General features: G+C 73.9%; 48 protein-coding genes and 1 pseudogene. 25 read left to right on the top strand and 24 right to left on the bottom strand.

Annotated features, from left to right (window positions below; genetic code table 11):
• Window positions 1-141: 141 nt before the first annotated feature.
• The 3 genes from ACWCYO_RS26360 to ACWCYO_RS26350 all read right to left on the bottom strand — a co-directional run bounded on the left by ACWCYO_RS26360 (window position 142) and on the right by ACWCYO_RS26350 (window position 3,155).
• Window positions 142-1,140: a YdcF family protein gene (locus ACWCYO_RS26360; RefSeq protein WP_449785582.1), complete on the bottom strand. Its 999-nt coding sequence runs from the start codon at window positions 1,138-1,140 to the stop codon at window positions 142-144.
• Between the two features lie 75 nt (window positions 1,141-1,215).
• Window positions 1,216-2,196 (bottom strand): prolyl aminopeptidase, encoded by a 981-nt coding sequence (gene pip, locus ACWCYO_RS26355; RefSeq protein ID WP_449785581.1) that lies wholly within the window; start codon window positions 2,194-2,196, stop codon window positions 1,216-1,218.
• 281 nt (window positions 2,197-2,477) lie between these two features.
• Window positions 2,478-3,155 (bottom strand): TetR/AcrR family transcriptional regulator C-terminal domain-containing protein, encoded by a 678-nt coding sequence (locus ACWCYO_RS26350; RefSeq protein ID WP_270149647.1) that lies wholly within the window; start codon window positions 3,153-3,155, stop codon window positions 2,478-2,480.
• Window positions 3,156-3,410: 255 nt separating this feature from the next.
• Here ACWCYO_RS26350 and ACWCYO_RS26345 point away from each other — a divergent pair, with 255 nt between their 5' ends.
• The gene (locus tag ACWCYO_RS26345) at window positions 3,411-4,979 is read left to right on the top strand and encodes an MFS transporter (protein WP_449785580.1); all 1,569 of its coding nucleotides are present in this window, start codon (window positions 3,411-3,413) and stop codon (window positions 4,977-4,979) included.
• A gap of 146 nt (window positions 4,980-5,125) precedes the next feature.
• Here the strand turns inward: ACWCYO_RS26345 and ACWCYO_RS26340 are convergent, their stop codons facing one another.
• The 6 genes from ACWCYO_RS26340 to ACWCYO_RS26315 form a co-directional block, all read right to left on the bottom strand.
• Window positions 5,126-5,989: a lysophospholipid acyltransferase family protein gene (locus ACWCYO_RS26340; protein WP_449785579.1), complete on the bottom strand. Its 864-nt coding sequence runs from the start codon at window positions 5,987-5,989 to the stop codon at window positions 5,126-5,128.
• Window positions 5,986-6,819 (bottom strand): GNAT family N-acetyltransferase, encoded by an 834-nt coding sequence (locus ACWCYO_RS26335; protein ID WP_270149652.1) that lies wholly within the window; start codon window positions 6,817-6,819, stop codon window positions 5,986-5,988. The genes ACWCYO_RS26340 and ACWCYO_RS26335 overlap by 4 nt, the downstream gene beginning before the upstream one ends.
• Window positions 6,820-7,115: 296 nt before the next feature.
• Complete coding sequence (locus ACWCYO_RS26330; protein WP_270151439.1) at window positions 7,116-8,495, bottom strand: serine hydrolase domain-containing protein; 1,380 nt, start codon at window positions 8,493-8,495, stop codon at window positions 7,116-7,118.
• 135 nt (window positions 8,496-8,630) lie between these two features.
• Window positions 8,631-10,031, bottom strand: a complete 1,401-nt coding sequence (locus tag ACWCYO_RS26325) for a M1 family metallopeptidase (RefSeq protein ID WP_449785578.1) — start codon at window positions 10,029-10,031, stop codon at window positions 8,631-8,633.
• Between the two features lie 62 nt (window positions 10,032-10,093).
• Window positions 10,094-14,011: a Pls/PosA family non-ribosomal peptide synthetase gene (locus ACWCYO_RS26320; protein ID WP_449785577.1), complete on the bottom strand. Its 3,918-nt coding sequence runs from the start codon at window positions 14,009-14,011 to the stop codon at window positions 10,094-10,096.
• A 454-nt stretch (window positions 14,012-14,465) separates the two neighbouring features.
• Entirely contained in the window at window positions 14,466-15,641 is a 1,176-nt protein-coding gene (locus ACWCYO_RS26315; protein WP_449785576.1) for an FAD-dependent monooxygenase, read from the bottom strand.
• Window positions 15,642-15,822: 181 nt separating this feature from the next.
• On the opposite strand from ACWCYO_RS26315, the gene ACWCYO_RS26310 reads away from it, so the two are divergent.
• Window positions 15,823-16,455: a TetR/AcrR family transcriptional regulator gene (locus ACWCYO_RS26310; RefSeq protein WP_449785575.1), complete on the top strand. Its 633-nt coding sequence runs from the start codon at window positions 15,823-15,825 to the stop codon at window positions 16,453-16,455.
• 142 nt (window positions 16,456-16,597) lie between these two features.
• On the opposite strand, the gene ACWCYO_RS26305 is transcribed toward ACWCYO_RS26310, so the two are convergent.
• Both ACWCYO_RS26305 and ACWCYO_RS26300 read right to left on the bottom strand, forming a co-directional pair.
• Window positions 16,598-16,744 carry a hypothetical protein gene (locus tag ACWCYO_RS26305; RefSeq protein ID WP_449785574.1) on the bottom strand — a complete coding sequence of 49 codons (147 nt, stop codon included), beginning with the start codon at window positions 16,742-16,744 and terminating at the stop codon, window positions 16,598-16,600.
• A pseudogene (locus tag ACWCYO_RS26300) lies at window positions 16,741-17,114 on the bottom strand (citrate/2-methylcitrate synthase); the annotation flags it as partial. The pseudogene ACWCYO_RS26300 and the gene ACWCYO_RS26305, both read right to left, overlap by 4 nt.
• A gap of 43 nt (window positions 17,115-17,157) precedes the next feature.
• Between ACWCYO_RS26300 and ACWCYO_RS26295 the strand changes: the two are divergent.
• The 3 genes from ACWCYO_RS26295 to ACWCYO_RS26285 all read left to right on the top strand — a co-directional run bounded on the left by ACWCYO_RS26295 (window position 17,158) and on the right by ACWCYO_RS26285 (window position 21,042).
• A complete protein-coding gene (locus tag ACWCYO_RS26295) occupies window positions 17,158-17,286 on the top strand; it encodes a hypothetical protein (RefSeq protein WP_270149664.1) in 129 nt (42 codons plus the stop codon).
• A gap of 267 nt (window positions 17,287-17,553) precedes the next feature.
• A complete protein-coding gene (locus ACWCYO_RS26290; protein WP_449785573.1) occupies window positions 17,554-19,176 on the top strand; it encodes an alpha/beta hydrolase in 1,623 nt (540 codons plus the stop codon).
• A 345-nt stretch (window positions 19,177-19,521) separates the two neighbouring features.
• Complete coding sequence (locus ACWCYO_RS26285; RefSeq protein WP_449785572.1) at window positions 19,522-21,042, top strand: FAD-dependent oxidoreductase; 1,521 nt, start codon at window positions 19,522-19,524, stop codon at window positions 21,040-21,042.
• A gap of 192 nt (window positions 21,043-21,234) precedes the next feature.
• On the opposite strand, the gene ACWCYO_RS26280 is transcribed toward ACWCYO_RS26285, so the two are convergent.
• On the bottom strand, window positions 21,235-21,969 hold the full coding sequence (locus ACWCYO_RS26280) for an ABC transporter ATP-binding protein (RefSeq protein WP_270149669.1): 735 nt from the start codon (window positions 21,967-21,969) through the stop codon (window positions 21,235-21,237).
• A 409-nt stretch (window positions 21,970-22,378) separates the two neighbouring features.
• Here ACWCYO_RS26280 and ACWCYO_RS26275 point away from each other — a divergent pair, with 409 nt between their 5' ends.
• The 3 genes from ACWCYO_RS26275 (at window position 22,379) to ACWCYO_RS26265 (ending at window position 29,698) form a co-directional block, all read left to right on the top strand.
• Window positions 22,379-25,795: an FtsX-like permease family protein gene (locus ACWCYO_RS26275; RefSeq protein ID WP_449785571.1), complete on the top strand. Its 3,417-nt coding sequence runs from the start codon at window positions 22,379-22,381 to the stop codon at window positions 25,793-25,795.
• Window positions 25,792-28,596 (top strand): hypothetical protein, encoded by a 2,805-nt coding sequence (locus ACWCYO_RS26270; RefSeq protein WP_449785570.1) that lies wholly within the window; start codon window positions 25,792-25,794, stop codon window positions 28,594-28,596. The genes ACWCYO_RS26275 and ACWCYO_RS26270 overlap by 4 nt, the downstream gene beginning before the upstream one ends.
• A gap of 112 nt (window positions 28,597-28,708) precedes the next feature.
• Window positions 28,709-29,698, top strand: a complete 990-nt coding sequence (locus tag ACWCYO_RS26265) for an ABC transporter ATP-binding protein (protein WP_449785569.1) — start codon at window positions 28,709-28,711, stop codon at window positions 29,696-29,698.
• Here ACWCYO_RS26265 and ACWCYO_RS26260 read toward each other — a convergent pair.
• Window positions 29,685-29,888: a hypothetical protein gene (locus ACWCYO_RS26260; RefSeq protein ID WP_449785568.1), complete on the bottom strand. Its 204-nt coding sequence runs from the start codon at window positions 29,886-29,888 to the stop codon at window positions 29,685-29,687. The genes ACWCYO_RS26265 and ACWCYO_RS26260 overlap by 14 nt on opposite strands.
• Window positions 29,885-30,625: an AMP-binding protein gene (locus ACWCYO_RS26255; protein ID WP_449785586.1), complete on the bottom strand. Its 741-nt coding sequence runs from the start codon at window positions 30,623-30,625 to the stop codon at window positions 29,885-29,887. The genes ACWCYO_RS26260 and ACWCYO_RS26255 overlap by 4 nt, the downstream gene beginning before the upstream one ends.
• Window positions 30,626-30,786: 161 nt before the next feature.
• Here ACWCYO_RS26255 and ACWCYO_RS26250 point away from each other — a divergent pair, with 161 nt between their 5' ends.
• The gene (locus ACWCYO_RS26250) at window positions 30,787-31,434 is read left to right on the top strand and encodes an AAA family ATPase (RefSeq protein WP_449785567.1); all 648 of its coding nucleotides are present in this window, start codon (window positions 30,787-30,789) and stop codon (window positions 31,432-31,434) included.
• Here ACWCYO_RS26250 and ACWCYO_RS26245 read toward each other — a convergent pair.
• Window positions 31,428-31,637 carry a hypothetical protein gene (locus tag ACWCYO_RS26245; RefSeq protein WP_449785566.1) on the bottom strand — a complete coding sequence of 70 codons (210 nt, stop codon included), beginning with the start codon at window positions 31,635-31,637 and terminating at the stop codon, window positions 31,428-31,430. The two genes, ACWCYO_RS26250 and ACWCYO_RS26245, sit on opposite strands and share 7 nt — an antisense overlap.
• Before the next feature lie 153 nt (window positions 31,638-31,790).
• On the opposite strand from ACWCYO_RS26245, the gene ACWCYO_RS26240 reads away from it, so the two are divergent.
• The 4 genes from ACWCYO_RS26240 to ACWCYO_RS26225 all read left to right on the top strand — a co-directional run bounded on the left by ACWCYO_RS26240 (window position 31,791) and on the right by ACWCYO_RS26225 (window position 34,816).
• The gene (locus ACWCYO_RS26240; protein WP_449785565.1) at window positions 31,791-32,318 is read left to right on the top strand and encodes an O-methyltransferase; all 528 of its coding nucleotides are present in this window, start codon (window positions 31,791-31,793) and stop codon (window positions 32,316-32,318) included.
• A gap of 29 nt (window positions 32,319-32,347) precedes the next feature.
• Window positions 32,348-32,578, top strand: a complete 231-nt coding sequence (locus ACWCYO_RS26235) for a GNAT family N-acetyltransferase (RefSeq protein ID WP_333493528.1) — start codon at window positions 32,348-32,350, stop codon at window positions 32,576-32,578.
• Between the two features lie 74 nt (window positions 32,579-32,652).
• Window positions 32,653-33,930, top strand: a complete 1,278-nt coding sequence (locus ACWCYO_RS26230) for a serpin family protein (protein WP_449785564.1) — start codon at window positions 32,653-32,655, stop codon at window positions 33,928-33,930.
• A 130-nt stretch (window positions 33,931-34,060) separates the two neighbouring features.
• Entirely contained in the window at window positions 34,061-34,816 is a 756-nt protein-coding gene (locus ACWCYO_RS26225; RefSeq protein ID WP_270149687.1) for a thioesterase II family protein, read from the top strand.
• An 87-nt stretch (window positions 34,817-34,903) separates the two neighbouring features.
• On the opposite strand, the gene argJ is transcribed toward ACWCYO_RS26225, so the two are convergent.
• The gene (argJ, locus tag ACWCYO_RS26220; RefSeq protein WP_449785563.1) at window positions 34,904-36,058 is read right to left on the bottom strand and encodes a bifunctional glutamate N-acetyltransferase/amino-acid acetyltransferase ArgJ; all 1,155 of its coding nucleotides are present in this window, start codon (window positions 36,056-36,058) and stop codon (window positions 34,904-34,906) included.
• 353 nt (window positions 36,059-36,411) lie between these two features.
• On the opposite strand from argJ, the gene ACWCYO_RS26215 reads away from it, so the two are divergent.
• The 5 genes from ACWCYO_RS26215 to ACWCYO_RS26195 all read left to right on the top strand — a co-directional run bounded on the left by ACWCYO_RS26215 (window position 36,412) and on the right by ACWCYO_RS26195 (window position 41,810).
• The gene (locus tag ACWCYO_RS26215) at window positions 36,412-37,650 is read left to right on the top strand and encodes a styrene monooxygenase/indole monooxygenase family protein (RefSeq protein WP_449785562.1); all 1,239 of its coding nucleotides are present in this window, start codon (window positions 36,412-36,414) and stop codon (window positions 37,648-37,650) included.
• Between the two features lie 90 nt (window positions 37,651-37,740).
• Window positions 37,741-38,196 carry an archease gene (locus ACWCYO_RS26210; protein ID WP_270149696.1) on the top strand — a complete coding sequence of 152 codons (456 nt, stop codon included), beginning with the start codon at window positions 37,741-37,743 and terminating at the stop codon, window positions 38,194-38,196.
• Between the two features lie 111 nt (window positions 38,197-38,307).
• A complete protein-coding gene (locus ACWCYO_RS26205; RefSeq protein ID WP_333493529.1) occupies window positions 38,308-39,744 on the top strand; it encodes an RtcB family protein in 1,437 nt (478 codons plus the stop codon).
• A gap of 285 nt (window positions 39,745-40,029) precedes the next feature.
• Window positions 40,030-40,980, top strand: a complete 951-nt coding sequence (locus ACWCYO_RS26200; RefSeq protein WP_270149699.1) for an ABC transporter ATP-binding protein — start codon at window positions 40,030-40,032, stop codon at window positions 40,978-40,980.
• Window positions 40,977-41,810 carry an ABC transporter permease subunit gene (locus ACWCYO_RS26195; protein WP_270149700.1) on the top strand — a complete coding sequence of 278 codons (834 nt, stop codon included), beginning with the start codon at window positions 40,977-40,979 and terminating at the stop codon, window positions 41,808-41,810. The genes ACWCYO_RS26200 and ACWCYO_RS26195 overlap by 4 nt, the downstream gene beginning before the upstream one ends.
• Before the next feature lie 176 nt (window positions 41,811-41,986).
• Here ACWCYO_RS26195 and nrfD read toward each other — a convergent pair whose 3' ends face one another.
• The 3 genes from nrfD to ACWCYO_RS26180 form a co-directional block, all read right to left on the bottom strand.
• Window positions 41,987-42,544 carry an NrfD/PsrC family molybdoenzyme membrane anchor subunit gene (nrfD, locus tag ACWCYO_RS26190; protein ID WP_449785585.1) on the bottom strand — a complete coding sequence of 186 codons (558 nt, stop codon included), beginning with the start codon at window positions 42,542-42,544 and terminating at the stop codon, window positions 41,987-41,989.
• A 164-nt stretch (window positions 42,545-42,708) separates the two neighbouring features.
• Window positions 42,709-43,116, bottom strand: a complete 408-nt coding sequence (locus ACWCYO_RS26185; protein ID WP_449785584.1) for a hypothetical protein — start codon at window positions 43,114-43,116, stop codon at window positions 42,709-42,711.
• 341 nt (window positions 43,117-43,457) lie between these two features.
• On the bottom strand, window positions 43,458-44,948 hold the full coding sequence (locus tag ACWCYO_RS26180; RefSeq protein ID WP_449785561.1) for a carboxylesterase/lipase family protein: 1,491 nt from the start codon (window positions 44,946-44,948) through the stop codon (window positions 43,458-43,460).
• Window positions 44,949-45,049: 101 nt separating this feature from the next.
• Between ACWCYO_RS26180 and ACWCYO_RS26175 the strand changes: the two genes are divergently transcribed.
• From ACWCYO_RS26175 to ACWCYO_RS26165, 3 genes are all read left to right on the top strand, one after another.
• The gene (locus ACWCYO_RS26175) at window positions 45,050-45,667 is read left to right on the top strand and encodes a TetR/AcrR family transcriptional regulator (RefSeq protein WP_449785560.1); all 618 of its coding nucleotides are present in this window, start codon (window positions 45,050-45,052) and stop codon (window positions 45,665-45,667) included.
• A 73-nt stretch (window positions 45,668-45,740) separates the two neighbouring features.
• Window positions 45,741-46,787 carry a TIGR03617 family F420-dependent LLM class oxidoreductase gene (locus tag ACWCYO_RS26170; protein WP_449785559.1) on the top strand — a complete coding sequence of 349 codons (1,047 nt, stop codon included), beginning with the start codon at window positions 45,741-45,743 and terminating at the stop codon, window positions 46,785-46,787.
• Window positions 46,788-47,004: 217 nt separating this feature from the next.
• Window positions 47,005-47,379, top strand: coding sequence for a hypothetical protein (locus ACWCYO_RS26165; protein ID WP_449785558.1), 375 nt, complete (start codon window positions 47,005-47,007; stop codon window positions 47,377-47,379).
• 60 nt (window positions 47,380-47,439) lie between these two features.
• On the opposite strand, the gene ACWCYO_RS26160 is transcribed toward ACWCYO_RS26165, so the two are convergent.
• Window positions 47,440-48,312 carry a class I SAM-dependent methyltransferase gene (locus ACWCYO_RS26160; protein WP_449785557.1) on the bottom strand — a complete coding sequence of 291 codons (873 nt, stop codon included), beginning with the start codon at window positions 48,310-48,312 and terminating at the stop codon, window positions 47,440-47,442.
• A gap of 166 nt (window positions 48,313-48,478) precedes the next feature.
• A complete protein-coding gene (locus ACWCYO_RS26155; RefSeq protein ID WP_449785583.1) occupies window positions 48,479-49,042 on the bottom strand; it encodes a PadR family transcriptional regulator in 564 nt (187 codons plus the stop codon).
• Between the two features lie 146 nt (window positions 49,043-49,188).
• Here ACWCYO_RS26155 and ACWCYO_RS26150 point away from each other — a divergent pair, with 146 nt between their 5' ends.
• A complete protein-coding gene (locus tag ACWCYO_RS26150) occupies window positions 49,189-49,755 on the top strand; it encodes an MATE family efflux transporter (RefSeq protein ID WP_449785556.1) in 567 nt (188 codons plus the stop codon).
• 29 nt (window positions 49,756-49,784) lie between these two features.
• Here ACWCYO_RS26150 and ACWCYO_RS26145 read toward each other — a convergent pair whose 3' ends face one another.
• Together ACWCYO_RS26145 and ACWCYO_RS26140 are read right to left on the bottom strand one after the other, a co-directional pair.
• Window positions 49,785-50,261, bottom strand: coding sequence for a flavodoxin family protein (locus ACWCYO_RS26145; RefSeq protein WP_270149713.1), 477 nt, complete (start codon window positions 50,259-50,261; stop codon window positions 49,785-49,787).
• 301 nt (window positions 50,262-50,562) lie between these two features.
• A complete protein-coding gene (locus tag ACWCYO_RS26140; protein ID WP_449785555.1) occupies window positions 50,563-51,153 on the bottom strand; it encodes a TetR/AcrR family transcriptional regulator in 591 nt (196 codons plus the stop codon).
• 74 nt (window positions 51,154-51,227) lie between these two features.
• Here ACWCYO_RS26140 and ACWCYO_RS26135 point away from each other — a divergent pair, with 74 nt between their 5' ends.
• Window positions 51,228-51,398, top strand: a complete 171-nt coding sequence (locus ACWCYO_RS26135) for a hypothetical protein (RefSeq protein WP_270149716.1) — start codon at window positions 51,228-51,230, stop codon at window positions 51,396-51,398.
• Between the two features lie 42 nt (window positions 51,399-51,440).
• On the opposite strand, the gene ACWCYO_RS26130 is transcribed toward ACWCYO_RS26135, so the two are convergent.
• Complete coding sequence (locus tag ACWCYO_RS26130) at window positions 51,441-51,617, bottom strand: antitoxin (protein WP_449785554.1); 177 nt, start codon at window positions 51,615-51,617, stop codon at window positions 51,441-51,443.
• A gap of 146 nt (window positions 51,618-51,763) precedes the next feature.
• Between ACWCYO_RS26130 and ACWCYO_RS26125 the strand changes: the two genes are divergently transcribed.
• Both ACWCYO_RS26125 and lpdA read left to right on the top strand, forming a co-directional pair.
• Window positions 51,764-53,329 carry a M28 family metallopeptidase gene (locus tag ACWCYO_RS26125; protein ID WP_270149719.1) on the top strand — a complete coding sequence of 522 codons (1,566 nt, stop codon included), beginning with the start codon at window positions 51,764-51,766 and terminating at the stop codon, window positions 53,327-53,329.
• 269 nt (window positions 53,330-53,598) lie between these two features.
• A complete protein-coding gene (lpdA, locus tag ACWCYO_RS26120; protein ID WP_270149721.1) occupies window positions 53,599-55,005 on the top strand; it encodes a dihydrolipoyl dehydrogenase in 1,407 nt (468 codons plus the stop codon).
• Window positions 55,006-55,136: the final 131 nt, after the last annotated feature.

The raw sequence follows: 55,136 nt of genomic DNA, 5'->3' as shown, positions 1-55,136 counted from the left end.
AATGGCGCCTTACCGAAGCATCGGTATGACTGTCACAATGCGCCAGTGCACAGATCAACGGCCTCGCCCACCCACCCTTCGGGCAGAACCCTCGAGCCGGGGCCCGACCCGAAGACCCGCGTGATCGGGGCGCCGGGACACTCAGAGCGCCGCCAGCACCCCGCAGAGCGCAAGAAGGCCGCAGATCCCGAAGTTGACCAGCTTGTGCGAGAGGAAGATCGCCGCGAACTCGCGGATGGTCGCGCTCGGCCAGTAGTACCGGGCGGTGGGCGAGCCGAAGACGTGTCCGTTGACGCCCGTCTTGCGGGCGATCAGCGCGGCCCGGAAGGCGTGGAAGTTGTTGGTCACCACGACGCAGCGGTAATCGGGCTTGGCCCGCTCCATGATGGCCCTGCTGAAGAGCAGGTTCTCCTCGGTGGTGCGCGAGCGGTCCTCCCGCTCGATGCGCTCGGCCGGGAAGCCGCGTTCGATCAGGTAATCGGCCATCGCGTCGGACTCCGGCAGCTTCTCGTCCGGGCCCTGGCCGCCCGAGGTGATCAGCACCGGTGGGTTGCCGCGCGCGGCCTGCTGCTCGTACACCTCGCGGCCCCGGTTGAGCCGGCTGGCCAGCAGCGGCGGGACACGCTCGCCGCCGATCAGGCCGGACCCGAGGACGACCACGAAGTCCACGTCCCGGCGCGGCCGGTGGCGACCGTACAGGAAGGCGTAGCCGACGAAGCAGACGAACAGGAAGGAGATGTAGCCGACCACCAGGACGGCGGTGCCCGCCAGGATGGCGAGCCGCGGTGAGCGAGTGGCGAGGGCGGCGAACAGCAGCGCGATGACCGCGATGATGCCCAGCCCGGCGAGCAGGGAGAGCAGGTTGGCCGGGCGTCGGCCCTCCTTGCGGATCATGGTCACGCCGTTGGCGAGCAGGAACCAGACCAGGGCCACCGTTCCGACGGTCGGCAGCAGGACGATCGCCACCGCCGCGAGCTCCGCCACCAGCGTGGGCGCCCTGCGGAGTTCGGCGAGCAGGGCGAGGGCTAGCAGCGAGACGGCGATGCCGAGCAGGACGGCGTTGCTGAACCGACGGCGGTCGCGCAGCACCCCGATCCCACACAGCAGGAAGAACAGGGCAGCCGGGGCATAAGCGAGCATGGGTCGTATCGTAGGGGCAGCGGACTTGAAGATCATCTGTACGAACGGCCCGGTCGCCCCAAGGGCATTGGTTCCTCAGGCGAAGCGTTCGACGGCGGCGAGGAGGGCCTCCGTCATCTTCGGACTTCCGGTGTGCCCGGCTTCGTCGATCACCGTCAGCCGTGCATCCGGCCAGGCCTTGGCCAGTTGCCAGGCGGTGTCGAGCGGTCCGCCGAGGTCGAGCCGACCGTGGATCAGTTCGCCCGGGATCCCCGCCAGTCGCCCGGCGTCGCGCAGCAGTTGGCCGTCCTCGAGGAAGGCCTGGTGCGAGAAGTAGTGCGCGGTGATCCGGGTGAAGGCCATCAGGGCGTCGGCGGGGCGGTCGGAGTAGGCGTTCGGCTTGCCCAGCACCTCGTGCGAGATGACCGCGTCCTCCCAGGTGGCCCAGGCCCGGGCAGCAGCCCGACGGACGCTCTCCTCCGGGCTGTTGAGCTGCCGGCTGTAGGCGGCGAGCAGGCCGGACACGTCGCCGTCCCGGTCGGCCGCGGGGAGGAAGTCGCGGAACTCCTCCCACGGGCCCGGCAGGAAACGACCGACGCCCTGGTAGAGCCATTCGGTCTCCTCCGGGCGGGTCATGGTCACCCCGCAGATCACGATCGCGGAGACCCGTTCGGGGTGGGCCTGGGCGTAGGCCAGGATCAGCGTGGATCCCCAGGAGCCGCCGTACAGCAGCCACTTGTCGATGCCCAGGTGCTCGCGCAGCCGCTCCAGGTCGGCGACCAGGTGTGCGGTGGTGTTGTGTTCCAGCCCGGTCGACGGGTCGGCGGCGTGCGGCAGGCTGCGCCCGCAGCCGCGCTGGTCGTACTGGACGACGCGGTAGCGCTGCGGGTCGAAGTACCGCCGTGAGCCCGGGTTGTGGCCCGAGCCCGGCCCGCCGTGAACCACCACGGCGGGCTTTCCGGCCGGGTCACCGGAGGTGTTCCAGTGGATCCGCTGCCCGTCGCCGACGTCCAACAGGCCCTGCGCGTACGGCTCGTCGTGGTGGTAGGGCTGCTTGGACACCGGTAACTCCTCCATGGACGTTCGGACGGGGCGCCGGGTGAGCTTACCCGCCGTCAGTTCCGCGGGTGGAGCACCTGGGCCAGGACGAAGGCGGCCGCCAGCGAACCCGTGGTGAGGGCGACGAGCCCGAAGCCGCCGACGACTTCGAGCACCAGTCCGCCGAGGCGGCCCGCCGACGTGCGGGCGGCGCCGCCGAGCAGCCCGACCTGGCCGCCGGGGACGGGCGTCGGACCCCGGGTTGCTGCCCGACCGGCTCCTGTGTCGTTCGTAGCCGACCGCCGCGGTGACGCCGCAGGTCAGCGCCGCTCCGGCGGCAGCAGGGCGGCCAGGCCGTCGAGGACGCGGTTGAGGCAGAAGTCGAAGCGGGCGTCCATGTCCGGTCCGGTGAGGTGGTCGGCGAGCTGGGAGAGGTTCGGGTACTGGTCCGTGGGCAGGCCGCGGAAGAGGTCCCCGGCGGCGTCGGCGACGTCCCGGCGGCTGGTGCCGAGCACCTCGGCGGCCGAGATCGGTGACTGCTCCTGGAGTACGAAGCCCTGCACGAAGGCGCCCAGCAGGTAGCTGGCCATGGCCGTGTCGGCGTCGGAGAACCCGGCCGTGCGGAGCCGGTCGAGCTGGTCCTCCATCAGGTTGAGCAGGCACGGTCCCGGGGCGAGGCGGCCGGCCACGACCCTGGCGGCGTCGCGGTTGTCGAGCAGCAGCCGGCGGTAGCTGGCGGAGTACGCGTACAGCTCGGCCCGCCAGTCGTCCTGGCGCGGCGGGGGTTCGGCCGAGGCGAGGATCGCGTCGCTGAGCAGATCGAGCAGTTCCTGCTTGTTGCGGACGTGCCAGTACAGCGAGGCGGCCTTGACGCCGACCTCGGCGGCGACCTTGCGCATCGACAGTCCGTCCAGGCCGTCCCGCTCCAGCACGCGCAGCGCGGCCTGGGTGAGGGCCTCGCGGGTGAGGGCGGGGGTCGCGTCTTCGTTCTCCGGCATGGCTGTGCGGACGCCTCCAGCGGTCGGGCGGTTCTGTTCGGGTTCGGTTCGGGTTCGGTTCGTTGGACCGGTTCGGTGTGGCGGGTCAAGGGGGTGGCGGACTGACGGTGTGGCGGGTCAACAGTGCCACGAGCTTCCGGCGGATGAATCCGCAGGTCGGGAATATGACTTGCGAACTAACAGCGTTAGGGGCAGTCTGTGCGTGCCGGATCGGGCCCTAATGCCGTTAGGGACGAGAAATCGGGAGGGATCTCCATGGAGGAGCCGAGTACGCGCCACAGGAAACAGCTGGCGCTGCTGACGCTCTGTGTAGCCATGTTCATGGCCATGCTGGACAACGTCGTCGTCAATGTGGCCCTGCCCCGGATCGGGCAGGACCTGGACTCCGGGATCAGCGGACTCCAGTGGGTCGCCGAGGGCTACAGCCTGGTCTACGCCGCACTCGTGCTGACCGGCGGCGCGCTCGGTGACCGCCACGGCCGCACCCGGATGTTCGTGCTGGGTCTCGGCCTGTTCACGGTCGGCTCCGCCGTGGCCGCGCTCGCCGGGACGATCGGGGTGCTGGTCACCGGCCGGATGGTCCAGGGAGTGGGAGCCGCGCTGCTCACCCCGGGCAGCCTGACCCTGCTGGGGCACGTGTTCACCGACGAGCGCGAGCGCGCCAGGGCGATCGGCATCTGGTCCGGGGTGTCCGCGCTCGGCCTGTCGATCGGCCCGGTGATCGGCGGCCCGATGGTCGAGCACCTCGGCTGGTCCAGCGTGTTCTGGATCAACGTGCCGATCGGGGTGGCCGGGGTGCTGCTCGCCGCCACGGTCCTGCCGCAGATCCCGTCGCGCGCCCGGCGGATCGACTTCGGCGGGTTCGCGCTCTCGGCGGCCGGCCTCGGCCTGCCGGTCTACGCCCTGATCGAGGGCCCCTCGCGCGGCTGGACCGACCCTCGGGTGATCGGCTGCGGCGCCCTCGCCGTCGTCCTGCTGGTCGTCTTCCTACTGCTGGAACTGCGCCTGGCCGAGCCGATGCTGGAGCTGCGGCTGTTCCGGGACGGCGTGTTGAGGGGCGCCCTGTTCAGCGCGCTCATGGTCAGCTTCGGGATGTTCGGGGCCCTGTTCTTCCTGCCGCTGATGATGCAGGGCGTGCTCGGCTGGTCCCCGTCCGGTGCGGCCTACGGCGGCCTGCCGATGACCGTGATGCTGGTGGTCGCGGGCCCGCTGTCCGGTCGGCTCGCCGCCCGGTACGGGCCCCGGCTGCCGATGGTGCTCGGTCTCGCGCTCTGCGCGGCCGGCCTCGGCGGGCTGTCGCTGTACGGTGAGCACGCCCGCTACCTCGAGTACCTCTGGACGCTGTTCACCCTGGGCTTCGGCATGGGCCTGACCTTCACCCCGATCTCGATCGCGGTGCTCCAGCGGGTCGCTCCGGCGCAGACCGGGATGGCCTCGGCGACCATCAACACCCTGCGCGAACTCGGCGGCGTGCTCGGGATCGCGGTGCTCGGCGCCGTCCTGACCAACCGTTTGACGGAGCAGTTGACCGCGGCCCTGCACCGGCTCGGCGTCCCGGCGGAGGCCGTCGGGACGATCGCGGACGCGCCCACCGGCGCGGCGCACGGCGGTGGCGCCGCGGCCGGAGTGATGCCCACGCCGGTCCAGCAGGCGGTGGACGGCGCCTTCGTCGACGGCATCCACCTCGCGCTGCGCTGCGGCTCGGTCGCGCTCGCCGTCACCGCCGTGCTGGTCGCCGTGCTGCTCGGCCGGGCCCGCCCGCTCGCCCCGGCGGCTTCCGGCGAACCGCAGCAGGAGGAACTGGCCGGGGGCCGCTTCGCCTGAGCGGTGCCGAGTCGATGCCGTGCCGACGCCGTGCCGTGGCGACGCCGTGCCGTGGCGACGTCGGGCCTTGGTGCCGCCGATGTCCTGGCGACGCCGTGCCGATGCAGTACCCCGGATCGGGGTTGGGGCGGTGCGGGCACGGCTCCTCAGCGGATCCCCTCCACCGCCGCCTGCGCCGCCCGGGCCAGCTCCCGCCGGGCCCCCGCCCGGGTGGGCTGCGGCCCGGGCGGCGGGATCGGCGGCAGGAAGGTGACGTCCGCGACCAGGCCGCGCACCGCGACCACCCGGGCGAGCGAGGTGAGCAGCCCGTCGTCGCCGATGAAGGCGGGCGCGCTGGTCGACCGTCCGTCCGCCAGCCGGTAGCGGATCGTCACCGGCTGGACGAAGGCGCCCGCCTCCACTGCGGCCTGGAACAGCGCGGGCCGGAACCGGCCGCTCTCCCGCCCGCACCAGGTCGACCCCTCCGGGAAGACGATCACCGGGTGCCCGGCGCGCAGCACCTCGGTCACCGTCGCCACGGTGTCCGGGAGCGTGCGCAACCGGTCGCGGTCCAGGAACACGGTGCCGCCCCAGGCGACCAGGTGCCCGAGCACCGGCCAGCTGCGGACCTCGGTCTTGGCCAGCGAGCGCCCGGGCCGCCCGGCGGCGAGCAGCGGGATGTCCAGCCAGGACACGTGGTTGGCCACCACCAGCGCCCCGTCGGCGCCGACCGCCGTGCCGCCGCGAGCTCTGCCCGACTCGCCTGCTCCGCCTGACCACGGAGCCCCGGATGTCCCGAGGTGGACCGTCACCCCGAGGGCGCGCAGCAGCACCCGCGCCCAGAGCCGGATCAGCCGGTCCCGGACGCCGTACGGCAGCAGCCGCACCGGAAGGCTGAGCAGCACGCCCGCGAGCACCGCCACCAGGCAGGCGGTGAGCCGCAGCACCCGCCGGGGGTGCGAGACCTCCGGCGCGCGTTCGTTCAGGCAGGTCTCCGGCCGGCAGGGCGCGGTCGGCAGCCAGACGCTCATGACGAGGCGCCGGGGGCGGCCGCTCCGGACAGGAAGTGCCGCAGGTAGCGCGGGTCGGTGCGCTCCAGCGACAGCAGGACGTACAGGTCGGCGCAGCCGAAGTCCGGGTCGTACGCGGGCTCGCCGCACACCCAGGCGCCGAGCCGCAGGTAGCCGCGGAGCAGGGCGGGCAGGGCGCCGCGGTCGGCGCGCGGCACGCCGGTGGCGTCCCAGCGGCGGTGCGGGGTGACCCGGTACTCCTCGGGGGCCAGGTACTTGGCGCTGACGGTGTCCCAGACCCGGGCCGCGGTGGCGCCGCCGTCCTCGAGGTCGATCGAGCAGCAGCCGCCGACCCAGGTGTTGCCGGTGTCGGCGAGGTAGCGGGCGATGCCGCCCCACATCAGGTTGATGACCGCGCCGTTGCCCCGGTGGTCGGGGTGGATGCAGGAGCGGCCGAGCTCGACCAGGCCGGGCCGGACCGGTGCCAGCGCGGAGAGGTCGAACTCGCCGTCGGAGTAGAGCCGTCCGGCGCGACGGGCGGCCTCGGGACGCAGCAGCCGGTAGGTGCCGACGACGGCGCCGTCCTCGCCCTCGCGGACCAGCAGGTGGTCGCAGTACTCGTCGAAGGCGTCGATGTCGAGGCCGGCGACCGGGCTGTGCAGCTCGGCGCCGAGTTCGGCGGCGAAGACCTGGTGGCGCAGTCGCTGGGCGGCGCGCACGTCGTCCTGGTCGCCGGCGAGGGAGACGGTGTACGTGGCGGCCGGGGCCGGCTGGTGGCGAGGCGCGGGGACCGCCGGGGCGTCGTGGGCGGGGGCGACTGCGGACGGAGCGTACGTGGGGACGGTGGTCATGGCGGACCCTCCAGGGCAGCACGGTCGGCGGTGCCGTGGATCGCCAGGGCACCGTCCCGGCCCGCAGGAGTCGGGCATGGATGCGAACCGGTCCCCGTATGTGTCTCCAAGCCGGTTGGCATTCACGTTGCGGCCCGGCGGAGCGCAGATGTGCACCTGTTGAATGGGATCCCCCGTGGCCCGTCGGCCACCTGCCCGGCACCGGGCGGTCGTTCGGCCGGGGTGGACAACGGGGGCGCGCACCTGCATCGCACGCCCCCGTCGTCACGCCTCCCGGAACCGGCCGGCCGACCGGCTCAGAACGCCTGCCAGCCCTGCGGGTCGACCCCGCCGGGAACGGCGGCGGCCGGCCCGTACGGCTCGCGGGTGTAGACGAAGGACCCGACGTCCAGGTGGCTGACCGTGCCGTCGGCGTGCCGGACCACCCGCAGCGTCTCGCCCGCGTAGTAGTTGTCCAGGCCCAGCCAGCTGCCGTCCGGCTGGGGCCGGAAGCGCGATCCCCGTTGGCCGCCCGCGAGTTCGGTGAGCTCCAGGACGCCCTCGGCCCGCAGTCGCAGGGCGTTGGGCGCCGCGCCCCAGTACCAGGGGCCGGTGAGCGCCAGCAGTTCCTCGTCCACCTCGGGCAGCGGACGCCAGGGCGCGGGCAGCCGGGGTTCGTGAGCCGCCGTGATGCCGATCAACTGGGCGGCCAGCAAGGGGGTGTTGGCGCCCCTGGTGGCGTTGGACAGGGCGAACGCGGCCAGGCCGTCCTCCTCGCTGACCCACAGCCCGGCCGTGAAGCCGGGCATCGAGCCGGTGTGGCCGTACAGCAACCGACCCTCGTGGCGGCGCAGTTGCAGGCCGAGGCCGTAGCCGGAGGTCCACTCGGCGTCGTCCGGGCCGACGGCGGGGCGGCGCATCTCGGCGAGGGTGTCGGGCTGGAGCACCTTGTCGTGGCCGGCGGCGAGGAAGGCCGCCCAGCGGGCCAGGTCGGCGCCGGTGGACCAGAGCTGGCCGGCCGGGCCCATCAGGCCGGTGTCCGTGAGCGGTTCGGGCAGCATGACGTCGGCCCAGGGGTGGACGGCGAAGCCCCCTGCGTGCGGGTGCTCGGGTAGCAGGGTGGTGCGGTCCATGCCGAGCGGGGCCAGCACCTCGCGGCGCAGCACCTCGCCCCAGGGTTCGCCGCGCAGCTTCTCGACCAGTGCGCCGAGCAGCGCGTAGCCGGGGTTGGAGTAGTGGTGGCGGCGCCCGGCCGGGTGCTTGAGCGGGCTCTCCTCCTCGAGCAGGTCGCCGAGTTCGGGTCGCAGGGCGCCGTCCGTCCGCTCCCACCAGGGCTCGGGCGTCTCGGCGGCGAGCCCGCCGGAGTGGGCGAGCAGTTGGGCGACGGTGGCCTGGTCGGCCGGGGTGCCGGGCAGGTGGCGGCCCAGCGGGTCGGCCAGGTCGAGCAGGCCCTCGTCGCGCAGCCGCAGCACCAGCACCGCGACGAAGGTCTTGGTGAGGGAACCGATCCGGTACTGGACGTCCGGGTCCGGCGCGTGGCCGTCGATCATGCTGCGGGCACCGCTCCACACCAGCCGGCCCTCCCGCACCACCCCGGCCACCAGCGACGGGGTGCGGCCCTCGGCCTGGGCGACGGCGACGCGGTGCAGCAGGGCGCGGCGGGTGGTGGGCAGCAGGTGGTCGGGCTGGTCGGTCATCTGATCGTCTGAGCTCATCGGCATGGACGGACAGTAGCCCAGCCGGGCCTCGGACCAGCGTGAATATACCCGGCAGCCGGGCTCCCGCCAGACCGGCAGACCGCCAGAACCTCGGACCGTCAGCCCGTCCGTCGGTCAGTCCGTCAGCGGCGGCAGCTCCGGCCGCTCCAGCCATGCCTCGAACAGCGGGCCGAGCGGCGTGGCGGTGTACCGGGAGGCGTGGGCGAGGAGGTCGCCGGTGGCGACCACGCCGTGCCGGTTGACACCGGCCCAGTCCCGCAGCATCGCGAAGAACGCGTCCTCGCCGAGTGCCCGCCGCAACGCGTGCACCGTAAGGCCTCCGCGCTGGTACAGCCGGTCGTCGAACATCAGCCGGCGGCCCGGATCGCCGAGCCTGAGGTCCTGCGGCAGTCCGGCCAGCAGCCGGTGCGCGGCGGCGGCGTGCACAGACGCGGCCGGGCCGCCGGAGTGCTCCGACCAGAGCCACTCCGCGTACTTGGCGAAGCCCTCGTTGAGCCAGATGTGCCGCCAGTCGGCGATCGAGACGCTGTTGCCGAACCACTGGTGGGCCAGCTCGTGCGCGATCAGCCGCTCGCGCTCCCAGCCGCCGCCGAGGTGGTTGGTGCCGAAGGTGGCCACGCCCTGCGCCTCCACCGGGACGTCCAGCTCCTCGTCCGCGACCACCACCGCGTACTCGCCGAACGGGTACGGCCCGAAGACCTCGGCGAAGTACGCCATCATCTCCGGCTGCCGCGCGAAGTCCCGGGTGAAGGCCTCGGCCAGCCGCTGCGGCACGTACCCGGTCTGCGCCACGACACCGGTCCGCGGGGGCGCGGGGCGGGCGGCAAGCGGCACCGGCTGGTAGTGCCCGATCGAGACCGTCACCAGGTACGACGAGGTCGGTGCGCTCTGCTCGTACACCCAGGTGGTGCTGGAGGCCCGGGCGGTCCGGGTGAGCAGCCGCCCGCCGGACACCACCGTGAACGGGGACGGCGTGGTCACCGCCACCTGGTACGTCGCCTTGTCCGCGGGCCGGTCGTTGCACGGGAACCAGGACGGCGCGCCGACCGGCTGACTGGCCACCAGCGCGCCCTCGGTCAGCTCCTCCCAGCCCAGTCCGCCCCACGGGCTGCGCACCGGCCGGGGGTTGCCGGTGTAGTGCACCTCGACGGTGAAGGCCGCACCCGCGGCGAGCGCCTTGGCCGGGCGGATCCGCAGTTTGCCGCCGCGGTGGGTGTAGCGGGCGGCCTTGCCGTCCACCAGCACCCGCCCGATCCGGAACTCGGCCAGGTCGAGCGCGAACTCGGCCAGTGCCGCGTTCGTCACCGCGCTGAGCCGGGCCGAGGCGGCCAGCCGGTTGGGCCCGGGCCGGTAGTCCAGCGCGATTTCGTAGCGGTGCACCCGGTAGCGGTGGTCGCCGCTGTTCGGGAAGTACGGGTCCGGACCGCCGGCGGCCGGCGGGGCGTGCTTGGGCTTCACGGGGGCGGGTGCTTCCTGCGGGCCGGGACGGATGGTCGTGCCCGGGCGGGTGGTCATGCCGGGACGGATGGTCGTGCCCGGGCGGGTGACCATGCCGGGGCGATCGGTCGGAGGGGTGGTCACGGCGTGGTCTGCCAGGCCTCGATGGGGTTGCCCAGCCACCGCGTGTCCGCGGGGACGGACTCGGCGCGCATCACCAGCGAGGCCGGGCCCAGCGTGCTGCGCGCGCCCACCGTGCTGCCGGGCAGCACGATCCCGCCCGGGCCCAGGGTGGCGCCCTCGCGGAGGACCACAGTATCCATCCGCATGATCCGGTCGTGGAAGAGGTGCGTCTGCACCACGCAGCCCCGGTTGACGCTGACCCCGTCCCCGAGGGTGACCAGGTCCGCCTCCGGCAGCCAGTAGCTCTCGCACCACACGCCGTGCCCGACCTTGGCGCCGAGCGCCCGCAGCCACAGGTTCAGCACCGGGGTGCCGGGCACCGCGCCGACCAGCCAGGGCACCGCCAGCACTTCCACGAAGGTGTCGGCGAGCTCGTTGCGCCACACGAAGCCGCTCCACAGCGGGTGCTCCACCGCCCGGAACCGCCCGACCAGCAGCCACTTCGCGGCCACCGCGACCAGACAGGCCACGCCGCCCGCCGCCAGCAGCACAAGTCCGGAGAGCAGCGCGGCCAGCAGGAGGGAACCCGCCGCCAGCCAGGACAGCGCCGCCACCGTCGCCAGGCCCAGCGCCCCCGAGGCCAGCACCGGGAGCAGCCGGGCCAGCTCGACCAGCCCGCGCGCCCACCGCAACCGGGCCGGCGGCTCGTAGGTCAGGCTCTGGTCCGCCTGGTCCGCCGCGCGCGGCAGCCGCACCGGCGGCATGCCCAGGTACGAGCCGCCCTTCTTCGCCTTCGCCGGCGTCGCCGAGAGCACGCCCACCAGGCCCCGCTTGGGCACCGAACGGCCCGGCGCGGTCATCCCCGAGTTGCCGAGGAAGGCCCGGTCGCCGACCTTCGCCTCACCCAGGCGCATCCAGCCGCCGCCCAGCTCGTACGGCGCGATCAGGGTGTCGTCGGCCAGGAACGCGCCGTCCCCGACCGTGGTCAGGCTGGGCAGCGCCAGTACCGTGGACACCTCGGCGCCCCGGCCGACCCGCATCCCCAGCGCCCGCAGCCACAGCGGGGTGACCAGCCCGGCGTACAGCGGGAACAGCACCTCGCGGGCCCGGTCCATCAGCTGGCTGACCGTCCACGCCTGCCAGCTGACCCGGCCGTGCAGCGGGTGCACACCCGGCACCAGCCCGATGCTCAGCAGCCGGACCAGCACCACCAGCTGCGCCGCGTACAGCGCGCCGTACGCCAGGGTGGCGGGGAGCAGGCCGAGCAGGGCGCCGGCGAGGGCCGGACCGAGGTCAGCGCCCCGGTCGACGAAGCGGGAGAGCAGGGCGACGGCCGCCGCGGCGGGCAGCACCGGGAGCAGGGCGAGCAGGGCGACGCCGGCGCCGTACACCGCGGCCCAGGCGGGCCGGCGGACCGGCGTCCCCTTGGACCAGGACCACTCGGCCCGGCCCAGCTTGACGGCGGGCGCGCCGCCCCAGCGCTGGCCGGTCGGCACGTGGCCGGTGACGCTGGAACCCGGCAGCACCTGGGCGCGCTTGCCGACCCGGGCCCCGGGGAGCAGCGTCGAACGGGTGCCGACCACCGCGTCGGCGCCGACCTTGATCTGGCCGACCTCCAGCCGATCGCCGTCCAGCCAGTAGCCGGACAGGTCGACCTCGGCCTCGACGGCGCAGCCCCGGCCCAGCTTGAGCATCCCGGTGACGGGCGGCAGCGAGTGCAGGTCCACCTCGCGGGCGACCTTGGCGCCCAGCACCCTGGCATAAGGGACCAGCCAGGCGCCGGACAGCCCGGTCGCGCCGCTCAGCTCGGCGAGCCGCTCGGCCGCCCACAGCCGCAGGTGCACGGCGCCACCGCGCGGATAGCTGCCGGGGCGCAGTCCGTGCAGCAGCAGCCGGGCGCCACCGGCGCCGATCGCGAGCCGGCCCGGCGGGCTGTACAGCATGAGCGCGCCCGCGCCGACCGCCCACCAGGAGGCGGTGGGCGCCCACGGGTAGTCGCCGAGGTGCGAGAGCAGGTTCCCGGCGGCCAGCAGGGCGACCGTCCAGCGCAGGCCGACCACGGTGAACAGCGGGACCAGCAGGAGCAACTGGAGCAGCTTGGCTCGGGTCGGCACCAGGGCGACGGTACGGGCCTCACCGCCCGCGGCGGCGGTGCGCTCCAGGTGGCGGGCGAGCTTGCGCAGCGTCGGGTGCTGGTAGATGTCCAGCACGGCGGCGCTCGGGTAGCGGGTGCGCAGCAGGGTGGTCAGCCGGGCGGCGGCCAGACTGCCGCCACCGATCGCGAAGAAGTCGTCGCGCGCACCGCTCACCTGCACGCCGAGGATCTCGGCCCACTGCTCGGCGAGCCAGGCCTCGGTGCCGTACAGCTGCTCGCCCGGGGCGGTGGCCTCCAGTTCGGGCAGCGGCCAGGGCAGGGCGCCCCGGTCGACCTTGCCGGAGGTGCGGGTGGGCAGGCTGTCGACCGGGGCGAGCAGCGGCACCAGGGCGGCGGGCAGCTCGGCGCGCAGCCGCTCGACGGCCCGCTCGCGGTCGAAGCCGTCCTGGACCACCAGGTAGCCGACCAGCAGCTGGTTGCCGCGGCGCGCGGTCCGTACTGCGGCGGCCGCGCCCGCCACTCCGGGCAGCGCCTGCAGGGCGGCGTCCACCTCGCCGAGTTCGATCCGGCGCCCGCCGAGCTTGATCTGCTCGTCGGTGCGGCCGAGGAACAGCAGACCGGCCGGGTCCGCCCGGACCAGGTCGCCGCTGCGGTAGGCGCGCTCCCAGCCCAGCGAGGGCAGCGGCGCGTACTTCTCGGCGTCCTTCTCCTGGTCGAGGTAGCGGGCCAGGCCGACCCCGCCGATCACCAGCTGCCCGGTGCCACCGGGGGCGACGGGCTGCCCGGCCTCGTCCACCACGGCGAGGTCCCAGCCGTCCAGCGGCAGGCCGATCCGGACCGGGCCCTCGCCGGTGAGCAGAGCGGCGCAGGCCACCACGGTCGCCTCGGTCGGACCGTAGGTGTTCCACACCTCGCGGCCCTCGGTGACGAGGCGCTGCACCAGCTCGGGCGGGCAGGCCTCGCCGCCGAAGATCAGCAGCCGGACCTCGTTGAGCGCCTCGGCCGGCCACAGCGAGGCCAGGGTCGGCACGGTGGAGACCACGGTGATCTCCTGCTCGGCGAGCCAGGGGCCGAGGTCGGCGCCGCTGCGCACCTGGGAGCGCGGGACGGGCACCAGGCAGGCGCCGTGCCGCCAGGCCAGCCACATCTCCTCGCAGGAGGCGTCGAAGGCGACCGACAGGCCGGCCATCACCCGGTCGCCGGGGCCGATCGGCTCCTCCTGGAGGAAGAGCGCGGCCTCGGCGTCGACGAAGGCGGCGGCGTTGCGGTGGGTCACGGCGACGCCCTTGGGTTTGCCGGTCGAGCCGGAGGTGAAGATGATCCAGGCGTCGTCGGCCGGGGTGGGGCGGCGCCCGCTCACGGCCTGGCGCGTGGTGGTGCTGCTCAGGGCGCGCCCGGCGCCGAGCACGGCGGCCACGGCGGCCTCGCCGAAGACCAGCTGGGCACGCTCGTCCGGGTCCTCGGCGTCCACCGGGACGTAGGCGGCGCCGGCGGCGAGCACGGCGAGGATCGAGACGTACAGGTCGTTGGTGCCGGAGGGCACCCGGACGCCTACCCGGTCGCCCGGGCCGATCCCGGCGGCGGTCAGCCGGCGGCGCAGCTGCTCGACCTCGGCGGCCAGGGCGCGGTAGCTGAGCACGGTGCGGCCGTCGTCCAGGGCCGGCTCGTCGGGGTGGGCGCGCACGGTGGCGTCCAGCACGTCGACCAGCGTGCGCGGGGCGGCGGCCGGGCGGCCGGGGAACAGCGCGTGCGGGGGTGCGGCCTGCGGGGGTGCGGCCTGCTCCGGTGCGGGCCGCGGTGGCGTGGCGTACTGCTTCGGGTGGCTCGGTTCAGCTGTCATGGCAGCCCGTGCGCTCCTCGTCCTCGCCCCGTTCCGACCGATGTCCGGCCCTTGGGGCGGTGGGAGCACTCGCCTGACGGGTGACCCCACTCCGGGGCCGGAGCGGACAACCCGACCGATGGTAGCCCCGGGTTCCCGAACCGGCAGGGGCTGACACCCGGCCCAACTGGCGCAGGAGTGGCCGAATCTGACCTCACATCAGCTGACAACTGATGCCTCTTTGTATTGATGTGACGATAGGTCAGTCGAATTGACGGATCGTCAGGCTGAAATCCTGATCGTGATCCATGCCACAGGAATTGCTGCTCCTTCGGGTGGTGGGCCGGGCGGGCCGGGGATTGCGGCGACGGCTTCCCCGGCCGGCCCGGTCTCGGGACGCCGCGTCACGGAGGTGGTGCGTCGCCCGAGCGGACGGTGCTTGCGGTCGGCGGTCCTTGCGGTCGACGGTCCTTGGCTAGGCGGCCCGGGAAGCGATCCGGGGCGGCGTCCAGTCGGCGTGCTTCAGGACGGTCCGCATCATCGCGCCGGGCGGGGTGAGCCGGATCGCGGCGTTGCGCAGGCCTACCGCCAGCGGGTTGGCGAGCTGCTGGCCCATCCGGCCGGCCCGGCGGGCGTCGCGGGCCACGGTCTGGCTGCGCGGACGGCGGGCGGCGTCGTAGCGGACGAGCGCGCCCTCGACCGTCTGGCTCCCGGCGACCGCCGCCGCGAGCGTCACCGCGTCCTCCAGCGCCTGGCAGGCGCCCTGGCCGAGGTGGGGCGTCATGGCGTGTGCGGCGTCACCGAGCAGGGCGACTCGGCCCGAGACGTACGAAGGCAGCGGGGTGACCAGCTCGTTGACGTCGTGGTGCAGCACCGCCTCCGGGTTGGTTGCCGCCAGTAGCGCGGGAATCGGGTCGTGCCAGCGCGCGAAGCGGCGGCGGACCTCGGTCAGCGAGTCCCGGTAGCGGACCCCGGCCGGGGAGTTGAGCACGGCGTGCCACTCGGCCCGGCCGTCCGGGAAGGCGATGTGGCCGAACTCGGCACCGTGGCCCCAGGTCAGCTCGAAGTCGGCGGACAGCCCGTCGACCGGACGCTCGGTGATCGCCCGCAGTACCGTCGAGCCGCTGTACACCGGCCCAGGGTGGGCGGGGAAGAGGCGGCGCCGGATCCGGCTGTTGATGCCGTCGGCCGCCACCAGGAGGTCCGCCTTCAGGGTGGTGCCGTCGTAGCCCACCGTGACCCGGGCGGGGTCGGCGGTGTCGATCTCCGTCACCTCCGCGCCGATCATCAGGGATTCGGCGGGCAGTGCCTCGCGCAGGATGCGGTGCAGGTCCGCCCGGGGGATGCCGACGATCGGCGCCCCCAACTCCCGCTCCAGCGCCCTGCCGTCCATCTGGGCGAGCCGACGGCCGTCCGGCGTCCGCGTCCCGCCGGTGTACTGCCGCCGCGAGGCCGCCTCGATGGCCTCGCCCACCCCGAGGATCCCGAGCGACCGCATGCCGTTGGCGTGGAGCGAGATCCCGGCTCCGGCGTCGTCCAGTACGGCCGCCCGCTCGATCACGGTCACGTCCCACCCGGCCAGCCGGAGTCCGATCGCCGTCGCCAACCCGCCGATGCCGCCCCCGACCACCACCGCGCTGCTGCTGCTCATGCCCGGTCCTTCCCGTGTCGCCGCGCTGTTTTCTACAGCTGTAGAAGGAGCGTACTACGGGCTTACGGGAGGCGATCGGTGGGGAGGGGCGGGCGCCCGGGCGGGCGGTGAGGGGTGCTCCGCTTGTGGGTCCGGGCGGGCGGACGGGCGAGGTGGGGCCCCGTCCCGGTAGAAAGGGGGGATGCGGCGAGACCAGGAGCAGGGGAACGAGCGGGAGCAGGAGCAGGGCGGCACGAACGGAGCGGGGAGGCCGGACCGGCGGACGGTACTGGCGGATGCGGCGATCGGAGTGCTGGCGGACGCGGGGGTGCGGGGGCTGACCCACCGGGCGGTGGACGCGGCGGCCGGGCTGCCGGTCGGCACCACCTCGGCCTACCTGCGGACCAGACAGGCGCTGCTGACCGCGTTGGTGCGGCGGCTGGTCGAGCTGGACCAGGGTGAGCTGCAGGCGCTGGGGGAGCGGGCGACGGTCCGTTCGGCGGACGAACTGGTGGAGAACATCCGTGAGTTGATGCGGCACCGGCTGACCGGCGCGGGGCGGCGGCGGTCGCTCGCGCGGTACGCCTGCGCCGTGGAGAGCGTGCGCGACCCCGAGCTGCGGGAGATCCTCGTGCCGCGCGAGAACGCCGGCCGGGCCGTCGTCCGGGCTTTCCTCGCCGATCAGGGCGTGGCCGACCCCGACGGGCGGACCGCCACGCTGCTGGCCTGCATCGACGGCCTGGTCTTCGACCGCCTGGTGGGCGGAGGCGAGACCGGGGCCGACGAGCTCCAGGGTCTGGTGGCGGCCGCCCTCCGCGGCGCGACCGGGGCTTAGTTTGGCGTTTGCCCCGGGCCGGTTGCCGCATGGGCGGACGCGGGCTGGCCGTCAACCTCGATTTGTCATGAGCGAGGGCTCCGGTCTGGACCGAGTGGTCCGGCCGGAGCCCTCCGTGTGTTCGACGCATACCGGTGGACGGTCACCCGGCCCGCTCGTCCCGCACCGCGCGGACCGCCACCAGCGCCACGATCGCCGTCACCAGTACACCGAGCACCACCCAACCAGCCGCCGTGGTGAACAGGAACCGGAACAACCCGCGGACCAGGATCCGCTCCAGGAACTTCATCCGCGCACCGTACCCCACACCCGGGAACGGGGCGACGAGCCCCCGCCCGGGTCAGCCCAGCGCCGGCCCGGCTGCGGCACCGCCGGGACGGCGTACCCTGCTGCGGGGCGGATGATCTTGCTGTCCGCGGCCTGCTCCAGCACGTTGGCGCACCACCCCACGATCCGGCCCGCCGCGAACGTCGGGTGAAGATCTCGCGCGGCACACCGCACTGGTCCATGACCACGCCCGCGTAGTACTCGACGTCGGTGAACAGCTCGTGCTCCGGCTTGAGTTCGGCGGGCGCGTCGAGCACGTGCCGCTCCACCCTCACCGCGAGCGGCGCGAAGCCTCCGCCCAGCCGCTCGGCGACCGCGTTCAGCATCCGCGAGCTGATCGAGGGTGACCACGGGTCGGAGTCCATGGGGGAGTGGATGGAGCGCCTGGGGCCGGTCGAGGAGCGCCGCTTCGAGCGGATCAAGGACCTGGCCGGACCGCCGACCCTGAAAGCGGTCTACCAGGTCGTCGCCGAGGACGACCTGTCGCAGCCGATCGCCGAATAGCGGTCGACCTCCGGGCCGCGGGTGACGCCGGAAGCCCGCAGCCCGGCCGACAGCGGCCGGTCGCCGGCCACCGGTCGCCGAAACCGGTCGGATTGAACCACCATCGGGTCAACCAACCGTCAAGTCGGTTCATTCACAGAATGTTCCGGTCGCGGAGGGTGAGGAACGAGGGTGAGGAACTCGGAAGATTTCCGCTGCTTCGAGGTCTTCACACGGAGTTCTCAGACTGACAGGCTGGGGCCGCCCTTTCAGTACGGAGGAGGTTCCTTGTCCCGCATATCCACGTTGGCCGGAGCGGTCACCTGCGCGCTCGCCCTTGTCACCGGATCCGCCGTGGCCGCCTCGGCCGCGCCGTTCGACCAGGCCCCGGGTGCGGCGGCCGCCGAGGCGAAGGTCGACCCCGTCGACTGGAAGCCGTGCAACCCCGACCCGAGCAAGCCGGACCCGGGCATCTACGACTGCGCCGTCTACCCCGTGCCGCTGGACTACGACAACCCGTCCGGTGAGAAGGTCGGCATCGCCATGCTGCGGCGGCGCGCGAGCGATCCGTCGAAGCGGATCGGCTCGCTGTTCCTCAATCCGGGCGGCCCCGGCGGCAGCGGCTACATGTGGGCGACCACCACCCGCTTCGGCGCCGAGGTGCAGGCCAAGTTCGACCTGGTCGGCTTCGACCCCCGCGGAGTGGCCCGGAGCAACCCGCTCAAGTGCTTCAAGACCCAGGAAGAGGCCGACGCGGTCAACAACCGCATGGTGGGCGTGCCCGTCACCAGGACCGAGGTCAACGACACCCTGGACGCCGACCAGGACTACACCGACGCCTGCAGCAAGAACGCCGGCCCGCTGATCGAGCACATGTCGACCATCAACGTGGTGCGCGACCTGGACCGGATGCGCCGCGCCGTCGGTGACTCCCAGCTCACCTTCGCCGGGTTCTCCTACGGCACCCTGATCGGTTCGACGTACGCGAACATGTACCCCAACAAGGTGCGCGCGATCATCATCGACGGCAACGTCGACCCCAACCTGCGCCTGCACAACGGCCTGGAGTACGACCGCCAGCGGGCGGGCGGCTTCGAACTGGCCCTGGACGAGTTCCTGAAGCGCTGCCAGGCCGCCGGCGCCCCGCGCTGCGCCTTCGGCGACGGCGACACCCGGGCCAAGTTCGACGAGCTCCGCGACCACCTGCGGACCAGCCCGATCACGCTGTCGAACGGCTCCAAGGTGACGCTGAGCAGCTTCACCAGCGAGGTGGCCAGCGCGCTGTACTCGCAGGCCAAGCTGGCTCCGCTGGCGAAGTCGCTGCAGGCCACCTACCAGGGGATGCAGAAGCCGGCCGCGGCCGCCCTGCTGGCGCCGAAGGCGAACGTCCCGGACGACGAGGCCAACCAGCTCACGGTGAACGTCCCGCGCGCGCTGCGCGAGGCACCGGCCGACTCCGAGTACGCCGGTGACGACTCCTACATGGGCGTCAACTGCCAGGACAAGCCGTACCCGTCGAACGACCGGGCGTTCGCCAACGTGGCCCGGGCCTGGGAGCAGGAGTCGCCGACCTTCGGCCGCTACCAGGCCTTCGACGCCCCGGCCTGCGCGAGCTGGCCGGCCCCGGCCCGGGACGCCGAGCGCTTCAGCGGCCCGTGGAACAAGAAGACCTCCAACACCGTGATGGTCATCGGCAACCTCTACGACCCGGCCACCCAGTACAAGTTCGCCCAGCGGATGCAGCAGGAGCTGGGCAACGCCGTGCTGGTCAGCGTCGACTCGATCGAGCACTGCGCCGTCGGCCGCAGCAAGGCGCTGAACGCGATGGTGACCCGCTACCTGGTGGACGGCACGGCGCCGCAGCCGGGCCAGCTGCTCAAGCCGGACGCCGAGATCTTCCCGGCGGTCTGAGGGCTCTCCCCTCGAACGCCCGGCCGGTGAGGCCGGGGCTGTGGTGGTCGGCGGTTCCGCCGGCCACCACAGCCGTGTTCTCCGGCCCAGCGCCCGGAGCGCGCGGAGAATGGGACAGAAGATCGTCATCGAACCTCCCGTGGAACGGATTCTGCGGAGTCGTCGTGGACCGTAGTCGATGCCACTGACAATCGACCCCCGGACGGAGGTCGTGAAGGGCGCTCGATGGGGCCAGAGAAATGACGTACTGTCACATTAATTCGTAAATGAATTCACAAAGCCGAATAGGGGTGTTAGCGTGCGGCCCGCCAGGTTCTCTCGGACTAGAGAAAGTGGGGGAAGGGCATGCGACACGAATTCTCCGGGCGGACGGTCCTGCCCGGCGATCCCCGATACCGGACGCTCAGCCAGGGCTTCAACCAGCGCTGGCACAGCAGTCCCGCCTACATCCGGCTGGTCGCGGACGAGGCCGACGCGGTGGCCGAGCTGAACCGGGCGCTGGACCGCGGACTGCGCCCGACCGTGCGCGGCGGCGGGCACTGCTACGAGGGCTTCGTCGACAACGACCGGGGCGTGATCCTCGACCTCAGCACGATGCGCGGGGTGGCCGCCGGGGCGGACAAGTTCGGCCGGCCCACGTACTGCGTCGAGGGCGGCGCCACCAACTGGGACGTCTACACCACGCTGTTCCGGGAGTACGCCGTCACCCTGCCCGCCGGGTCCTGCTACTCGGTCGGTGCGGGCGGGCACATCTGCGGCGGCGGGTTCGGGGTGCTCTCCCGCCGACACGGGCTCACGGTGGACCACCTCGTCCAGGTCGACGTGGTCACCGTGCGGGGCGGCCGCGCCGCGGTGACGAGGGCCAACCGTGAGGACGCGAGCGGCTCGCCCGAGCAGGACCTCTTCTGGGCCCACACCGGCGGCGGGGGCGGGAACTTCGGGGTGGTGCTGCGCTACCACTTCTCGATCGACGCACCCGAGCCGCCGCCGCGGGTCTGGATCAGCAGCACCGCCTGGCCCTGGAACGAACTGATCGACCGCCCCAGCGACTTCGAGCGGCTGCTGACCAACTTCGGCAGCTTCCTGGCAGCGCACAGCGGCCCGCGGGAACCGGTCTACGACGGGCTGTTCGCGATCCTCAAGCTGACCCACCACTCCAACGGGAACGTCGTGCTGTTCAGCCAGTGGGACGGCGACGACCCTGGCCCGCTGGACGAGTTCGTGGCGTCCGTGGAGCAGGGGATGGCGACCCGCTCGGTGGTCCAGACCCACAGCGTCGCCGGGCTGTTCCTGCCCTATCCGGAGAAGCGGCGCCAACTTCCCTGGTTCCAGGCGACCATGACGCTCAACCCCTCGGGCGACAACCAGCGCGGCAAGTACAAGTCGGCCTACCACCGGGAGCCGTTCGACCGGGCCCGGATCGGCACCCTCTGGGACTGGCTGACACGGGACGTGAGCGGGGTGGACCTCACCAAGACGCTGGTGCAGATCGACTCCTACGGCTGCCGGATCAACGCCCGCCGGCCGGAGGAGACCGCCGTGGCGCAGCGGGACTCGATCATGAAGCTGCAGTACCAGACCTACTGGACCGATCCGGCCGAGGACGCCGACCATCTGGCGTACCTGAGCGGCCTCTACCGGGAGGTGTACCGGGAGACGGGGGGCGTCCCGGAGATCGACACCGCGACGGACGGCGCCTACGTCAACTACCCGGACGTGGACCTGGGCACGGTCGACCAGCCCGACCCGGCCTACCCGAGGCTGTACTACAAGGGGAACTATCCACGACTGCAGCGCACGAAGGCCTACTGGGACGGGGAGGAGGTGTTCCACCATGCCCAGTCGATCCGGCCCCTCCGGGCCTGAGCGGCGACCCACGGTGCGCTGAGCCAGGGGCTGGGCGGTCCGGACAGTCCGGACAGTCCGGGCGGGTAGGACGGTCCAGGTGGGTCGGGCGGCCGGGAGGTCGGGCGCACCACAGCGTCCGTGGCCCGGCCGGGGCGGCGGCCCCGGGGCTGCCGCCCCGGCCGGGTCCCGCCGCCCGGCAGCCCCGCCGGCCTACGCGGCCTGCTCTGCACCCTCCTCGACGATCCGCCCGTCGTGGAGCTCGATCACCCGGTCGGCGAGCCCCATCAGCGTCGGGTCGTGGGTGGCGACCAGAACCGTGACGCCCTCGCTGCGGACCACCGCGCGCAGCAGTTCCATGATCGAGCGGCCGGTCTCGGAGTCCAGCTGCCCGGTGGGTTCGTCGGCGATGATCAGGCCCGGGTCGTTGGCCAGTGCGCGGGCGATCGCGACGCGCTGCTGCTGGCCGCCGGAGAGCTCGCCCGGTCGCTGGTTGGCGTGGTCGGCCAGGCCGACCAGCGCCAGCAGGGTGTGGGCGCGCTCCTCGCGCTCGGCCGGCGGGACCTTGCGCAGCCGCATCGGCACACCGACGTTCTCGGCGGCGGTGAGCATCGGGATCAGTCCGAAAGACTGGAAGACGAAGCCGATCCGCTCCCGCCGCAGGGCGAGTCGGCTGTCCTCGTCCAGCCCGCCGAGGTCGATGCCGTCCAGCGCGATACTGCCGCCGGTCGGCGCGTCCAGGCCACCGACCAGGTTGAGCAGGGTGGTCTTGCCGGAACCGGATCGGCCCTTGAGCGCGGTGAGTTCGCCGCGTTCGATCGAGAAGTTGATGCCGCGCAGGGCGTGGACGGTCCGCTCGCCGGTGCCGAAGCTGCGCCGGAGGTCGGTCACGGCCACCATCGGGCCGGTGGTCGTCAGGGCGGTGTCGGCGGCCTGGTGCTGCGTCATGCGGCGTCCCCCTGTGGGCGGTGACTACCCGGTTCTGTCCGGGTCAACGGGTGAGGCGAGTTCGCGGGTTCACCCGTCCCGCGGGGAATTCGCGAAAGGGAAGATCCCCGGCCAAGGACGGGTGGTGAAGCCAAAGTTGTGAAGTGTGCATGGCATTTCAGCGGCTCGTTGCCGGCGGGGATCCTATCAATGCAAGGAATTTGCTCAGGGTTACTTGATTCGCGCAAGTCCCTTCCGTTCCCGGATCGAATCTGACAGCATCGTCCGCTATCCGGTGACCGTTTGGTCGGTGATCACTGCGCCGGTGTGCCCGTGAGGTGTCCGTCTGTGGCCGATGTGTGTCCGGGCGGGGCCGGATCGACGGGTGGGGCTGGGCTGCGACCGGGGACGCGACCGGGGGAGGAACGTGATGCTCGGCTTCGTCGTGCGCAGACTGCGCGGACGATTGCCGCTGGCTGCTGCCGTCCTGCTGACGGTGCTGATCACCACGGCAGTGTTGACCGCCCTGGTGACCTTCAACAGCAGCGTCGGCCAGGCCGGCCTGCGGCAGGCGCTCCAGGGCTCGAGCCATGCCCGGACCTCGGTGGTGGTGACCGCCGAACACGGCCTGGATCAGCGGCAGAAGGACGAGGAGGCGCTCGCCTCATACCGGCAGAAGCTCTTCGGTGAGCTGCCCGTACGCACCGACAGCCTGCTGCGCAGCCGCTCCTACGGCCTACCAGGCGGCGACGCCGCGTCAGCCGGGACCGCTGCGGCCGGCACGCCCGCAACGGGAACCCCCGCAACGGGAACCCCCACCGCCGGGACCCCCACCGCCAGAACCCCCGCCCCCGCAACGCCCGCCCCCGCAACCGCGACGGCCGGCCAGTCCAGCACGGCCAAGGTCGACCTGACGGTCCTCGCCGACCTCGACCGCAACCAGGTGCGGCTGACCGCCGGCGCCTGGCCGGGCGCCGTCACCGGTCCGGTCCGGTCCGCCGCCCTCCAGGTCGCCGTCCCGCAGGCCCTGCTGGCCAGGCTCGGCCTGGCCGCCCAGGCGCTGCCCGCGGACGTCCAGCTCGCCGACCGGCTCGACGGCAAGCCGCTGGCCGTCCGGATCACCGGCACCTACCGGGCCGTCGACCCGTCCGCCCCGTACTGGCGCATCGACCCGGTCGGCGGCCACGAGGTCGAGACCGGCGGGTTCACCACCTACGGCCCGATGATGGTCGACCAGAGCGCCTTCACCGCGGGCGGTCTGCCGCAGAGCAGCCGCGGGTGGCTGCTCGACGCCGACTTCGCGGGCGTCGACCAGGACATCGCCGAGGCCATCGGCGAGCGGACCCAGGGCCTGAACGGCGACCTGGGGAAGACGTCCTCGCTCAGCGCCGACACCGAACTCCCGGATCTGGTACGCGAACTGTCGGCAAGTCTGATGGTCGCCCGGTCCACCCTGCTGATCGGCGCCCTCCAGCTGGCGGTGCTGGCCACAGCCGCCCTGCTGTTGGTCGTCCGGCTGATCTCGGCCCACCAGGAACGGGAGAACGAGTTGCTCGCCGCACGCGGCGCCTCCGGTGCCCGGCTCGGCGGCTTCACCGCCCTGGAGTCGGTGCTGCTGGCACTCCCGGCCGCGGTGTTCGCACCCCTGCTCACCCCGTTCCTGGTCCGCGTCCTGGCGGGCTTCGGCCGGTCCCACCAGGTCGCCCTGGACACCCGCCTGAGCTGGACGCTCTGGCCGGTGGCCGTCATCGGCGCCCTCGTCTGCATCATGCTGGCCACCCTGCCCAGCCTGCTGCGCGGCGCCGGCGCCGCCCTGCGCCGCAAGGCCGGCCGCCGCCAGGCGCTGGTCTCCGGAGTCGCCCGCAACGGCGGCGACCTCGCGGTGCTCGCGCTGGCGGTGCTCGCCTACCAGCAGCTCGACCAGTACGGCGGCGGGCTGTCCACCGACTCCTCCGGCAGGCTCGGGGTCGACCTGCTGCTGGTCGCCACCCCCACGCTGGCGCTGTGCGCGGGAACCCTGGTCGTGCTGCGCCTGCTGCCGCTGGTCGCCCGGCTGGGCGCCCGGGTCGCCGCCCGGGGCAGCGGCCTCGGCCCGGCCATGGTCGGCTGGCAGCTGGCCCGTCAGCCCGCCCGGGCGACCGGGCCGGTGCTGCTGCTCGTCATGGCCGTGGCCACCGGCGTGCTCGCCCTCGGCCAGCACGCCACCTGGACCGCCTCCCAGCGCGACCAGGCCGCGTTCGCCACCGGCGGCGGCCTGAGGATCTCCGCCGCGCACAGCGCGCTGATGGGCCAGGGCGGCCGCTACGGCGCCCTGCCCGGCGGCGACCGGCTGGTCCCGGTGGCCCGCGAGGAACAGCCGCTGTCGAACGGCACCGCGCAACTGCTCGTGGTGGACACCGCGGCCTTCGCCGACCGCGTCCCGGTCCGCGTTGACCTGCTCGGCGGGCACTCCGGCGGGGAGCTGTTCCGCCCGCTCGCCGAGCCGGCCCCGACCGGGGCGGCGGCCGGAGTGCCGCTGCCCGGCCGCCCGCTGCGGATCGACGCCGACCTCTCCATCCACCAGAACTTCCACGGGAAGATCCCGCTGCCCGGCACCCTGCACATGGTGTCCGACGCGCCCCCGGAGGTGGCGCTGCTGCTGCGGGACCGCTTCGGCTACGTCCACAAGGCCCCGTTCGCCGCCCTCCCGGTCAACGGCGACCTGCGCGCCTCGGCCCCGCTGAGCGCGCTGGTCGACGCCCCGATGGGCTCCGCCGCCGCCCCGCTCACCGTGGTCGGGGCGACTGTGTCCTACAGCGACCGCGCCGACGGCGAGATCACCGTGCGCGGGCTGGCCGTCTCCGACAGCGCCGACGGCCCCGCAGCCGACGTCCCGGTGCCGGCCGGGCTCTCCTGGAGGGCGCCCGACGTCGCGGCGACCGCGAGCACCAAGTCCGGGCCTCCGGCCGTCGTCCGGCCCGACCCGGCCGACGCCAACCAGCTGTTCACCGTCGACTTCGCCTTCGCGAACGGCACCGGGGACACCATCCGGACCGTCCTCAGCCCGGTCGGGGCGACCGCCCCGACGACGGTGTCCGGCGTCGCCACCCAGGACTACCTGAAGCTCACCGGCGCCTCGGTCGGCGACACCATCCGGGTGCCGTTCGCCGGGATCACCCTGCCGGTCAAGGTCACCGGGGCGGTCGAGGCCGTGCCGGTTGCCGGCCGCACCGCGCTCGTCGTCGACCTGGGCACCGTGGCGCGGCTGCTGGCCGCCCAGGGCCGTTCCGTGCCCAGCCACGCCGAGTGGTGGCTGCCCGCGACCGGACCCGGCGACCGCACCCCGGCCGAGGCCGCCGTCGCCCTGCGGTCCGCCCCGGGCTCCCAGGACGTCCAGCTCTCCGGCGAGGTGGCCGAAGGGCTGCTCAGCGACCCGGTGGGCGCCGCCCCGCAGAACGCGCTGATGGCGATCGCGCTCGTCACCGCCGTGCTCGCCGCGATCGGCTTCGTCGCCGCCGTGGCCGGCTCCGCCCACGAGCGCGCCCGGGACTCCGCGCTGCTGCTCGCCCTGGGCGCGCCGCGCAAGCAGGTCAGCCGTACCGTCGCCGCCGAACAGGCGCTGCTGGTCGGTCTCGGCGGCACCGTCGGGCTCGCTCTGGGGGCCCTGCTCGTCCACCTGATCGTGCCGTTCGTGGTGCTGACGCCCGCCGCCCGGCAACCGATGCCCGAGGCCCTGATCGAACTGCCGGTCGGCCAGGCCCTGTTGCTCGCGGCCGCGATCGCCGTCGTCCCGCTGCTGTCGGGCTTCCTCATCGGACGCCGCCGTCGGGACGTGGCCGGCCGGCTGCGCCACGTGGAGGAGATGTGACCATCCAGGCCGGCACCGGCGTGCCCACCCCTGAGACCGCCCACCGCCCCGCGCCCTGGGTCCGCACCAGGCTGCGGGCCAGCCCGCTGGCCGCGGTGCTGATGGCGGCCCTCGCCTTCGTCACGGTCTTCCTCGCGGCGGCCTTCCCCCGCGTCGCGGACCGGGGCGCGGACGCGGCGCTCCGCGCCTTCGTCAGCCAGAAGGGCCTCAACCCGACCAGCCTGCAGACCACTTCCAGGACTCAGAACGACGACAACGCCGCCGAGCTCGACCGGGTGGAGCAGAAGCTCACCGCGAAGGTCGGCCGACAGCTCACGCTGTCCGGGTCAGGCCAGGCCTACGGCGCCAAGGCGCTGAGCTCGCGCGGCATGGCCAACCGGGAGTACGTCCGGATCTCCGACGCGAACGACCCCGTGCTCAGCCTGCTCCACCTGCACGACCTGGCCGCCCGGGCCACCCTGACCGACGGCACCTGGCCGACCCGCGGCGACGGCCACGGCCCGCTGCCGATCGTGATCAGCAAGCAAGCCGCCGAGACCATCCGCATCAAGCTCGGCGACGTCATCGACAACGGCGTCGAGGGTTCGGGCACCCAACGGAGCACCGTGGTGGTCGGCTTCTACCGGATCAACGATCCCCACGACCCGTTCTGGGACGACCTGGGCTGCCCGGCCCGCGCCTGCCTGAACGCCACCCGCGAGCACGAGCACTGGACGACCAGCGGCTTCGTCGACGGAGGCAGCCTGCCCGCGCTGGCCCGCTGGGGCTCGGGCGGCGAGAACTTCTGGCGGCTGCCCGTCGACCCCGCAACGCTGCGGGCCGACCAGCTCGACCGGACCCGCAACACCATCAGCTCGTTCCTGACCGGGCCCGGCGCAAGCGCCCTGATCTCCGAGACCCGGCGCTCGGACCTGCACACCAGCTCGGGCCTGCCCGACATCCTCACCCGGGCGGACGAGCGCTACCGGGCCTCGCTGCCACTGAGCACGATCGGCCCGGCCGGGGTCGCGGGCGTCGCCACCGTGGTGCTGTTCCTGGCCGCCGCCCTCACCACCGACCGGCGCACCGGCGAGATCCGGCTGCTCCAGGCCCGCGGCGGCTCCCGCACCGGGGTGCTGCTGCGACTGGTCGGCGAGGGCGCGGCCACCGTCCTGCCCGCCGCCGTGCTCGGGACGGCCCTGGCGATGGTGCTGCTGCCCACCCCCCGGTGGGGCCAGTCGGTACTGGCCGCCCTGGCCGCGGCGCTGCTCGCCCTGCTGGCCTTCCCGGCCCGCACCGCCCTGCTGTGGTCGCGGCGGAAGCCCGCCGGCGGCCGGCGCCGGCTGGTCGGCGAACTCGCCGTCCTCGCGGTCACCGTCGCGGCCGTGGCGGAGGTCCGCCGCCGCGGCGTCGGCTCGGGCGGCGGACTGGACCCGCTGCTGGTCGCCGCCCCGCTGCTGCTCGCCGTCAGCGGCGGGCTGCTGCTGGCGAGGATCGAGCCGGTCGCGGTCGGCCGGCTGGCCAGACTCGCCGCCCGGGGGCGTGGTCTGATCGCCTTCCTCGGCCTGGCCCGCGCCGCCCGGGACACCTCGGGACGCCGCAAGCCGTCCGTGCTGCCGCTGCTCGCCCTGCTGATCGCCGTCACCACGACCGGCTTCGGCGCCACCGTGCTCGACACCGTCGACCACGTCCGCAGCCGCGCCGCGCGCATCGCCACGGGCGGGGACATCGGCGTCTCCCTCCCGGACTACGCCACCCTGCCCGAGTCCTTCACCAAGGCCGCCGCCGCACTGCCCGGCGTCCACGCCTCCACCGGGGCCTGGGTCGAGCCCAAGGCCCGCTTCGTCGGCGCTGACCAGGCGTACACCGAGGCCTACCTGGTGGCGATCGAGCCCACGGCCTACGCCGAGATCGCCCGCACCCTCGGGGTCGGCGAGTTCGACCCGGCGAAGCTCGCCGGGACGCCCGGCGGCCGGGACACCCCGGTGCCCGCCCTGTTCAGCCGCGACCTGGCCAAGCGCCTGGCCGCCGGCCCGGCCGAGATGCGCACGCCCAACGGGAACGGCCTGCGCCTCACCGTCGCCGGGATCGTCCCCGCCACCCCCGCCCTGCCCGACCCGGGCAAGCCGTTCGTCGTCGTTCCCGCCGGCCCCGCCTGGGAGCGGCTGCCGGACACCAAACGGACGAACAAGTGGTTCGCCGTCGGCGACGTCGACCCCGAGCAGGTCAGGTCCGCACTGCGGGACAACGGCCGGTCCCAGCCGACCGGCCTGGCCAGACTGGTCGCGGAGGACGCCGCGGCCGCCGGCAGGTCCACCCACGGCCTACCCGCCGGATACACCGTGCACAGCAGCCGGGAGACCGTCACCCAGCTCGCCGACGACCCGCTGCAGCACGCCGCCGGACGGCTGTTCTGGTACGCGGCCGCCGCCGGAGCCGGATTCGCCCTGCTCGCCGTCCTGCTGACACTGTTCCGAGCCGCACCCGACCGCACGGCCCTCCTCGCCCGGCTGCGCACCATGGGCCTGCGACCCCGGCAGGGGCTGGCGCTGATCGTCACCGAGGCGCTGCCGCAGACCCTGGCGGCGGCCGTCGGCGGCGGCCTGGTCGCGCTGGCGGCGGTCGCCCTGCTGGGCGGGGCCTTCGACATCTCGACGCTGGTCGGCGCCAGGGTCGGGGAGGTCATCAGCCCCGTGCTGATGCCGGTGCTGCTGCCCACCGCGGGCCTGGCCCTGCTGGTCGGCCTCGGGGTGGTGGCGGAGACGCTGGTCGCCGGCCGGCGACAGATCGCCACCGAACTGCGGGCGGGGGAGCAGGCGTGACAGCGGGACCAGCGGCACGGGCCGTGACGGCGGAGAGCACCGGGAGCGGGCGGACGGCCGGGACCGGCGAGACCGTCAAGACCGTCGAGACCGTCGAGACAGGAGTTCAGCGGTGAAGAGCACCCCCCAGGAGCGGCCGACCGTCGAGGCCCCCAGCCTGCAGGAGCTCCGGCAGCGGGCCCTCGCCGCCGCCTCCCCCAAGGCGTACGGAGCGGGCGCGGCCATCGTCTGCGACCGGCTGGTGCGGATCTTCAGCGCCGAGGGGATCGAGGTCCAGGCGCTGCAGGGCCTGGAACTGACCATCCAGCAGGGCGACCTGGTCGCCCTGGTCGGCGCCTCCGGCAGCGGCAAGTCCACCCTGCTCACCATCCTCGCCGGGCTGGACGTGCCGACCGCCGGCACCGCCACCGTCGCGGGCTGCGACCTGCTGGAGATGTCCGCCAAGGAGCGGCTGCGCTACCGGCGCGAGGTCGTGGGCTTCATCTGGCAGCAGACCGCCCGCAACCTGCTGCCGTTCCTGACCGCCGCCGAGAACATCGCCCTGCCGATGCAGCTGCGCGGCCGGCGGGCCGGGGCGCTCGGCCCGAAGGGGAAGGCCGCCCGGGTGGCCGAGCTGATGGAGGCGCTGGAGATCGGGCACCTCGCCCACCGGCGCCCCAACGAGCTCTCCGGCGGCCAGCAGCAGCGGGCCGCGATCGCGGTGGCGATGGCGAACAACCCGCCGGTGCTGCTCGCCGACGAGCCGACCGGCGAGCTGGACTCCGAGACCGCGGGGGTGATCTTCGAGTCCTTCCGCACCGTCAACCGGGAGCTCGGCACCACCGTCGTGATCGTCACCCACGACCCGATGGTCGCGGGCGAGGTCCGCCGCACGGTGGCGATCCGGGACGGACGGACCAGCAGCGAGGTGCTGCGCCGCACCGTGACGGACGAGCACGGCGAGGAGTCGATCAACGAGCGGGAGTACGTGATGCTGGACCGCACCGGGCGGGTGCAGCTGCCGGTCAAGTTCCTGGAGGCGCTCGGCATGGAGCACCGGGTGGCGGTCGACCTGGCGGCCGACCACATCGAGGTCCGTCCGGACGACGTCACGGGGGGCTGACCCGGTCCCAGCCGTCACCGCCCATTCGCTGGAAGAGGCCGCTGCCCTCGGCGTCCGTCCGGAGGTCGGACGGCGCGGCCCCGGCGATGGGCCGGCCCCGCGAGGGGGCGGTGCAGCGGGCGAAGACGAGCAGGGCACCGGCCGCCAGGCCGAGGATGCCCAGTGCGGTCAGGACGCGTAGCCAGGTCAAGGGAGTGCCTCCTGGGGACGGTGCGAGGGCGCGCCGCCGGGGTGTATCGGCAGCTCGGCCCGCGCGGTCGAGTGCCCACGGTCGGTCTCTTCCCGCCGTCCGCCGCGCGACAGGTGGTCCGCGCGGGCGCTCGAAGCGCTACAGGGGCGCGTCACACCACCGCGCGCGCCCCCCAGGGCGATGACCGGCCGCCCGGTCCGCACCTCGGTGTCCGGGTACGGGCGCCCGGCCGTGGTCAGCAGCCGCGGATCCAGGTGCTCGTCGGGGCTCAACCGGGAGACCGGCCCGTACTCCGTCAGGTTGTAGGTCTGCCGCAGCACCCGGCCCAGCCGCCGGGTCGTCTCCGCCAACCGGCGCGGCGAGGGCGGGCAGCCGGTGTAGCCGACCCGCTGCAGGCTCCCGGTGCCGGTCGCGGCCGGCAACGGGTGGTCCAGCAGGCCGTAGAGCAGGTGCGACGGCAGGCACGCCCGGGACACCCGGTACCGCTCGACCGCCGCGAGCACGTCCTCGGCCACGAAGCCCTCCTGCAGCACCACCGTGCCGCCCGCCGCCAGCGCGAAGTCCGCGGTCGCGCCGCCGCCGTGACCCAGCGGGGTGCGGAGCAGGAAGCACGCCCCCGACAGCAGCGCCGGCCGGGGCGGACGGGCGAAGCGGCGCAGCACGCCCTTCGGTCGCCGGGTCGTGCCGCTGGTGAACCGCACGGCCATCACGTCCTCGGGCCGGCAACGGGGCTCCAGCGGGGCGGGCGACCAGAGCCGTCACGGCAGCCAGGTGCGGATGTCCGGCATGTCGCTCCCCCAGCGCACATGGTCATCGGTCAGCTCGCCAGCGTATCCACCGGCGGGTTCGGGAGCGCCGGACTTGTTAGGGTCGGCGGTCGGACACGGACGGGGAAGCGGTGGGCGGCGAGGTGGAGGCGGCGGTCGTGGCACCGCGCGGGGTGCTGGACCTGCGGGGCGAGGCCGGGACGGGGTTCCTGGTGGGGTACCCGGCCGAGGCCGTAGTGGTGGTGTCGGGCCTGCCGGGGGCGGGCAAGAGCACGCTGCTGCGGCGCTGGGCGGCGGCCGGAGCGGTCTCGACGGTGGACCCGCGGACGGTGCACGAGGCGTGCGAGGCGGTGATGCCCGCGATCCTGCCGTACGCGGTGTACCGGCCGTGGGCGCGGCTGGAGCACTTCCGCCTGCTGCGCGCCTCGGTGCGGCGGGGCGGGCCGCTGCTGGTGCACGACTGCGGCAGCCGCGCCTGGATGCGCCGCTGGCTCGCCCGGGAGGCCGCCCGGCAGGGGCGCGAACTGCACCTGGTGCTGCTCGACGTCGGCGCCGCCACCGCCCTCGACGGCCAGCGGGCGCGCGGGCGGCACGCCTCCGCCCGGGTCTTCGCCCGCCACCACCGTGGCCTGGGGCGGCTGTTGGCGGCGTTCACCCGGCACGCGCGGTCCGGCGGGCCGGTGCCGACCCCGGAGGCGGCGTCCGTGCTGCTGCTCGACGCCGTCTCCCGGTCGAGGGCCGAGGCGGCCCGGTTCGGTGGGGCGCGCCGGGCTCAGTGACGGCGGGCCAGGCGCTCCGCCTCCGCGTGCCACCAGCCGGGCGGGCTGGGCCCGTTGACGGCGGCGGTCGGCTGGTCGGGGTGGAGCCCGAGGGGGCGCAGGGCGTCGGCGTCGATCCGCACGTCGAACCAGCACTGCCAGTGCCCGTCCGGACCGACGTCGCAAGGCGCGTCCCACCGGACGGCCTCCGGCGGGAAGCGCATCCGGTCGATGCCCCGGTCACGCGGTCAAGCGCGGAGCACGGCCATGGGCGTCGGGCGGCCGGTCCGGTTCCGGTAGCCGGCGATGGTGATCCACTCGGTCATGACGGCATGACGGCACGGAGCCGTACGGAGTCGGAGGGGGTTCGCGAGCGGATGACGGGCGACGAGGAACGTGGAGTACCCGCTGGGGTGTTGGCGGCCGAGCGGGTCGCCGCCCGGCTGGGGTTCGGCAAGAGCTGCACCCGGGAGGTCGGCCGGCTGCTGGCGTTCGCCGCCGCGGCCAAACCGGGCGGGACGGTCGCGGAGAGCGGCACCGGCGCGGGGGTCGGCACGGCCTGGCTGTGCAGCGGACTCGGCCCGGGCGCCCGGCTGGTCACGGTCGAGCGGGACGGGCGACTGGCCCGGAGTGCGGCGGAGTCGTTCGAGGAGGATGCCCCGTTCGACGTGTTCTTCTGTGACGGCGGCGGCAAGCGCGACGACCCCGACCGGGTGGTCGAACTGCTCGCCCCCGGCGGCCTGTTGGTCCTGGACGACTTCACGCCCTCGCCGCACTGGCCGCCCCGCTTCGGCGGCGAGGTCGACCGGCTGCGCCTGCACTACCTGACGCACCCCGCGTTGGCGGCCACCGAAGTGCTGACCGCACCGGGCAGTTCGGCCGTCCTGGCCACGCGGAGGATCTGAGCGGAGGGAGGGAGGGAGCGAGCGAGCGGATGGTCACGATCGAGACTCCCCGGCTGGTGCTGCGGCGCTGGCGCGAGGACGACGTGCCGGCGATGGCAGCGGTGAACGCCGACCCCGAGGTGATGCGGTGGACCGGCGAGCGCGTCATGGCCAAGCTCGGCCTGCGCCCCGAACGGCAGATCACCGTCCTCGGCAACGGCAGCGCCGTCCGCGTCCACCAACCGACCCGCGCCGACCACCTGTCCCGCCTCCGGCCCTGACCCGGAAAACCGCTCGCTCCGCACGCGGTGCGCCGCCTACGCTCGGCGCACCGAAAGAGCGAGCAGGGGGGCGCATGAGCCGGGCCCAGGCCGTACGGGCGGCCAACGCGTTGGGGGAGCGCTGGGTCGGGCAGACCGACCCGGGGCGAGGGACGGTCCTGATGCCGGCCGGCGTCTGGCCGCTGCTCGGGCTGCTGGCCCCGGCCGGAAGCACCACCGTCCAGGGTGAGTTGGCGCAGGCGCTCGGGGTGCCGGTCGCGGTCGCCGCCGAGCGCGCCCGTGCCCTGCTCGGCCTGCTGCGGGACATCCCGGCGGTGCGGTCCGCGCTCGGGGTCTGGAGCGACGACCGGCTGCGGCTGAGCTCGGAGTGGCTGGCCTCCGTCCCGGCGGACCTGGTCGGCCGGCTGACCGGTGATGCGGGGCGCGACCGCGCTTTGCTGAACGCCTGGGCGGCCGAACAGACGGACGGCCAGATCGAGGAGATGCCGGTCGAGCCGGGCCCGGGCAACCTTCTGGTGCTGGCGGCGGCGCTCACCGTCCGGACGGACTGGATCAAACCGTTCCGGGACTACGGCGCCTTCGGGGAGGACGCGGCGGACGGTTGGGGCCGGGCCGTCCACTACCTGACCCGGGCGACGTCCCTGCTGGACCGCGCGGCGCTGCTGGAGACGTCCGCCGGGCCGGTGACCGAGCTGCGGGTGCTCGGGTGCGGCGACATCAGCGTCCACCTGCTGCTCGGCGAGCCCGAGGCCGCGCCCGGAGACGTGCTGTCCGCCGGGATCGGGGTGCTCTCGCAGCGGGTCCGCCGGACCACCGCCGACCGGCTGCCCGTCGGCGTCGCCGGCCCGGGGCTGACGATCGAGGCGGTGCGGCGGTACGAGCCGGAGGACCGCCTGTTCGTCAGCGTCCCGAAGTTCACCGTCGAGTCCGGCCACGACCTGATCGCCCACCGCGGGCTCTTCGGACTGGAGACGCTCGCCACCCGGTCCGAGACGGAGGACCGGCTGCCCGGTCTGTCGGACGGTGAGCCGCCACTGTTCGTCAACAGTGCGCGCCAGAAGGCCACCGCGTCCTTCTCGGCCCGCGGTTTCCGGGCCGCCTCGGTGACGGCGATGGGGATGATGGGCGGCAGCGCCGGCAGCACCCGGAAGCCGCCGTACCTGCAGCGCTTCGTCGAGGTGGGCTTCACCCGCCCGTTCGGCTTCCTCGCCGTGCACCGGCTGTCCGGGCTGGTCCTGGCGGCGGGCTGGGTGACCGAGCCGGACCCGGGTGATGACCCGTGGGGGGCCGTGCCGGACGAGTCGGAGGAGTGGGAGGAGTGGGAAAAGTCGGAGGAGTCGGAGGAGGACTGAGCCGGCGCGGCACGGGTCGGTGGCCGGGGCCCGGGAATTCGGATGGCGCGGCGTAAGCGTCCCCGGTGGTGCCGGCGCGCTGCGAGACTGGTGTGAGTACAGTCCGTCAGGGAGAGAGGTCCCACCCCGCATGTCCAGCAGCGCTGCCGTCGACAACCCGTGGTTCCGCCGGTTCGACCCGTCCGACTTCGCTCCAGCCCGGATCGTGATCTTCCCGCACGCCGGCGGATCGGCCAGCTACTACCTGGACCACGCCAAGGCACTCGCGCCGTACGCCGACGTGCTCGCCGTCCAGTACCCGGGCCGACAGAACCGTTACAGCGAGCCCACGATCGACTCGGTGCCGGAACTCGCCGAACAGGTCTACCAGGAGCTGCGGCGGGGGTGGGTGGACCGTCCGATCGTCTTCTTCGGGCACAGCATGGGCGCGTCGGTCGCCTTCGAGGTCGCCCGCCGCTTCACCCGGGACGGCCTGGCGGGGCCGGAGCGGCTGTTCGTGTCCGCCGGCCGCGCGCCCTCGCTGCCCCGGGACACCGAGGTCCACAAGATGTCGGACGACGGCCTGCTGGAGGCGACCATCCGGCTGGGCGGGACGGACGAGCGGGTCCTCGACCAGCCGGCGCTGCGCGAGCTGATCATCCCGGCGCTGCGGGCCGACTACACCGCCATCGAGACGTACCTGGCCGCGCCGGACGCCGTCGTCCCGCAGCCGATCACCGGACTGGTGGGGGATACCGACGCCAACGCCACGGTCGAGCAGGTCGCCCAGTGGGAGCGGCACACCAGCGGCGGCTTCAGCCTGCGGGTCTTCCCGGGCGGGCACTTCTACCTGGCGGAGCAGGTCGACGCCGTGGTGCGGCTGCTCACCGAGCACCTGCGCGGCTGACCGGCCGGATGGTCCCGCCCCGCCCCGATCGGCCACCGATCGGGACAGCGGGGCGGGACCGATGGCCGCGCCGTCGGTAAGGGGGCGTCAGGTCGTGTAGGTGGCGTTCAGCTTGACGTACTCCTCGGTGAGGTCGCAGCCGTACACCGTGAACGCGCCGTCGGCGATGCCCAGGTCGATCCGGATCACCACCTCGTCGCCGCGCAGGAGCCGGCGGGCCTGTTCGAGGAGGTCGTCGTTGGGTTCCTCGGGGTACATCAGGAGGTCGTCGAAGCCGATGCTGACGGCCGCGGGGTCGATGTCGGTCTCGTCCGAGAGCTTGCCGATGGCCATGGTGATGCGGCCCCAGTTCGGGTCGGCGCCGTGCACGGCCGCCTTGACCAGCGGGGAGTTGACGACGCTCTTGCCGACGCGCTTGGCCTGGGCGTCGTCGCGGGCCCCGGTGACCCGGACCTCGATCAGTTTGGAGGCCCCCTCGCCGTCCGAGGCGATGTCCCGCACGAGGTGCAGCGCGCAGTCGTAGAGCGCCTGCTCGAAGGCGGGCAGGTCGACCTCCCCGGCGAGTCCGTTGGCGAAGATCGCGGCGGTGTCGCTGGTGGAGGTGTCGGTGTCGATGCTCAGCGCGTTGAACGTCCGGTCCATCACCCGGCGGAAGAGGGCGTCGAGTTCGGGGGCGGGGATGTCCGCGTCGGTGAAGAAGAACGTCAGCAGCGTCGCCATGTCGGGCTCGATCATGCCGACGCCCTTGGCGATGCCGACGAGCACGGCGTCGCCGCAGCGCGCGTGGACGTGCTTGGGGCGGGTGTCCGTGGTCATGATCGCCTTGGCCGCAGCCGCGAAGTCGGCCTCCGGGAACGGCCAGGTCATGGCGTCGAGCCCGGCCCGGATGCCCTCCATGGGATAGGGGCGCCCGATCACACCGGTGGAGCCGATGATCAGCTCGTCCGGGGAGACGCCGGCGATCTCGGCGACCCGGCGGCGCACCTCGGCGGCGTTCTCCGCGCCGGTGCGCCCGGTGGCGACGTTGGCGTTGCGGGAGAGCACGACCATCCCGCGGGCGCGCCGGAGCGCGGCCGCCTCGCGGCTGAGCACGACGCTGGGGCCGGCGAAGCGCGAGCGGGTGAACACGGCCGCGGACCGGCACGGGACCTCGGAGACGACCGCGGCGAAGTCGTCCTCGACGTCCTTGAGGCCCATGTTCGTCGTGATGGCCCGGAAGCCCCGGGGCGCAGCAGGCTGCATGGTCGATCGATCCCTCTCCGAATGGTCCCCGGTTCTGGTCGCCTCGGCGCGGCCTCGAACCGTTGAGCAGCGAATAGATTTGCGGAGTTCTGAATACATCAAACATCGCAGTGTGGTCAATGGGATTTCAAGTGACGGTCTGCTCAGGGCCGGAGGCTGGCCGCACGGCTCCGCGGCGCGCTCCCACTTCTGCATGAGTATGCGGCGGTTCGTAGCGGCGGCGGCTGCGACACCTACGGGATTCCTCCCGTCCCGCCCCTGCCCGTGGCCGGGCGGCTCGACTACTGTGCCTGCTTGACGCACCGTGTTCTCGCAGCCGACAGACCGTCAACAGACCGCCGGGAGGCCACCGTATGCGCCGGATCGCCGTCGTCGGAGCGGGCCAGGCCGGCCTGCAGCTCGCGCTCGGGCTGGTGGCCGACGGGTACGAGGTGACGCTGGTCGCCGAACGCACCCCGGAGCAGGTGCGCGGCGGGCGGGTGCTGTCCACCCAGGCGATGTTCGGCCCGGCGCTGCGGATCGAGGCGGCGGCCGGGCTGGACCGGTGGACTGCCGGGGCGCCGGCGGTGTCCTCGGTCGACGCGGTGCTGGTGGCGCCGTCGGCCGTCCGCGTCCTGGAGTTCACCATGACCCTGGACGAGCCCGCCCGCTCGGTGGACCAGCGGATCAAGCTGGCCGGCTGGCTGGAACTGCTCGCCGAGCGCGGCGGCCGGGTCGAGTACCGCTCGATGGACCGCGCCGGGCTGCACGCGCTGGCCCGGCGGCACGAGCTGACCGTGGTCGCGGCCGGCCGCGGCGAGCTGGCCGGGATCTTCGAACGGGACGCCGCCCGCTCGCCCTTCGACCGCCCGCAGCGCGCGCTGTCCTGCCTGTACGCGCACGGCGTCGGCTCGCCCGATCCGTCCGCCGGGCCGCGGGCCCGGATGCACGCCCTGCCCGGCCTGGGCGAGCTCTACCTGCAGCCGGCCCTGACCCGCTCCGGTCCCTGCGACATCCTGCTCTGGGAGGCGTTGCCCGGCGGCCCGCTGGACGTGTTCGGCGACGGTCCCGACCCCGGCGTCCAACTCGACCGGATCCGCGCGCTGTTGGCCGAGTACCTGCCCTGGGAGGCGGAGCTCTGGTGCGACGCCGGGCCGACCGACGCCGGGGCCGGGCTCTGGGGCGCGGTGACCCCGACGGTCCGCCGCCCGGTGGCGGAACTGGGCACGGGCGTCGACGCCGTGCACGTCCTGGGCCTGGGCGACGCGGTGGTGGTCAACGACCCGATCACCGGCCAGGGCGCCAACGGCGCCGCCCGCGCGGCGGAGGCGTACCGGCGGGCGATCCGCGAGCACGGCGACGCCCCGTTCACGGCGGACTGGATGTGCCGCACCGCAGAGCGCTTCTGGCAGCGACACGCCCGCCACACCGTCGAGTTCACGGCCGCCATGCTGACCATGCCGGACCACCTGCAGGGCGTCTTCGCGGCCGCCGCCGAGCACCCGGCGGTCGCCCGCCGGCTCGCCAACACCTACGCCGAACCGAGCGACCACGCCGCCTGGCTGGCCACGGCCGAGCTGGCCGCCGCCTACCTGTCCTCGGTCGGAGGCTAGGGTCCGCATGTGGCGGAGGGCCCCGCTTGCCCCCGCCCCGCCCCCGGGACGACGCTGGAGGGGGACGACAACGGGTGCGGGAGGCGTCTCGTGGACGGTCACGAGCCCGCGCAGCGGTCCGACAGCGGCCACCGGAGCGTGCCGCACACGGCGGACCTGCGGGTGGAGGCTTGGGCGCCGACGGCCGAGGGCTGCATCGGCGAGCTGGTGCACGCCGTGGTCGGCAGCTTCGCCGACCTGTCCGGCGCGCGGATCGTCGGCGAGCGCGCCTGCACCGTGCTCGCGGTGAGCGACCCGGACCTGCTCGCGGGCGTCCTGGAGGAGGTCATCTACCGGATGGACGCCGACGGCGAACTGCCCGCCGCGCTCGCCCTCGGGCCGATCCGCGGCCTGGACGGCGCCCGGAGCCTCGAGGTGCGCTTCCGGATGGCCGACACCTCGACGGTCGCCTTGGTCGGCGCCGTGCCGAAGGCCGTCGCGCTGTACGGTCTGGAGCTGGGCGAAGGGCCGGGCGGTTGGACCTGCGCGGCCACCGTGGACGTCTGAAACGCGCGGGACGCCCGAGCCGCGCAGGACGCACGAACCGCGCGGGACGCCCGCAACACGCGGGACCTCCGAACCGCGCGGGCCGTCCGGAACGAGCGCCGAAGGAGCGGGGTGAGCGAGGTGGAGATCGCACTGGCCGAGGCGGGCCGCTACCGCTGGCGGATCGAGCCGCGCCCGCCGATGCGGGTGCCCGGCATCGTCTTCGCGACCGGCGCGCTGCTGCCGCAGGCCGCCGGGGACCGCGCGCTGGAGCAGGTCGCGAACGTGGCGACGCTGCCCGGGATCGTCCGCGCCTCCTACGCGATGCCCGACGTGCACTGGGGCTACGGCTTCCCGATCGGCGGGGTCGCCGCCACCGACGTCGAACAGGGCGGGGTGGTCTCGCCCGGCGGGGTCGGCTTCGACATCTCCTGCGGGGTCCGGCTGCTCGCCGCCGGGGTCGACCGGGAGGAACTCGACGCCGAGCGGCTCCGCCGCCTGATGGACCTGCTGGACCGCACCGTCCCGCGCGGGCTCGGTCGCGGCGGCCTGTGGCACCTGGAAGGGCCGGAGGAGCTGGACGAGCTGCTGCTCGGCGGCGCCCGCTACGCCGTCGAACACGGCCACGGCGTGCCGCGCGACCTGGAGCGCTGCGAGGACCGGGGGGTGCTGGCCGGCGCGGCCCCCGGCGAGGTGAGCACCCGGGCCGTCGAGCGTGGTCTGCAGCAGGTCGGCAGCCTCGGCTCGGCCAACCACTTCCTGGAGGTGCAGGCCGTCGACCGGGTGCACGACCCGGAGACGGCCGCCGCCTTCGGGCTGCGGGCGGGCCAGGTCTGCGTCATGATCCACTGCGGCTCGCGCGGCCTCGGCCACCAGATCTGCACCGACCACGTCCGCGCCATGGACCGCGAGCTGCACCGCTACCGGATCGATCTCCCGGACCGCCAACTCGCCTGCACCCCGGTCGACTCCCCGCGCGGCCGCGCCTACCTGGGCGCCATGACCGCCGCGGCCAACTACGGGCGGGCGAACCGACAGCTGCTCTCCGAAGCCGCCCGCCGGGCCTTCGCCACCGCCCTCGGCGTCGGGCTGGAGCTGGTCTACGACGTCTCGCACAACCTCGCCAAGCTGGAGACCCACGAGGTGGACGGCGCGGCGCGGAAGCTGTGCGTCCACCGCAAGGGCGCCACCCGCGCCCTGCCGCCCGGCGACCCCGACCTGCCCGCCGACCTGGCCGGGGCCGGTCAGCCGGTGCTGGTGCCGGGGACGATGGGCACCGCCTCGTACGTCATGGTCGGCCTGCCCGACAACGAGGCCTTCCGCTCCGCCTGCCACGGCGCCGGGCGGGTGTGGAGCCGCCACCAGGCGCTGCGCACGGTGCGCGGCGAGCACCTGAAGGGCGAACTGGAGGCGCGCGGCATCGCCGTCCGGCCCGCCTCGATGCGGGCCCTGGCCGAGGAGACGCCCGAGGCCTACAAGGACGTGGACGCGGTCGCCGCCGTCACCGAGGCCGCCGGACTGGCCCGGCAGGTCGCCCGGCTGGTGCCGCTGGGGGTGTGCAAGGGTTGACATCCTCCTCCGGCTGAAGCCGGGGGATTCCAACCCTCGCGGGTCAGGCTTTGCCGGCTGCAGCCAGGGGTATCCACGGGTATCAGATGGCGGGTGAGCGGCCGCCGGGCCCGGGCCCGGGCACGCCCCGCGACCCGCCCGGGCCGGCACGCCGTGGTGCTCCGACCCGCCGGTCGCGGTCCGGAGCACCTGGTCACGGTCCGGTGCACCGGACACGGTCGGAGCAACAAGGTCACTGTCCGAAGCGCCGGTCACGGTCCGGAGCGCCAGTCACAGGAGGTGGACATGCCGGGGAACACGGCCGGGCCGGTGATCGAGCTGCGCTCGCTCACCAAGCGGTACGGCGCCACGATCGGGATCGAGGACCTCGACGTGACCGTCGAGGCCGGCGAGGTGTTCGGGCTGCTCGGCCCCAACGGCGCCGGGAAGACCACCACCCTGCGCTGCCTGGTCGGCCTGCTCGGCCCGAGCGGGGGCCGGGTGCGGGTGCTCGGCCTGGACCCGGTGGCCGATCACCGCCGGCTCGCCCCGTCGCTCGGCTACCTGCCCGGCGAGCTGCGCCTCTATCCCGAACTCACCGGGCAGCAGACCCTCGACCTCCTCGCCGCCCTCCAGGGCGCGCCGGTGCCCCGGCAACGCGAGCTGTGCGAACGGCTGAAGCTCACCCCGGCCGAGCTCGCCCGGCCGGTGGGGGAGTACTCGCGCGGCATGAAGCAGAAGCTGGGGCTGGTCCAGTCGTTCCAGCACCGGCCCGCCGTGGTGGTGCTGGACGAACCCAGCGAGGGGCTGGACCCGCTGCTCCAGGAGACCTTCTTCGAACTGCTCGCCGAGGAGACCGCGGCCGGGCGCACCGTGCTGCTCTCCAGCCACGTGCTGCCCGAGGTGCAGCGGACCTGCGGCCGGGTCGCGATCGTGCGCCAAGGGCGGCTGGTGACCGTCCGCTCGGTGGCCGAGCTGCGCCGGGCCCGGGCCCGCCGGGTGCGGCTGGTGTTCGCCGACGGGCGGGGCGCGCGGCCGCTCGGGGCCGCCGAGCGGTGGTCCCCGCGCTGGGAGGGCGGGCGGGTGGAGCTGCTGGTGCCGCCCGACGAGGTGGTGCCGGCCGTGCGGAGCCTGCTGGCCGAACTGCCGGTGGCCGACCTGACGGTGGAGGAGGCGGGCTTGGACGAGGCCTTCCTCGACCTCTACCGCTCCGGCGAAGACCTCTATCGCTCCGGCGAACAGGAGGAACGGCCGTGACCCCGGGCACCGTCAGCCGCCGCCTCCCGCTGGTCTGGCTCGCCCTCCACCGGCGGCGCCGGATGCTGCTCACCCTGCTGATCGCGATGGTCGTCTTCGAGGTCCTGATCGTCGTGATCGCCGGAACCGTGCCGACGAACGAGGTCTTCGGCGCCCGCCGCACCCCGCCCGGCGCGTTCAAGGCCTTCAGCGGCTCCAGTGGCGACGTCTCCATCGCCAGTTACCCCGGACTGCTCGGCGCCGGGCTCACCCACCCGGTCTGGATCGCACTCCAGCTGACCGTGATCGGCTCGCTGGGCGCTGCCGCCGTCGCGGCCGACGTCGAGTCCGGCACCATCGAGCTGCTGATGACCCGTCCGGTCTCCCGGCGCCGGCTGCTCGCCGAACGGGCCGGTGCGCTGATCGCGGCCTCGGTGCTGCTCAATGCCGCGGCCACGCTGGCCGTGTCGCTCGGGGTGGCGTTCTCTCCGAAGCTGCGCGCGGCCGTTCCGGAGGGCGGGGTGTTCGCCGCCGGATTGCTGGGCTGCGCCCTCACGTTCTGCCTGATCGGGCCGGTGCTGGCGGTCTCCGCGCTCAGCCGGCGGCGGGCGCACGTGGTGGGCGCCGCCGTCGTCCTCGGCGCGGGCGGTTTCGCGCTCAACTTCATCGCCCTGGCCTGGTCCCCGGCCGGACCGCTGCGCTACCTCAGCCCGTTCCACTACTACGCGCCGGGCGACGCGCTCGCGCACGGCGGTGTGCCCTGGACGTCACCGACGGTGCTGCTCGGGGTGGGACTGCTCGGGCTGCTGGCCGCCTTCCGGCTGCTGGAGCGGCGGGACCTGGCGATCTGACCTCGGCCGTCCTCGGCCGTCCTCGGCCGTCCTCGGCCGTCCGAGCGACGTCGGGCCGTCACGTCGGCGCCCCCCGACGACCTGCCGAGGTTTGGCCCCGGCCGCCGCCACCCGGCGGTCCCGGTGCCCGGCCGCGAGCGCGGCCCCGACCCCGGTCAGCAGCTCCGCCGCCCGCATCAGGCGCCCGCCCGGCCGGTGCGCAGCGGCTCGGCGCTCAGGCCCATCCGGCCGGTCATCACGCGGGTGGCGCCGAGTTCGAGTGCGGCGCCGAAGGCGGCGGCCCGCCGGGCCGGGCCGTTCTGGGCGGCGGGCGCGGCCAGCAGACCGAGGCCCGCCGCGGCGGACACGGCCGAGCCGCCGAACGCGAACGGCAGCTCCCGCCGGCCGTCGTGCCAGCTCGGCACGGCGGTGTCGGCGATCGGCACGGCCGGGTACGTGCAGACGGCCGGCCCCAGGAGGGCGGCGCCGGCCCCGGCGGCCGTACCGAGGCGCGGCAGCCGTCCGCTCACGGTGCTCGCGGCGGCGCCGGCCAGCGGCACGTACCCGGCGAGCAGCCAGGAGCCCACGCTCATCGGCGAGGTCGGCTTGACGACGCGCAGCATGTTGACGAAGCGCCCCGGCCGGCCGAGGTCGTGGACCAGCGCCGCCAGGGACAGCCCGATCGCGCCGAAGGCGCCCACCCGCAGCGGGCGGGCCAGCTCCGGGCAGCCGCAGGCCCTGGCACCGGCGGCCAGCGCCGAGGAGCCGCCCGCGAGCCCGCCGAGGAACAGGTAGCCGGCGATGTCGAGCGGTTTCCAGACGCCGCTTCTTCAGCACCGGCCGGCCGTAGTACGGGTCGAACTCGGCCGGGGGCCCACCGCCCGCTCCCGGCCGCCGCCGCGGGTGTGCCCGGGCCGGCTCATCGGGCCCTCCGCAGGCAGCAGGCCGCCACGCCCGCGGCGACCGTGACGGCGGCGACGGTGGCCCGGCGCCACATGGCGGGCAGGTCACGGATGGTCACCACCGGGTCCGGCGGAAGTCCGTAGACCTCGGGTTCGTCCAGCAGCAGGAAGAACGCGCCCGCGCCGTCCACCCCGTCCCGCGGGTCCGCGCCGTACAGCCGGGCGCCCGGGGCCCTCGACTCCTCGACGAACGCGACGTGGCGCCAGGAGTCGCCGCCGAGGCCCCGGGTGTTGTCGTACGACATCCCGATCAGTTCGAGGCCGTGCTCGGGAACGGCGTTCCACTCCTTGCACGCCACCTCGCAGGCCTTGCACCCGATGCACACCGACGTGTCGGTGAAGAACCGTTCCTGGGGACTGATCAGGAGTGACTCCCGATGAGCCGCACGCCCCGAACGGTCTTGGGTGCGTGGCTCGTGAGGGAACCGGCCTCCCGGGACGGACCACGCACAGCCACCGAACCGAGCCCAATCCGGAGGGCGCGAGCGCGCAACGCGTGCGCTCCCGCTCACTCGTGGCCGAACAGCTCACAACCCCACCCGCGGCGGCTGCGCCGATCGCTGCTCCACAGCCGCTCTCCTTCCGTGGAGGGGAGCGGACCAGCCGCTCCACCACCCACCCAACCGCTGCGGGCCCGCCCCCGCGACCCGGCCACGGCCGGGCGGGTCCGGCCGTGGCCGGGCCGGCTGCCGGCTGCCGGCTCGCCTCAGCCGAGGTCGAAGGCGGTGGGGGTGTGCCCCGCCCAGATGGTGCGGGAGGCCTGCTCGGGGTAGCGGACGGTCTCCGAGCGGGTGTCCAGGACCCGGGTGAGCTGCTGCCGCGGCTCGTGGGCGGCCCAGCCCGGGTCGCCGACGGTGACGAACCGGACCCAGGCCTGCTGGAGCTCCAGGGAGAGCCCGACGGCCTCCGGGGCGGGCGGGTCGCCGAGGAAGTGCCGGCCCATCGGGCTGTCCAGGCTGCCGAAGGCCAGCGGGAGGTCCAGGCCGTGGCAGGCGCCGAACACCCCGCCCATGGCGGGGGCCGGGTAGGCGAGTTCGAAGAGGTACGAGGTGCCACCGGCCGCCGTGTTGCCCTCGGCGAGGTGGAGCGAGGGGATCCGGAACAGGGCGTCGGAGGTGACGGCTTCGAGCAGTTCCCCGGGGGTGGCCCCGGGGAGGGCGGCGCGGTAGGCGTCCGGGCCGTCCGGGTGCGGGGCGAGCAGGCGCAGGGCGGTGCGGGCCTCCTCCTCGGTGAAGGTGCCGTGCCGGCCGGCCAGGACGGCGAACAGTCGGAACTCGTCGCGGGTGTGGCCGACCAGCAGCTCGATCCCCTCGGCCCGTCCGGCGGCCAGGGCGGCCCAGGGCTCCTCGGTCAGGACCTCGCCGTCGACCACCGGGACGGTGGCGACGCCGGTCTGCGCCAGCCGCCCCCAGCGTTCGAGGTGTTCGGGCAGCGCGGTGCCGAGGTCGGTGACGGCCGCGGCCAGGCGCCAGGGGTCGACCTCGGCGAGGGCGGCGGCGGTGGGGACGGTGCCGAGCTGCTTCGCCAGGGCGGCGGTGACCTCGGCGGCGAGCGCGGGGGTGCAGAGGTTGCCCCCGACGGTGTGGGCGACGGCTCGGTGGAACAGGCCGCGGGCCCGGGGCATCGTCAGCAGCGCGGCGACCGAGGCGGCCCCGGCGGACTGGCCGGCGATGGTCACCTGGTCGGGGTCGCCGCCGAACGCGGCGATGTTGTTCCGCACCCACTCCAGGGCGGCGATCTGGTCGAGGAAGGCGCGGTTGGCCGGGGTGCCGTCGATGAGCGCGAAACCCTCCGCGCCCACCCGGTAGTTGACGCTCACCACGACGATCCCGGCCCGGGCGAGTTCGACCGGGTCGTACAGCGGGTCGCCCGAGGTGCCCGAGATGAATCCGCCGCCGTGGATCCAGACCAGTACCGGCAGCCCCGTCGTGCCCGGGTCGGGGGTGCAGACGTTGAGCGTGAGCCAGTCGGTGCCGTGGGTCGGTTCGGCGGGCAGCGGCCCGGACTGCGGGACGACGGGGCCGAACTCGACCGCCTCGCGGACGCCGTCCCAGCGCTCGGGCGGGACGGGGGCGGCGAAGCGGAGCGGTCCGACCGGCGGGCGGCCGTACGGGAGGCCGCGGAAGACCGCGAGTCCGCGGTCCACCAGGCCGCGGACGGTTCCCTCGGTGGTGTGGGCGACGGGCGGTACGAGCATGTGGACACTCCATCCCTCGGAATGCCTCCAGCGTTATCAGTCAGATGTATTATGTCAAGCGTATTGGAAAAATCGGGGGAAGTCTTCGAGGAGTGCCGGCCATGCCCAAACAGGTGGACCACCAGGAGCGCCGCGAGACCATCGCCCGGGCACTGTGGCGCGTCGTGGAGCAGCGCGGCACCACGCACCTGACCCTGCGTGAGGTGGCCCGGGAGGCGGGGATCTCGCTCGGGCAGCTGCAGCACTACTTCGCCTCCCGGGCGGAGCTGCTCGGCTTCGCGATGGACCTGGCCGGCGAGCAGAGCGCACGGCGGGTCGGCCGGGCGCTGGCCGGGCTGGGCGAACGGCCGCACCCGCGCGCGGTGTTGCGGGCGATGCTGGTCGAACTGCTGCCGCTGCACGCCGATTCGCGGGTGACCAGCCGGATGAGCGCCGCCTACGTACTGGAGGCGCTGCACGACGAGGAGGTCCACGCGCGGGCACGGGGCGCCCTGTTGCAGGGGCGCGGTGCGGTGGAGCAGGTGGTCCGGCAGGCGATCGCCGACGGGCTGATCGCGGCCGACCGCGATCCGGTGGTGGAGACGGACCTGCTGCTCGCGCTCACCGGGTTCACCACGCTGCTGGAACTGCGGGTGGTGGAGCCGGACGCCGTGCTCGCCGCCGTCGACCGGCACCTGGACGGGCTGTTCGCGTGGGAGGCCGGGTCCGCCGGGCCGTGACGGCGTGGCACGCTGGGCGGGTACCGAGCGACGCTGGACCCGCACAACGCCCGACCCGACCAGGAGCACCACCATGGACCGACCCGCCGCCCTCCGCCTCGACGCCACCGCCTCCGGGCACCCGGCGGGCATCCTGGACGCCGCCGAGCAGGCCGAACGCCGGGGCATGGACCGACTGGTGGTCGCCGAGACCGCGTACGACCCGTTCCTCCAGCTGGCCCGGGCCGCCGACCGCACCGAGTCGATCGAGCTGGCCACCGGCATCGCGGTGGCCTTCGCCCGCACCCCGATGACCCTGGCCTACCAGGCCTGGGGGCTGCACGCGGCCTCCGGCGGGCGGGCCGTCATCGGGCTGGGCTCGCAGGTCAAGCCGCACATCGAGAAGCGCTTCGGGATGCCCTGGGACCGCCCGGCGGCTCGGATGCGCGAGTACGTGCACGCGGTGCGGGCGATCTGGCACAGCTGGCAGACCGGTGAACGGCTGCGCTTCCGGGGCGAGTTCTACACCCACACGGTGATGACGCCGGTGTTCTCGCCCGATCCGATTCCGGCCGGGGTGCCCCGGATCCTGCTGGCGGGCGTCGGTCCGCTGATGACCCGCACCGCCGGGGCGGTCGCCGACGGCTTCCTCGGCCATCCGTTCTCCTCCACCGCCTACCTGGCCGAGCAGGTGCTGCCCGGGCTGACCGAGGCGCGCCGGCAGGCGGAGGCCGAGGGCGCCGAGTGGACCGGGCGGCCGTTCGAGATCGTCGGCAACGTGCTCACCGCCACCGGCCGCACCGAGGAGGAGCTGGCGGCCAGTCGGGCAGGTGTGCGGGAGCGGCTCGCGTTCTACGCCTCCACCCCGGCCTACCGCCCGGTGCTGGCGCAGCACGGCTGGGAGGGGCTGCAGGAGGAACTGCACACCCACTCGGTGCGCGGGCGCTGGGCGGAGATGACGGCGCTGATCTCCGACGAGGTGTTCGACACCTTCGCGGTGTCCGGCACGGTCGAGGAGGCGGCGCGGGAGATCCACCGCCGGTACGCGGGACTGGTCACCCGACTGTCCGTCAACCTGCCCGAGGACGCGGACCCGGCGCTCGGCCTGGACGTGCTGGCGGCGGTGCGCGCGCTGGGCTGAAACGCTCTGACATCCGCCAGCTAGTAGTGCCGATCGATCAGGAAACGACCAAGACCGGACACCTTCGGGCAAGCGGTCCCGGGCGGTCCGCCCGGGCGGCAGGATCGCGCTGAGTGGGGACGGACGGGTACGACGGGGTGTGAACGGTCCGGCCGTCCCGTCGTGCCCGTGTCCTGTCATGTCTAGGCCACTCGCCGCCGATCGTGGGGGTGCCCGCGTGTCCGTGTCCGACGACCGCACCATCGATGACGACCCGTACGGGAACCCGGAGCTCGCCGAGGACGACGAACTGGCGGATCTCGACGAGTTCCTGCGCGTCTGCGCCGAACTGACCGGCTTCGACGTCCCCGAACTGCGCGCCACCGGCATGGCGCACGAACACCACCGCACCACCCTGGCCCACCGGGTCCGCGACGAGCACGCCCTCGTCCACCTCTGGTACGTCGGCGCCTGGCCCGGCGAGGCCCCCTCCTCCGCCCGTGCCCACGACCAGGGCCTGGTCTGGCGGACCTTCCGGGCCGGCCCGCCCGGCGCCGCCGCGCCCGGCGACGGCAGCCGGGCCGAAGCCCCGCGAGCGGGTGAGCAGCGGTGAGCGCCCGCTGGGACGCGGTCGCGGTCGGCGCGGTCGGCGTCGGGGAAGCGGCCTGCGGGGTCAGGCGCGCGGTGCCGGCCGGACGGCGCGGCGTTCGCGCAGGGTGTGCAGCACCCGGCGGGTGGCGCGGGTGGCGACCGGCGGGAGCAGCTCCAGGGCCAGCCGGCGCGGGGCGGAGCGGATCTGCGCGGGCGTCTTGACCTGGTAGTTGAGGCGCAGCACGCGGTGCCCGGCGATGGTGTCCTCGTCGACGGTGTAGCCCTCGGCCCGCCAGTCGCGCTCCAGCAGGGTCCGCCGGGCGGCTGCGGCGTCGCCCCAGGTGCCGTAGAACTTCATCGGGGTGAGCAGCACCGGCCGCAGCCCGCTGGTGAAGACCGCCTCCCAGACCGCGGCCGAGACGCCCGGGGTGTGCTCGGAGCGGTAGTCGTCCAGCGAGACCAGGCCGTCCTCGGAGAGTGCGGCCTTGGCCACCAGGATGTCCCCGCTGACGTGCTCGTACAGGTGCGAGGCGTCGACGTGGACGAACCGGCAGCTGCCCGCCGGGATCCGGCCGTCGGCCAGCACCGAGGTGGGTGCCTGGACGATCTCGGGCAACTCGCTGTGGAAGGCGAGGTAGTTGGACTCGAAGGCGCTGCGGGTGAGCGTCTTGCGGTAGGACATCGCCATCTCGGCGGCGTTGTCGGCGTCGCCCGCCTCGGAGTCGAACAGGTCGCAGACGGTCAGCCGCTCGCCGGGCCGCAGGTGGTCCCCGAGCAGGACGGCGCTGCGGCCGAGGTAGCTGCCGAGCTCCAGGATGTCCCCGGTGACCCCGGCGGCCGTCTGGGCGGACAGCAGGTGCGAGAAGGCGGCCCGGTCCAGCCCGAAGAACCAGCCGGGGATGTCGTCCCGCCGCTGCGGAGCGGGGCGGGCGACTTCGATCGCTTCACTGGGCACGGCTGCCTCCAGGGGACGGGCGGAGCGCGGTGGTGGATCACGCCGCGGTAGGGCGCCGAGGTCGTGAGACGGATCATCATAGCGAGGCCCGGGCCACCCGGGGCCAGCTGCCGAACGGCACAATTCCGCACCATCGTCCTGCCGTTCGACAGGGGCGCGGGTGTGGTTACGCGCCCCCTTGCGGGCTCTCCGGGCCGTCCGAGCGGCCCTCCAGGTCGGCGATGGTCTCGGCCAGCCAGGCCCGCTCGGCGGCGCCCGAGGCCCGGGCAACCAGCAGCATGCCGCGCCGGAACGGGTTCGGCTCCCGCTCGGCGGTGACCGGCCGGCCGTCCCCGTCGTAGAAGAAGCTGCTCGGCGCCTCCAGGAAGGTCAGCCGGCGGCGGAGCACGGCGGCCTGGCGGGGCGGGTCGGCCAGGTGGTGGAGGAAGGCGGCGAGGGTGAAGAAGCGGATCTGGTCGGTGATCTCGGCCTGCTCCGGGTCGGCCAGCCGGCGCAGCAGCTCCGCCCGGCCCTGGTCGGTCAGCTCCAGCGTCTGGCGCGGCACGGCCCCGCTGCCGGGCTCGGTGCGGCGGCGCAGCAGGCCGGCCTTCTCCAGCCGGGCGATCGCGGGGTAGAGCGCGCCGTCGCTGACCGGCCGGACGTGACCGGTCAGCCCGGCGATCCGGGACTTGAGTTCGTAGCCGTGCAGCGGTTGCTCGTACAGGAAACCCAGGATCGCGAGGGTGAGCACAGTCGGAGCCCTTTCGTCGGAGCGCGCCCCCATGGTGCGCGTCATGCTACCTCTTGTCGAGGTGACTCGAATCGAGGTATATCCATTCGAGGTATATCCGAGGTAGCCGTCGGCGCTGGTGCGGGCGGCGGGACAGAGGGGGAACCATGCGCGAGCAGCTGTCCCGGCTGGCCGCACTGGCCGGACCGGTCTACGCCGTACTGCTGTCCGGGGTGATCGCCACCGTGATCGGCACGCTCTGGGTGGCGAGCCTCGGCGGATCCGCCGTCGCCGCCGTCACCCTGGCCGGCACCGTCGAGAACCTGCTGCTCGGACTCGTCCTGGTGGTCTCCTCCGGCGTCAGCGTCGGGCTCGCCCGGGCCCTCGGCGCCGACGACCGGGACGAGGCCGCCCGCATCACCCGGGCCGCCTGGCGCCTATGCGTGCTCGGCAGCCTCGCCCTCGCCGTTCCCGGCTACCTGCTGCGGGACCGGCTCGCGGCCGCCTTCCTCGACGGCGAGGCCGACACCCGGGCGGCCCAGTACCTCACCGTCGCCTTCCCGGCGTTCGCCCTGTTCTTCGCCCAGCGCGTCGCCGACGAACTCTTCAAGGGGGCCGGCGACACCCGCACCCCGGCGGCGCGGTGGTGCTGTCGGGGGTGCTGGGGGTGGCCGGGGTGTGGTGGGGGCAGGTGGTGGGCGCGGTGGTGCAGTTCGGGTTGTTGCTGGCGCTGACCCGGCGTGGGCTCGGTGCTGTCGGTGGTTCAGGAAGCCCCGCCGGTCCGCCGGTGCAGCCCGGTGGCGAAGGTGTGGGCCGCCGCCAGGTCGCGGGCGTCGGGCCGGTGCTCGTTGATGCCGCCGACCAGTCGGAACGGGAGCCAGGTGTCGTGGCCGCGGGCGGTGAAGCCGCCGACCACCTCGAAGCCCTTCCGTTCCAGGCGGTGGGCCAACGGGCGGGTGAAGGGGCGGAAGCCGGGTTCGGGCAGGCCGCTGGTGGCGAACACGAAGGCCCGGCGGGCCGGTCGGGCCGGCGGGAGGGAGCGGACGAAGTGGCGCAGGCGCGGGTGCAGCCGGCCGGTGAAGACGCCCGAGCCGAAGCCGACCAGGTCGTAGCCGGCCAGGTCGGCCGGTTCCAGCTCCTCGGGTTCGACCACCGGGGCGGCCAGGGCCTGGGCCATGGCGTCGGCGATCCGCCGGGTGTTGCCGTGGGACACCGAGACGCACACGATGACGGCCTTCATGGTGATGCTCCCTTCGCTCCGCGCTCGCGGGGGTGCGGAACGTCCGCGCCCACTGGGTCGACCGGGCGGCGCGCGGGAACGTGACATCGCCGGACGGTGCTCCGCCCCCGGCGTTGTCGGACGCCGCCGCAGCCCGTTGTCGGTGGTCCGTGGCACATTGACATCCTCCCCGCCCTCAAGGGCCGGGGATTCCTCCCGCGCCTGCGGCACGGACACCCGTGCGTGGCAGGTCGCCGAGGTGGGTTCCGCCTGGTGCGGCGATCCCGCGCCAGGCGCGGCCCGTCGAGTTGTCGGGCCGTCGTCAGCGGACGGCCGGGCCGAGGTGGGCGTCCAGGGTGGTGCGCAGCAGCGATTCGAGGCCGTTGCTGCCGGTGGCCAGCCGCAGACTGCCCCAGGCGCGCAGCTGGGCCAGGCCGTGCAGGTTGGCCCAGAGGGCGGCGCTGGCGGCGGTCGGGTCGTCGGACTGGGGGAGGACCTCGGCGACCAGGCCGACGAAGGTCAGGAACAGCGGCAGGGTGGTGCGGCGCAGCTCGGTGCCGCTGCCCTCCAGCAGGTCGTGACGGTGCATCAGCTCGAACATGCCGGGGTTCGCCGCCGCGAAGCAGAGGTAGGCGCGGGCGAGCGCCTCGATCCGGGTGCGTGCGTCGCCGCCGGTGGTGACGGCGAGGGCGTCGGCGCCCGCGAGGGAGTCGGTGAGCCTGCCGAAGCCCCGCCGGGCGACGGCGGCGAGCAGCTCGCGGTGGGTGGGGAAGTGGCGGCGCGGTGCCCCGTGGGAGACCCCGGCGTGCCGGGCGATCTCGCGCAGGCCGAGGGCGTGGACGCCCTCCCTGGTCACCAGTTCGACGCCGGCGGCCACCAGCCGGGCGCGCAGGTCGCTGTCGTGTTCGGTCATGGACACTGTCTATCCGATCTTGGTAGACAGTGTCTACTCGCCTGGACGGCGCTCCGCCGGGCAGAATCGGGGGCATGGACGAAGGCGGCGAGTCGGCCTGCTGGCTGGACCGGGTGTGCCCGGAGTGCGGGCGGCTGCGTGAGCGGCCGGGCCCGGGGCCGTGCGAGAACTGCGGCGCGGGCGGGGGCGCCGACGCGGACTCCGGCGACGGGGCGGAACAGGCGCCGAGCCGGGACGACGGCTGAACGCCTGCCGCCCGGCCCGGCGGGCGGACCTGACCTCGGCCGCTACTGCGGCGGCTGGTCGCGGAACTGGTCCTTCAGCTTCTCCTGGGCCGCGTCGGACTGGCCGCTGTACTTGCCCTGAGTGCGTTCGTCGAAGGTGTCTCCCGCCTTGTCGACGGTCTTCTCCGCCTGGTCCTCGTGGCCCTTCAGCAGGCTCTTGAGCTTATCCAGCATGGACATCTGGTCACCCTCCTGGATGAGACGCCCCCACCCCTCCAGGATCACAGCGCGGGTCGTTCCGCGCACTTCGCGGGGCGCGGCGGCCTTGGCAAGGCGATCCCGGTCATGTCAAATCGTGAGTTCACGGATCGTCGGAAGGAGTCGCCTTGAAGCCGCGCACCGGGAACCGAACAGGCGCCGCGCTCACCGTCGCCACGCTCGTCACGCCGCTGCTGCTGGTCGGCACCGGCGCCGGCAGCGCGAACGCCGACCCGGACCCGGCACGCCGGGGCGCCAAGCTGGCCGAGCGGCTGGTCGCGGCCAGCAGCGCCGACGACGCGCACGACGCCCTGGCGGCGCTGCAACGGATCGCCGACCGCAACGGCGGTACCAGAGCGGCCGGTTCGAAGGGGCACGACGAATCGGCGCGCTACGTCTACGAGCAGGCGCGGCGGGCCGGACTCAGGGTGTCCCGGCAGGAGTTCGAGTACACCTTCTTCGAGGCCCGCGCCCAGCGGCTGGACGTGGTGTCACCGCGGGCCGAGTCGGTGCCGGTGATCGCCATGACGTACTCGGTGAGCGGCCCGGAGGCCGGCCTGACCGCCGAGTTGGGCGTCGCCCCGGTCGGTGCCACCACCGGCTGCACGCCCGCCGACTACCCGACCGGCTCGGTCACCGGCCGGATCGCGCTGATCCGGCGCGGCGGGTGCGGCTTCGCCGAGAAGCAGGCGGCCGCCGCTTCGGCCGGTGCGCTCGGGGCGCTGATCTACAACAACACCGACGGCGAGCTCAGCGGGACCCTCGGCGAGCCCACGGCCGGGAAGGTCCCGACCGGTGGGATCGGCAAGGCGGCCGGTGAGGCGCTGGCGGCGAAGGCCGCCGCCGGGCCGGTGCGGCTGACCCTGGACATCCGGACCGTCATGGAGCCCCGCAGGACCTGGAACGTCATCGCCGAGACCCGCGGCGGGGACCCGGACAACACCGTGATGATCGGCGCGCACCTGGACTCCGTGCCCGCCGGGCCCGGTGTCAACGACAACGGCTCCGGCTCGGCCGGCATCCTCGAGGTCGCCCGGAACCTCAGCGTCCGCCCGGTGAGGAACAAGGTCAGGTTCGCCTGGTGGTCCGCCGAGGAGTTCGGCCTCAAGGGCTCCGAGGCGTACGTGAAGTCGCTCTCCGAGGCGGACCGGAAGAAGATCCGGCTCTACCTCAACTTCGACATGATCGCATCCCCCAACTACGCGCAGTTCGTCTACAACGGCTCCGGCAGCGCGGGCGGCGCAGCCGGCCCCGAGGGTTCGGCCCAGATCGAGCGGGACCTCGCCGGGTACCTGGACGGCCGCGGCCTGCCGCACGACCCGTCCGCCTTCAACGGCCGCTCCGACTACGGTCCGTTCATCGACGCGGGCATCCCGGCCGGCGGCACCGACACCGGCGCCGAGGTCATCAAGTCCCCCGAGCAGCAGGCCCGTTACGGCGGCACGGCGGGCACCGCCTTCGACGCCTGCTACCACAAGGCCTGTGACGACCTGGACAACATCGACATGGCGGCCTTCGACGTCAACATCGACGTGATCGCCCACGCCGTCGGCACCTACGCCTGGGACCTGTCCTCGCTGCGGCAGCCCGTACCGGCCCAGCGCCCCGCCGGTCAGGCGGCGGCCGGCGCAGGTGCGAGCACCCCCGGCGGCACCGGGACGGGCGGAGCCGACGCCCACGAGGCGGCGGCCTGACGCCCGGGTGGGCCCGCTGCCGTCCTCGGGTGGCGGGCCCACCCGCCCGCCGGGCACCCACCGACCATCCGCGTCCTCCCCTCGTCACCGCCCCTGGTGGGGCCGGGTGCGAGCCACCGTAGCGGAGGGCGCTGACATCGATCCGGCCCGGGCCCTGTACGGTGCCGCGCGGAGCGCATCCGCCGAGACCCGGTGGGTGCGCCGGGTCCGGTCCTGACACCATGGGACCGAGATCACGACACCGTGACACCCTCGGAGGAGTCAGCAACATGAGCACGCACTACGACGTCGTCGTCCTCGGCGCGGGCCCCGGCGGCTACACCGCCGCCGTCCGCTCGGCGCAGCTGGGCCTGAAGGTCGCGGTCATCGAGGCCAAGTACTGGGGCGGCGTCTGCCTCAACGTCGGCTGCATCCCCTCCAAGGCCCTGCTGCGCAACGCCGAGCTCGCCCACATCTTCACCAAGGAGGCCAAGACCTTCGGCATCAAGGTCGAGGGCCAGGTGAGCTTCGACTTCGGCGAGGCCTTCCGCCGCAGCCGAACGGTGGCCGACGGCCGGGTCAAGGGCGTCCACTACCTGATGAAGAAGAACGGCATCACCGAGTACGACGGCTGGGGCACCTTCGTCGACGACCACACCCTCCAGGTCGCGCTCAGCGGCGGCGGCTTCGACGTGGTCACCTTCGACCACTGCATCATCGCGGCCGGTGCCACCACCCGTCTGCTGCCCGGTACCAGCCTGAGCGAGCGCGTGGTCACCTACGAGGAGCAGATCCTCACCGAGGAACTGCCGGAGAGCATCATCATCGCGGGCGCCGGCGCGATCGGCGTCGAGTTCGCGTACGTGCTGCACAACTACGGCGTGAAGGTCACCATCGTCGAGTTCCTGGACCGCATGGTGCCGCTGGAGGACGTCGAGGTCTCCACCGAACTCGCCAAGCAGTACCGCAAGCTGGGCATCGAGGTGCTCACCTCCACCCGGGTGGAGTCGATCGACGACAGCGACCCGAACAGCAAGGTCAAGGTCACCGTCACCAAGGACGGCCAGCAGCGGGTGCTGGAGGCCGACAAGGTGCTCCAGGCGATCGGGTTCGCGCCGCGGGTCAACGGCTACGGCCTGGAGAACACCGGGGTCAAGCTCACCGACCGCAACGCGATCGCGGTGGACGGCCGCGGCCGCACCAGCGTCGACCACATCTTCGCGATCGGCGACGTCACCGCGAAGCTGATGCTCGCGCACGCCGCCGAGACGATGGCCGTGATCGCCGCCGAGACCATCGGCGGGGCGGAGACCCAGGAGGTCGACTTCGTCATGATCCCGCGCGCCACCTACTGCCAGCCGCAGATCGCCTCCTTCGGCTACACCGAGGCGCAGGCCCGCGAGCAGGGCTACGACGTCAAGGTCGCCAAGTTCCCGTTCACCGCGAACGGCAAGGCGCACGGCCTCGGCCACCCGATCGGCTTCGTCAAGGTCATCAGCGACGGCAAGTACGGCGAGCTGCTCGGCGCCCACCTGATCGGCCCCGAGGTCACCGAGCTGCTGCCCGAGCTGACGCTGGCCCAGCAGTGGGACCTCACCGTCCACGAGGTCGCCCGCAACGTGCACGCCCACCCGACCCTGGGCGAGGCGGTCAAGGAGGCCATCCACGGCCTCGCCGGTCACATGATCAACATGTGATGACGCGTCCGGTGTGACGGCAGGGCCCCGGCGGGCCTTGGATTCCAGGGGTCGTCGCAACACCACTTGGTTTTAGGTGGTGAGTAGATCACGTAGACGCTCGGCTGGGGTATCCCAGTCGAGCGTCTTGC

The sequence above is a fragment of the Kitasatospora sp. NPDC001683 genome, from assembly GCF_053596495.1.
The sequence above is the reverse complement of the archived record's forward strand: the minus strand, read 5'-3'. Positions and strand labels throughout refer to the sequence as shown.

What these genes read in the sequence shown, in the direction of transcription:
- ACWCYO_RS26340 (WP_449785579.1), bottom strand. Translation starts at nt 5,989, where the DNA reads ATGAGCGTCTGGCTGCCGACCGCGCCCTGCCGGCCGGAGACCTGCCTG.
- ACWCYO_RS26360 (WP_449785582.1), bottom strand. Translation starts at nt 1,140, where the DNA reads ATGCTCGCTTATGCCCCGGCTGCCCTGTTCTTCCTGCTGTGTGGGATC.
- ACWCYO_RS26135 (WP_270149716.1), top strand. Translation starts at nt 51,228, where the DNA reads ATGGACGAAGGCGGCGAGTCGGCCTGCTGGCTGGACCGGGTGTGCCCG.
- ACWCYO_RS26245 (WP_449785566.1), bottom strand. Translation starts at nt 31,637, where the DNA reads ATGCGCTTCCCGCCGGAGGCCGTCCGGTGGGACGCGCCTTGCGACGTC.
- ACWCYO_RS26335 (WP_270149652.1), bottom strand. Translation starts at nt 6,819, where the DNA reads ATGACCACCGTCCCCACGTACGCTCCGTCCGCAGTCGCCCCCGCCCAC.
- pip (WP_449785581.1), bottom strand. Translation starts at nt 2,196, where the DNA reads ATGGAGGAGTTACCGGTGTCCAAGCAGCCCTACCACCACGACGAGCCG.
- ACWCYO_RS26145 (WP_270149713.1), bottom strand. Translation starts at nt 50,261, where the DNA reads ATGAAGGCCGTCATCGTGTGCGTCTCGGTGTCCCACGGCAACACCCGG.
- ACWCYO_RS26330 (WP_270151439.1), bottom strand. Translation starts at nt 8,495, where the DNA reads ATGACCGACCAGCCCGACCACCTGCTGCCCACCACCCGCCGCGCCCTG.
- ACWCYO_RS26230 (WP_449785564.1), top strand. Translation starts at nt 32,653, where the DNA reads ATGAGCCGGGCCCAGGCCGTACGGGCGGCCAACGCGTTGGGGGAGCGC.
- ACWCYO_RS26225 (WP_270149687.1), top strand. Translation starts at nt 34,061, where the DNA reads ATGTCCAGCAGCGCTGCCGTCGACAACCCGTGGTTCCGCCGGTTCGAC.
- lpdA (WP_270149721.1), top strand. Translation starts at nt 53,599, where the DNA reads ATGAGCACGCACTACGACGTCGTCGTCCTCGGCGCGGGCCCCGGCGGC.
- ACWCYO_RS26310 (WP_449785575.1), top strand. Translation starts at nt 15,823, where the DNA reads ATGCGGCGAGACCAGGAGCAGGGGAACGAGCGGGAGCAGGAGCAGGGC.
- ACWCYO_RS26175 (WP_449785560.1), top strand. Translation starts at nt 45,050, where the DNA reads ATGCCCAAACAGGTGGACCACCAGGAGCGCCGCGAGACCATCGCCCGG.
- ACWCYO_RS26140 (WP_449785555.1), bottom strand. Translation starts at nt 51,153, where the DNA reads ATGACCGAACACGACAGCGACCTGCGCGCCCGGCTGGTGGCCGCCGGC.
- ACWCYO_RS26180 (WP_449785561.1), bottom strand. Translation starts at nt 44,948, where the DNA reads ATGCTCGTACCGCCCGTCGCCCACACCACCGAGGGAACCGTCCGCGGC.
- ACWCYO_RS26285 (WP_449785572.1), top strand. Translation starts at nt 19,522, where the DNA reads ATGCGACACGAATTCTCCGGGCGGACGGTCCTGCCCGGCGATCCCCGA.
- ACWCYO_RS26350 (WP_270149647.1), bottom strand. Translation starts at nt 3,155, where the DNA reads ATGCCGGAGAACGAAGACGCGACCCCCGCCCTCACCCGCGAGGCCCTC.
- ACWCYO_RS26320 (WP_449785577.1), bottom strand. Translation starts at nt 14,011, where the DNA reads ATGACAGCTGAACCGAGCCACCCGAAGCAGTACGCCACGCCACCGCGG.
- ACWCYO_RS26240 (WP_449785565.1), top strand. Translation starts at nt 31,791, where the DNA reads ATGACGGGCGACGAGGAACGTGGAGTACCCGCTGGGGTGTTGGCGGCC.
- ACWCYO_RS26235 (WP_333493528.1), top strand. Translation starts at nt 32,348, where the DNA reads ATGGTCACGATCGAGACTCCCCGGCTGGTGCTGCGGCGCTGGCGCGAG.
- ACWCYO_RS26200 (WP_270149699.1), top strand. Translation starts at nt 40,030, where the DNA reads ATGCCGGGGAACACGGCCGGGCCGGTGATCGAGCTGCGCTCGCTCACC.
- ACWCYO_RS26280 (WP_270149669.1), bottom strand. Translation starts at nt 21,969, where the DNA reads ATGACGCAGCACCAGGCCGCCGACACCGCCCTGACGACCACCGGCCCG.
- ACWCYO_RS26345 (WP_449785580.1), top strand. Translation starts at nt 3,411, where the DNA reads ATGGAGGAGCCGAGTACGCGCCACAGGAAACAGCTGGCGCTGCTGACG.
- ACWCYO_RS26325 (WP_449785578.1), bottom strand. Translation starts at nt 10,031, where the DNA reads ATGACCACCCGCCCGGGCACGACCATCCGTCCCGGCCCGCAGGAAGCA.
- ACWCYO_RS26305 (WP_449785574.1), bottom strand. Translation starts at nt 16,744, where the DNA reads ATGAAGTTCCTGGAGCGGATCCTGGTCCGCGGGTTGTTCCGGTTCCTG.
- ACWCYO_RS26130 (WP_449785554.1), bottom strand. Translation starts at nt 51,617, where the DNA reads ATGTCCATGCTGGATAAGCTCAAGAGCCTGCTGAAGGGCCACGAGGAC.
- ACWCYO_RS26150 (WP_449785556.1), top strand. Translation starts at nt 49,189, where the DNA reads ATGCGCGAGCAGCTGTCCCGGCTGGCCGCACTGGCCGGACCGGTCTAC.
- argJ (WP_449785563.1), bottom strand. Translation starts at nt 36,058, where the DNA reads ATGCAGCCTGCTGCGCCCCGGGGCTTCCGGGCCATCACGACGAACATG.
- ACWCYO_RS26295 (WP_270149664.1), top strand. Translation starts at nt 17,158, where the DNA reads ATGGAGCGCCTGGGGCCGGTCGAGGAGCGCCGCTTCGAGCGGATCAAG.
- ACWCYO_RS26315 (WP_449785576.1), bottom strand. Translation starts at nt 15,641, where the DNA reads ATGAGCAGCAGCAGCGCGGTGGTGGTCGGGGGCGGCATCGGCGGGTTG.
- ACWCYO_RS26170 (WP_449785559.1), top strand. Translation starts at nt 45,741, where the DNA reads ATGGACCGACCCGCCGCCCTCCGCCTCGACGCCACCGCCTCCGGGCAC.
- ACWCYO_RS26275 (WP_449785571.1), top strand. Translation starts at nt 22,379, where the DNA reads ATGCTCGGCTTCGTCGTGCGCAGACTGCGCGGACGATTGCCGCTGGCT.
- ACWCYO_RS26215 (WP_449785562.1), top strand. Translation starts at nt 36,412, where the DNA reads ATGCGCCGGATCGCCGTCGTCGGAGCGGGCCAGGCCGGCCTGCAGCTC.